We start from the raw sequence: 56,927 nt of genomic DNA, 5'->3' as shown, positions 1-56,927 counted from the left end.
CGCCTTGGCGGCCTGTCGGGTTGAACTCGGCATCCTTGACGTGGAACATCTTGATGCGGTCTTTGTAGATGTCGATATTGTCGAGATAATCCAGGCACTGCAGGATATAGTGCGACGGATCGTAGAGCATGTTGGCGCGCGGATGGTTCTTTACCCGCTCGAGGAACATCTCGAAGGTGACGCCGTCATGCAGGTCTTCGCCCGGATGGATCTCATAGCAGACATCGACGCCGTTTTCCTCGGCATGGTCGAGGATCGGCGTCCAGCGCTTGGCCAGCTCCTCGAAAGCCGTCTCGACGAGACCCGCCGGCCGCTGCGGCCATGGATACATATAGGGCCAGGCCAGAGCCCCGGAAAAGGTTGCATGCGCCGAGATGCCGAGGTGCTTCGACGCTGTCAGCGCCATCTTTACCTGCTCGACCGCCCACTCCTGGCGTGCCTTCGGATTGCCGCGCACCTCCGGCGCCGCAAATCCGTCGAAAGCCTCGTCATAGGCAGGATGCACCGCCACCAGCTGGCCCTGCAGATGCGTCGAGAGCTCCGTCACCTCAACGCCATTCTGGCGCGCCACGCCGGCAAATTCGTCGCAATAATCCTTCGAGCTGGCAGCCTTCTTGAGGTCGATCAGTTGTCCGGCCCAGGTCGGCACCTGCACACCGACATAGCCCACATCGGCCGCCCACTTGGTAATCGAATCCCACGAATTGAAAGGTGCAGCGTCGCCTGCGAACTGGCCGAGAAAGAGGCCAGGCCCCTTGATGGTCTTCATGTCAGATTCCTCCCTGAACAGATACCGTAAACGTTTCCAATGCGGTCCTGCTGCGCCCGGGGGCACGCAGAGGGCTCCTCAACCCACCGCAGAGACTCCAGCCTGATGGCCAGAAGTCAACGTGCAGCGAACTAATCACGGGCGTCCGACATGCGCAAGAGGTACGTACCGCATTTATGGATGCACGACTGTAGGTACGTGGGAATTTTGACCGTGCCGCTTACAACGTCGATCACTCTCGGGCTTCTGGCTAACCACTCAAGAACAGGAGGCAATCACGAAATCGCAAAAGCTGCATTAAATAATTTTAAAGCCTATAGATGTAATTCAGAAAACGTGTTTATATGCCTTGTCGCAACCTTAGGTAATAATCATGCAACTCAACACAACATCCGTTAACTTAATGTCTGCTTCAAAGACCCCCGAAGATGCCGCGAAATTTTTTCTTGGCGCGGTTAGTCAGGGCCTCGCCGCCGTCGTGGCGGACGCGCTTTCCAAAGCAGTGTCGAATACGGTATCGATTTCCACAAAAAACGCATCAATTGTCGGCTGGGAAAGCCTGATTGGCGGGCTCGTAATGGAATTGGCTTGGGCTACGCCACTTGTTGTCGATGCGAAACCCATGGCGAGAGTGACAGGCTATGCACCATGCGTGCCCGCAGGAACCGTGTCGTCGCTCGGCATCAGCGTCGGCATTGGGGTTAGCATCTCAGCAACATTCTAAACACAATGGTAGTGACGATACCTGTCGCCACTACCATCCTCCCAATCGCCCGCTGGGTCCCCGTTGTTCACCAGACCCATCGAGCATCGTCAGCACCTACAGGTCATCAACGCGGCTTTTCCACCAAACCTGATGGAACATGCCCGCAAAAACGGGAGCGTTGTTCACATCTGTGCCGCGTCCCATCCTCTCGCAATAGCGCCCTCCAGGCTTGGCTTCCGTCGATCTAGGTTGCTCGCGGCTATGGCTGTACGCGACTGGCCAAGGCAATTTGCACGACACTTGACAAGTCTCCTGTGCTCCTTAGGGCTACGGTCTGAATTTCGCTTTCAGGAGACCACGGAAATGGCGCACGAACTCAATATCCCGCACGGTACACCGACCATCCTGCGGAACGCGTCGCTGGACACGCCGGAAATCTGGGAGGCTCGCGTCGATCTCGCTGCTTGCCTCAGGAGCGCTGCGCGGCTGGGCCTCGAAGAGGGCATCTGCAACCATTTCTCGGCGCTCGTTCCCGGCCATTCGGACCTGTTTCTTGTCAACCGGCTGGGCTGGGCTTTCCAGGAAGCAACGGCCTCTTCGCTGCTGATCTGCGATTTCGATGGTCACGTGGTCGCCGGGGACGGTGTGCCGGAGGCGACGGCCTTCTTCATCCACGCCCGCCTGCACAAGATGCTGCCGCGCGTCGGCGCTGCCTTCCACACCCATATGCCGAATGCCACTGCGCTCAGCATGGTCGAAGGCGAACCGCTGGTCTGGGCAGGCCAGACCTCGCTGAAATTCTATGGCCGAACCGGCGTCGACGAGCACTATAACGGCCTGGCGCTCGACGAGCGTGAAGGCGACCGGATTGCTGCCACGCTCGGCACCAACGATATCCTGTTCATGAAGAACCATGGCGTCATGGTCTGCGGCCCGAACATCGCCGAAGCCTGGGACGATCTCTATTATCTGGAGCGTGCCGCCGAAGTGCAGCTCAAAGCCATGAGCACCGGCCGCCGTCTGCTCGCCGTTCCAGCCGAAATCGCGTCCGCCGCCGCCCGCCAGATGCGAGAGGGCGACCCCGAAAGCGCCCGGATGCATCTCGAGAGTATCAGGCGGGTGCTGGACAGGCAGGAGCCAGAATATCGGAGTTAGTAACCGCGCTGCTATGGTGCGGCCCCCTCATCCGGCCCTTCGGACCACCTTCTCCCCGAGGGGAGAAGGGGAGACCTGCGCAGATCGCGTATATTGCGGTTAGCCACCGGCTGACTAAATGGCAACCTGGTTCCGAGAGAAAAATTGCCTTACCCTTCTCCCCCTCGGGGAGAAGGTGCCCGGAGGGCGGATGAGGGGGTCTCCCCCCTCAATGCTCACTTGTAGACAATGACCTCAGAACGGCGAATCCGGGAAATAGAAGTCTTTGGCGTTGTCCTTCGTAACCAGCGTCGCATCGACCAGATAGGTGCCGCGCACCGGAACCTGCCCGTAGAAATTGGCGACCGTCAACTCAAGCGCCGTTCCGACCATGGCCGGCGGATAGAGCACGTCGACGGGGATCATCTTGTCGCCGTCCATGACCTTCTTGATCATATCCTTCGAGCCGGCACCGGCGATCACGTATTTGATATCCGTGCGCTTGGCCTGATCGATGGCCTGCAGCACGCCGACAGCCATGTCGTCGTCCTGGCACCAGACCACGTCGATCTTCTTGTACTTGGTCAGGAAGTCCTGCATCACCTTGAAGGCGTCGTCGCGGTTCCAGTTGCCGTACTGGCGATCGAGCACCTTGACCTTGGAGCCGGCAATGCCCTTGTCGAAGCCATCCTGGCGCTGCTGGTCGATCGGGATCGGCAGGCCCCTGATGACGACGACCTCGGCATCCGGCGTGTTGGCCTTGATATATTCGCCGGCGGTCTGGCCGAGCGCCGGATTGTTGCCGGCAACATAGAGATCGCGGATCGTATGGTCGTTGACGCTCGGCGCGCGATCGACGATGGCGACGAACTTGCCCTTGTCCTTGACCTCCTGCATGGCGTTGACCAGCGGATCCGGATCCGATGGCAGGATGACGAGGGCATCGATGCCCTGCGTCGACAGGTCCTGCACCGCATTGGCCTGGCTCGCCGGATCAGCCGAGGTCTTGACGATGATGTTGAGGCCCGGATGTTGGGCCATCAGCAGCTTGGCGACACGGTTGGCATGGAATACCACGCCGGACGTCCAGCCATGGTCGGCGGCCGGGATAGACACGCCGATGGTGACTTTCTTGTCTTCCGCATGGGCAGCGCCCACCAGCGCGGCAAGGGCGACAGTCGTAGCCAACAGGATTTTACGCATATCTGTTCTCCTCCCAGAGAGTATCGGGGTCGATATCGCAGAAGACCGGGCGACCCCACCACCCGGTCCTTTTTCACGACTTGCGTATCAGCGACCGCTGAACGAGCATCGCAATGATGATGATCGCGCCCTGGATGGCGCCGATCAGGTATTCGCTGACGAAATTGGACAACAGCATGATGTTGCCGACGATTTCGAGAATGAAGGCGCCGCAAATTGTAGCCCAAATACGGCCGACACCTCCGCGCAACGCCGTGCCACCGACGACGACAGCGGTGATCGCCTGCAACTCCCACATCATACCAGTCGTGGCTGAAGTTGACCCCAGCCGCGGCACATAGAGCAGCACGGCAACAGCGACGCAGATCCCCTGGATAACATAGGCCATTGTACGCACCCGGTTGACCGAAATTCCGGAATAACGCGCCACATCTTCGTTCGAGCCAACGGCGGCGACATGCCGTCCGTAGCGCGTTCGGTAAAGGATGAAGGCGCCTATGGCAGCCACAGCGAAGATGACGATCACGGGCACGGGCACGCCGAGCACCTGGCCGAAATAGGCCGGCCGGTACATCTTGACAATCTCCGGGTTGCGCAAGGTGATGGCGCCGCCCTGTGACAGGGAGGTGGTAAGTCCACGAAAGATCCCCATCGTGCCGAGCGTCGCAATAAACGGCTCTATACCACCCACAGTCGTTATGAGGCCATTGGCGAGCCCGCAGGCACCGCCGAGAGCGATGGCGAGCAGCATGGCGACAATGAGCATGCCGGCGGGATCGGCGATGACGCCGCTGTTGATGAACAGGATCATCAGGCTCGCAACGAACGCTACCATCGAGCCGACCGAAAGATCGATCCCACCCGCCGAGATGACGAACGTCGCGCCGATGGCAATGATTGCGATGAATGCACTGCGGGTGATGACGTTCAGCAGATTGTCGATGCTGATGAAATTCGGATTGGCGAAGGCGCCGAGCACCAGCAGCAAGGCCAGCGCCACGAAGGGAGCCACAGCGCGTAGATCTATATCCTTCCACGAACGTTGCATTTTGACGGATTCGGTTGTTGTCACATTGCTCATGGTTGCTCCGCTCAGGCGGCCTCTCCGGCACTGGCATCGGTGGCCAGCACGACGATTTCGTTTTCGGTCATCATTTCGCCGGCCACCTCGCCGACGATCCGCCCGCCGCGCATCACCAATATCCGGTCGCAGATGCCGATGAGTTCGGGCATTTCCGAAGAGACGACGATGATCGAGCGGCCCTGTTCGGCAAGGGCTGCGATGAATTTGTAGATCTGTTCCTTGGTGCCGATGTCGATGCCGCGCGTCGGCTCGTCGATGATGACGATATCGGGATCGAGCAGCATCATCTTGGCGAGCAAAAGCTTCTGCTGGTTACCGCCCGACAACTGGCCTGCCAGCATGTCCTTGTCTCCAACCCGGATGTCGAACTCCTTGATGGCGGCATCGAGTGCGGCGCGCTCCTTTGCCCGGTCCACCTGGAAGCGGCGGGCAAACTGGCCGAGCGCAGCAAGCGTCAGGTTGACTCGGAGATCCTTGGTGAGCAGCAGCCCCTTGCCCTTGCGATCTTCGCTGAGATAGACGATCCCGGCCTTGAGGCTGGCATGCACGTCGGCAAAGTGCACCGGTTTGCCGTTGAGCTTCACAGCTCCATGCCCGGTGCGAAGCCCGACTACGCCCTCCATCAGTTCCGTCCGGCCGGCGCCGATCAGCCCGGCAAAACCGAGGATCTCGCCACGATGAAGGGTGAAGGACGCGCGCTCGGCATAGCCCGGCACCGAAAAATTACCGACCTCCAGCACAGTTTCACGAACCGCAGCCGCATGCCGGTCTGGATAGAGCTTTGCCACATCGCGACCGACCATCAACCGCGCCATATCGGCAGGCTCGAGATCGGCAGCCAGATGCGTGGCGACCAGCCGTCCGTCGCGAAGAATAGTCACCCGGTCGGCAATCTCCTTCACCTCCTGCAGCCGGTGCGAAATATAGAGGACCGCCACCCCCTTGGCGCTGATATCACGGATGACCTTGAGAAGCGCCCTGGTCTCGGTTGGCGTCAGCGACGCAGTTGGCTCGTCGAAGATCACGAGCCGGTGCGGCACCAGCAGCACGCGGGCGATCTGAACCAGCTGCCGCTGGGCAATCGACAGACGCCCGACCACCACAGTGGGTTCGATATCGGCGCCAAGATTGCGGATGGCGCTGCGCGCGCCGTCGTTCATGGCGCGGTCGTCGACGATGAAGCTGCGACGCAGTTCACGGCCGAGATAGAGGTTTTGTGCCACTGTCAGATCGGGAGCGAGCAGGATTTCCTGGTGCACGAGCACGATGCCGCGCGCTTCCGCATCGACCGGCCCGGACAGGTGCGCAGGCTCGCCATCGACCCGTACCTCGCCGCGCGTCGGCTGAAGATGCCCCGAAAGAAGCCGCATCAGCGTCGACTTGCCCGCGCCGTTCTCGCCGATGATCGCATGGACTTCACCTGGCATCACGGAAAGGTCGATGTCGCGCAGGACCTCGACAGGCCCGAATGATTTCGAGAGGCCGACGGCTTGCAGAAGCGGCGTAGAAACATCGAGGCGCGGGTTCATTGCGGCGCATCCTCTGCTGCCGCTTCCCGCCCTTTCGCGCATAAACCTTCGGCCCCACAAAGGCCGACAAGGCTCACGCCATCGTCCTCAAGAACTCTCTCCACCCCTGCACTCCTCCAAGCAAGAGGCTAGCGTATATGATGAGGTACGTAAAGCAGTGGGCGAATGTTTTTTATGGATTACAAACAGGACGTGCATGATGAGACGGGCGATGCCGGCTTGATGACTTCTCGCGCCAACTGCTTTATACTTATCCTATGAGCGAAGGCACTCGGACAAATTTCGTACCAGATCGCAGCGATATGGCTCTCGATGCACTGGTGCTTGGGACCGTCAACGCTCCTTATCGACGCTCTGTGTCCTCCACCGAATTGGTTTCAGTTCTTGCCACCGGCAAAATAGACAGCTGGCTCGTGCACATCTCGACGTTTTTCACCGACGTTCGCCCGGATCTGGTGATCGACTTCGCTGATGCCCACGGCATCGGGCATTCCCAACTGCAATTGATGTACGCCCTCGTTAAAGGTGCGACTGGGGAAGCGAGCAAGGAGATGGAGGAAGCCCTTGTCGAACTGGCACAGCCTGCTTGATCGTGCCATCCGTGGACTTGAATCCCTACCGCAAATAACGGTTACTCAGGAGGATTGGACGCTCGGCGGAGGCACCGCCCTGATGCTTCAACTACAACACCGGCTGTCCAAAGACATCGACATCTTCTTCCACGATGCCCAGTATCTGACATTCCTTTCACCCCGCGTCGGAGGCGAAGAAATTTGGGGAGCCGATGCCTATGACGAAGCGGCGCACTATGTGAAATTGATCTACGCGGAAGGCGAGATCGACTTCATCATATCCTCAAATATTACCAACATTTTACCGCACAGGATGAGCGTGGAGGGCGACATAAACGCCGGAATTGCGGCCTACGTTATTCCCATCGAGCATCCCGTAGAGATCGCCCTCAAGAAGCTGTGGCATAGGGGACCGGAACTTAAAATCAGGGACGTTTTCGATATCGCTGTCGTCGCAGAACATCATGAGGCGCTCCTGGTTGCCAATCTTCACCATGTCAAATCGAAAAAGAATGCGATTGTCAGCCGCTTGAGCAATATCGACGGCAATTTCTTTCGCGCATCCATGGAAGAGTTGGACATTCTGCCTGCCTACGCCAGCACTGCGAAATCAGCATTGGCAACAGTGCGCACGATTTTGGATCGTATTTAACGAGCGTCTCCCCGCAACCAGCGGAGAGACGCTCCCAGCCATCAAACGTAACGATTGACGATGTTTTCCAGCAGTTCCTGCTTGCCTGAACGAGGCTGCGGGTTGATATCGTTGCCTTCCACCCACTTGGCGATGTCGTCGAGCGCGTATTCGCCGCGCAGCAGCTTCTGGGGCTCGGCGGCGTTCCAGCCGGCGTAGCGGTCGTCGAGCGGCTTGGACAAAGCCTTGTCCTCGATCATCTTGGCTGCCGCCTTCAGGCCGCGCGCGCAGCAATCCATGCCGCCGATATGGCCGATCAGCAGGTCTTCCGCGTCCAGCGACTGGCGACGCAGCTTGGAATCGAAGTTCGTGCCGCCAGTGGTAAAGCCGCCGCCGGACAGAACCTGATAATAGGCCAGCGTCATTTCCGGCACGTTGTTCGGGAACTGGTCGGTGTCCCAGCCGGACTGGTAGTCATTGCGGTTCATGTCGATGGAGCCGAAAACGCCGAGTGCGTTGGCAAGCGCCAGTTCGTGCTCGAAGGAATGACCGGCGAGGATGGCGTGGCCCTGCTCGATGTTGAGCTTCACCTCATTCTCGAGGCCGTATCTCTTGAGGAAGCCATAGACCGTTGCGACGTCGTAGTCGTACTGGTGCTTGGTCGGCTCCTGCGGCTTCGGCTCGATGAGGATGGTGCCCTTGTAGCCGATCTTGTGCTTGTACTCGACGACGAGGTTGAGGAAGCGGCCCATCTGGTCAAGCTCGCGCTTGAGGTCGGTGTTAAGAAGCGTCTCGTAGCCCTCGCGACCGCCCCACAGGACGTAGTTCTCGCCGCCGAGCTTCTGCGTCGCGTCGAGGCAGGTCTTCACCGTGGCCGCAGCAAAAGCGAAGACGTCCGGATCGGGATTGGTTGCGGCGCCGCTCATGTAGCGGCGGTGGGAGAACATGTTGGCCGTGCCCCAGAGAAGCTTGACGCCAGTGTCGGCCTGCTTCTGCGCAAAGTAGTCGACGATCTCGTGGAGGTTCTTGGTGTTCTCGGCGAAGTTATTGCCTTCCGGCCGGACGTCGGCGTCGTGGAAGCAATAATAGGGCGCGCCGAGCAGGGTGAAGAATTCGAAGGCGACGTCGGCCTTCAGCTTGGCTGCTTCCATCGTGTCGCTGAACCATGGGCGCAAAAACGTCTGGCCGCCGAAGGGATCGCCGCCTGGCCAGGTGAACGTGTGCCAGTAGGCAACGGCAAAGCGGAGATGGTCCTCCATCCGCTTGCCCAGCAGCATCTCGTCCTTGTTGTAATGCCGGAAGGCCAGCGGATTGGTGCTGTCGGGGCCCTCGTATTTTACCTTCTGGATATCTCCGAAAAATCCTGTGGTCATGGGTATTTCCTCCTTGGTTGGTCTGGTGTTGGTTCTGTGGCTCCCCCTCATCCGGCCCTTCGGGCCACCTTCTCCCCGAGGGGAGAAGGAAAGACGAGGCCTCCGCAGTTTCCCCCTCTCCCCTCGGGGAGAGGGTAGGGTGAGGGGGTTTTGTTGCTAATGCGCCAGCGACTTGATCGCCGGATAGAGCGCCCGGTAACGCTCGTAAGCCTCCTCGTAGGCACCGGCGAAGGCGGATACGGGCTCGATCGTCCCGGCCGTCGCCGGCGGCGTGCAGACGGCGACGGGATCAGCGCCGGTGGCAGCGATCAGTCCCAGCCGGGCGGCGCCGAAAGCAGCTCCGAAATCGCCATCGGCCGGCAGGTCGACGGGTACTCCGAGCGCCGTAGCGATCGATGCGAGCCAGTAGCGCGAGCGCGAGCCGCCGCCGATAGCGGTGACGCGGGAGATCTGGGTGCCGGCAGAACGCAACGCCTCGAGGCTGTCACGAATGGCAAAGGACACCCCTTCGAGCACGGCCTGGGTCAGCACGACGCGGCTGCTCTCGTGGCCAAGGCCGATGAAGGCGCCACGGATCGCGGCATCGTTATGCGGCGTGCGCTCGCCGGAAAGATACGGGAGAAATGTTACGCCCGACGGCGCCTTCAGCGTATCGCCGAGTTCGCCGGTGAGGTCAGCCGGCGACTTACCGGTGATCTCGGAATGCCAGTTGAGCGCATCGGTGGCCGACAGGATGACGCCCATTTGGTGCCAGGTGTTGGGAAGCGCATGGCAGAAGGCATGCACGGCGCTCTCCGGCTTCGGCAGATAGGAGCCGTTGGCGGCAAACAGCACGCCGGACGTTCCGAGCGACACAAAGGCCGCGCCATCGCTGACCGTGCCCATGCCGCAGGCCGAAGCCGCATTGTCGCCGGCGCCGCCCGCCAGAACGACCTTGTCGCCCATGCCCCACTTGGCGGCAAGTTCACCGCGCAGGATGCCGGCAACCTCCGTGCCCTCGACCAGGGTTGGCATCTGCGCCTCAGTCAGGCCGGTGGCATCAAGCAGCTCTGACGACCATTTGCGCTTGCCGGTGTCCAGCCAAGACGTGCCGGCCGAATCCGACATTTCGGACATGTGCTCGCCGGTCAGCCAAAGCCGCAGATAGTCCTTCGGCAGCAGCACATGCGCGACCTTGGCGAAAATCTCCGGCTCGTGCCGTGCGACCCAGGCGAGCTTCGGCGCGGTGAAGCCCGGGAAGACGATGTTACCTGTCAGTGCGCGAAAACGCGGATCGGCGTCGAGCGCGGCCGCCTCGACATGGCTGCGCGTGTCGTTCCAGAGGATGCAGGGGCGCAGCACCTTGTCGGCAGCGTCCAGCAGCGTCGCGCCATGCATCTGACCGGAAAGGCCGATACCGCGCACCGCAGAAAGCTCGTTCGGATGAGAAGCCTTGAGGCCCGCAATCGCCTCCTCCGTGGCACGCACCCAATGCGCCGGATCCTGCTCTGACCAGCCGGGATGCGGCCGCGAAACGTCAAGCGCGCCATTGGCGGAGCCGACGATCTTCTGATCGCCGTCGATCAGCATGGCTTTGACGCCGGAAGTGCCGAGATCGAGACCGAGATACATGTGGTTTACTCCTGTTGCCGCCCCTCAGGGCAGATTGTCTTTCAAGAAAATGTCGAGCCGGATGCGCTCCTGGGCCGCGATGACAGCCAGCCCGTCGGCCTTCGCCTTGAGCACTCGGACAGCGCTGCGAACCTCATGGCCTGCATCCTGGTTAAGCACCACGTCGATCAGCCCATCCTGCAGGGCCTCGCGGGTGTAATCGGTCAACTCGTGCGCAACGACTGTCAGAGCCTTGCCTGCAGCCCGCGCCCGCAAGGCTCTGATCAGGCCGCGGTTGCCGGCGCCAATACTATAGATGCCGATCACGTATGGATTGTCCGCCAGTGCTTTCGTGACAAGCCCGTTCACCGTCTCCGGATCGTCGAGCCCCTCCAGTACCGGCAGCAGCGTCAGCGTGGAAAACTCCTGCTCCATCATCGCCGAAAAGCCCTCGAGCCGTTCGCGATGGTCCCGCACCAGCAGGGAACCTGCGAGCACGAGGACTTCCCCCTTCCGTCCGCCGAGAAACCGGCCGAGCAAGCGCGCCGCCGTCCGCCCCGCTGCGATGTTGTCGATGCCGGCGTAATGATGACGTGCGGAACCGGTCAGATCGGAAACCAGCGTCACCACGGGAATTTTCGCTTGTACCAGCCTTTCAACGGCATCCCGGACTTCGGGCGCATCGACGGCAACGAGCGCCACGCCGGCAATATCGGCGCCGGCAAGGCTGTCCAGCGCCGCCACCAACGCTGCGGGGTCGAAAGCCTTGACCTCGATGATGCGGATAGAGCACCGCTCCGATCCGGCGCGTGAAATTGCCTGCCGCGCCTCGGCGTGCAAGCTGTGCATGAAGGAATTATCGCTGGCCGGAAGGATGAAGACGAGCGGGTAGAGACGGCCCTTGGCCAGATTGGCGGCCGCCATGTCGCGCACGTAGCCGATATCGTTGATGACCGCTTCGACCCGCTGCCGGGTCACGCTGCGCACGCCGGCACGCTGGTTCAGCACCCGGTCCACGGTCGCAAGGCTGACGCCCGCTGCAGCGGCGATATCGTGAACGGTTGGCCTCATGTCTCCTCCTTCGAAGACACTTAGCGCCAAATCTGACGTACGTAAATCAGATTTTTCAAGGCGAAGGCTTTCGACGCAAGCTTGCCGCCGAAAGACCGGGCTCAGACGTTATTTTTCGCGGTCGTTGGCGATCCCCGCCTCGACCCGCCGGGCGATAGCCGAGAGATCGCGCTTCTCGCCGCCGAGGGTCTCGATAGCACCCACCGCGACGTCGCTCGCCACGTAGTCGGATTTGTGACCCATATTGTGGATCGAGATCAGTCGGGCGCCGCGTATGGCTTTTGCCAGTTGTCCTGCGTGGATTGTGGGCGAGACGACACTGTCGGTATCGCCCGTTATGATGATGGTGGGCTTTTCTATCTCGGGGTAGCGCGGCGATGTCTTGGCGGTCCAGTTCTTGAGATTGGCAACATCGACGGCGTTGTTGTGAAAAGAACCGGGACGGATCGCCATCAGCGCGTGGGTTTTCGCCACATAGTCCGCAGGCGCGACGTTCGGCGCAAAAACGCCCTTCACGGCACTGTCGATCATCACCACGCCGGCAGGCGGTGCGATGAAGGTCGAAAACAGCCAGCCCGTCACGGGCGTCGATGCCGCACGATAGTACCAGGCGATACCGCCCGGCCAGGGATAGACGGCGGGCGAAAGGAAGACCAAACCGATGACCTTGTCGGGGTGACGCAGCGCAAAGCTGGCAACAACGGCACCACCGAAGGAATGGCCGACGATGATCGCCTTCCTTATCCCGCGCTTATCCATGACAGCGGCTATCGCATCCGCCTGACCATCAGGATAGGCGTTTTCCGCGCCGCCACGGTCCGAGCGTCCGTAGCCGGGGCGATCGACGAACAGCAGATCCGCCCGGCCCTCCAGCTTGCCACGAAACGACAGCATCGGGTCGAACAGGTTGGCGCTGGCACCATGGACGAAGACGACCGGCGGCAGGTCGGGATGACTGGCGCGCAAGTAGACGCTGTTCATCCTGTAGCCACCGACATCGATCAACTCCTCCGGCACGGAATCTGCAGTCGCCGAGGTCGCGCAGGAGGCTCCGAAAGCGAACAGTGCCAGGAGCACGAGTGCACGCCTGACGGTGCAGAAAGTCGTTTTGAACATCGAGACGGGGTCCGGCATGGAGGAACGATGAGAATTTCGATACGTCGCCGACGGCGCGCCGGTTCACCGGCGGGCACGAAAACGCCGCCAGACAGATACGTCGTGGCGGCGAAAAGGTTTCGGTCGAAGTTGCTAGTGGCCGCCGGCCGGCGCACCCTTGGGTGGCGGCTTAGGCTTGCTGATCATCGCAACGCCGATCAGCATCAGCGTGAACAGCACCGTCAGGATCATGAACACGTCGCTGAACGACATCACCATCGCCTGCTGGGTCGTCAGGTTGACCATCGTGCGTACGGCGACATTCGAACCGTCCATCCCGTGAGCATTGTAGTTCGCGGCCATGCTGTTCAGCTGGTCGACGGCAACCGGATTACCCCAGTTGATATTTTCGCGCAGGCGCATGTAGTGCAGGTCCTGCCGGGTGGTCAGCACCGTATTTATGATCGCAAGGCCAACGGCACCGCCCAGATTTCTCGTCAGGTTGAACAGGCCCGAAGCGCCGCGCATGCGCTCCGGAGCCATCGTCCCCAGCGCGATATTGTTGATCGGCACCATGCACAGCATCAGGCCTACACCGCGCAGGATTTGCGGGATAAGCAACTCCCAGAAATCCCAGTCAGTGGTAATCGACGTCATGATCCATGTGCCGGCCGCAAAGAAAATAAACCCGGCCGCCATGATAATCCGCGGATCGAGCTTGCTCGACAGCATGCCGGCGACCGGCGCCGTACAGAACATCGCGAGGCCGGAGACAAACATGGTCTCGCCGATCATCAGCGAATCGTAGCCGCGTATGCGACCGAGATAGAGCGGATAGACGTAGGTCAGGCCATATAGCCCGATGCCCATGACAAAGGAAAATACCGAGCCGAAGGAGAAGTTCTTGTTGGCGAAAGCCTTCAGATCGACAATCGGAAAGGAGGCTGTAAAGGCCCGGAAAAAGAAGATCACCCCGCCTATCGCCGAAGCGATGGCGGCGATGACGATATAGCCGTCGTTGAACCAGTCGTTGGTGTTGCCTTCCTCGAGCACATATTCCAGTGCACCGAGAAACACGGCCATGCCCAACAAGCCCCACCAGTCGAACTTCTTCATCAGCGACAGCTCAGGCTTGTCGAAGTCGATGAAGTTCCATGTGACGAGCGTCACGAGAATACCGGGGCCGATATTGATCAGAAACAGCCAGTGCCAGGAGAAGGCATCGCTGAGATAGCCGCCGACCGTCGGTCCGATGGTCGGCGCCAACGTGGCGATCAAGCCGATGATCGGCGATATGACATTGCGCTTCGATGGCGGAAAGATGGTGAAGGCGGCAGCAAACACGGACGGGATCATGCCCCCGCCGATAAAGCCCTGCATCGCCCGATAAACGATCATCTGGTCGATATTGGTCGCAGTGGCGCAGAGAGCGCTGGATGCAGTAAAGCCAGCAGCGCAGATGGCGAAGAGATAACGGGTGGAGATGATCCGGGCCAGCGTGCCCGACAGCGGGATCATGATGACTTCGGCTATCAGGTAGGCAGTCTGCACCCAGGCGATTTCATCGGAACCTGCACTGAGGCCGGCCTGGATTTCAGCGAGCGATGCCGACACCACCTGGATGTCGAGGATCGACATGAACATGCCGAGCACCATCGCGATGAATGCGATCATCCGGCGCGGATCTACGCGCTCCGAATCGGGAGCGGCAGAACCGGCAGCCGGTCCTGCAGTGGGTGTTGCGGCAGCCATGGATGCTCTCCGAGCGTTACTTGTTCGACTGCGGCGCAGTGCGCGTATCGACGTCGACGACGACGCTGAGGCCGGCACGCAGGCGACCGCTGTCGAGTGCTTCCTGCGGCAGGGCGATGCGGACCGGCACGCGCTGGATCACCTTGGTAAAGTTGCCCGTCGCATTTTCCGGCGGCAGCAGCGAGAAGACCGAGCCGGATGCCGGCGCGATAGACTCGACGGTACCGACAATCGGCTCGTCGCTGTAGGCATCCACATGCACCTCGACCTTGGAGCCCGGAACGACGTGCTGGAGTTGGGTCTCCTTGAAGTTGGCGTCGATGTAGAGCTTGCGGGTCGGGACGATGGACATAAGGCGCGTTGTCGAGGACACGTAATCGCCTTCCTGGACCGAGCGGTTACCCACGATACCATCATAGGGTGCCTTGAGGACCGTGAAGCTCAGGTCGCGGGCGGCCTTGTCCCGCGAGATTTCGAGTGTCCGGACCGTCCCTTCAGCCTGCCTGCGCTGCGCCTGCAGCAAGGCAATATTCGCCTGTGCCGAGGCAATATTGGCGTCGCCGGCGACGAGGTTGGCGTTGGCCTGGTCGAGCGCGATATTGGCGGAATCGACGTTGGCGGCGGTGCCAGCAGACTTCGATTCCAGCTGGGTCGCGCGGCTCTGGGTGATCTGCGCGCCACGCACCGTTGCCTGCAGTGCCACCTTCTGGGCCTGCGCCTGGGCAAGCGAGGCCTGTGCCCCTACGATTTGCGCGTCGATGGTCTGCAATGCAAGTTTCTCTGTATCAACCTGCGCCTGAGCCTGGTCGAGTGCGTTCTGGTAATCGCCGTCGTCCAGTGTCAGCAATACGTCGCCAGCCTTGACCTGCTGGTTGGCAACCACGTCGACCTTGGCCACATAGCCGGCAACCTTGGGCGAGATGACCGCCATGTCACCGCCGATATAGGCATCGTCGGTCGACACCATGAAACGTCCGGTCGTCCACCAGTTATACCCGTACCAGCCGCCGCCGATCAGCGCGATCACGACGATGGTCGGCAGAACGAAGCTGCGGCGCTTTTTGCCGGCTTTTGGCGGATCGACTGTCGTTGTAGCCGAGGGCTCAGCTGGCGCAGGGTTGCTGCGAGCTTCGGCCGCTGCCGGCTCCGCTTGCATAGCCGAGTCAGACTGGGCAGAATTGGCGTCTGCGGGTTCGCTTACAATGCGTGCAACATTGTTCTTTTGAATGGACGACATGTAGAGAGCACCAGATTTTTACGGAATTTGTCGAACCGAACGGTTCGGTTCAGTTGACATAGAGCGTTTAACACATCATATCAAGTCATACCGAACCAATCGGTTCGATTTGGTTAAAGAATCTTCGTTGAATGACAGTGTCTGACAATATAACGGTCAAAAACAATTTGGCGCCTGAGGATAACTCTTCTTCGGCAGGCGGTCGCTGGGCGGCTGGCGAAGATCCGACGAAGCGCGAGCAGATCCTGGATGGCGCCCATCGCGTCTTTATGCGGCTTGGCTTCGACGCCTCGAGCATGAACGATGTAACGCGCGAAGCTGGCGTTTCAAAGGGCACGCTCTACGTTTATTTTGCCAACAAGGAAGAGCTGTTCACCGCAATCATCGAGCGGCAGCGTGCTACATTCATCGCCACGATGCGCATGGCTCTGGCGGAGCATGACGATCTCGAAGGGGGCCTCTACGACTTCGGCGTCACGTTCGTGCGGCATATGACCGACGAAAAGGTCATCACAGCGATGCGCACGGTGCTGGGTGTCCGCGAAAGAATGCCTGTCCTCTGCAAGCGGTTCTTCAAGGGACCAGAAAATCTGCGCACTGTCCTGCAGGACTTTCTGCTGCGGCACATGGCGGATGGCAAGCTGGAGATAGACGATCTCGACCTCGCGGCCGGGCAGTTTCTCGATCTTTCCAGCGGCACTTTCTTCAAACTTCGCCTGTTCGGAAGCATGGATGAGCCCCCTGAACAAGCGGAAATCGAGCGTGTGATCAATGGCGCGGTGAAAACCTTCCTCGCCGCCTATGGAAAGTCTTCAAAGCCTTCGTAAACCAAGGCGCCCTCGCGGCGCTTGCGCTCGAACTTCCAGTTCCTACATTAGCCCGGGTATTTTTCGCCGGTTAGTCAATGTGGGGAACACGATCGATGCAGACACTGATGCCATTGCTACAGGATCCAAGCGCCTGGGTGGCGCTCGTCACACTCGTAGTGATGGAGGTGGTTCTCGGCATCGACAACCTGATCTTCATCTCGATCCTCACCAACAAGCTGCCACCTGAAAACCGCGACAAGGCCCGCAAGATCGGTATCGGCCTGGCTTTAATCATGCGCCTTGCGCTGCTGGGCACGGTCGCCTGGATCGTGCGCCTGACGGAGCCGGTCTTCGACATCATGGGCCATGGCTTTTCTTGGAAGGACATCATCCTGATTGCCGGTGGCCTGTTCCTCCTGTGGAAGGCCACGAAGGAAATCCATCACAGCGTTGATCCCGTCGATCAGAACGGCGATTTCATCGCCAAGTCGACCACGACGGGCTTTGCCGCTGCCATCGGCCAGATCCTTCTGCTCGACCTTGTCTTCTCCGTGGACAGCATCATCACCGCCGTCGGCATGACGCCGCATATTCCGATCATGTTCGTGGCCGTCATCACCGTCGTCCTGGTCATGCTGCTGGCTGCAGCGCCGCTTGCCAACTTCATCGAGAAGAACCCCTCGATCGTCATGCTGGCGCTCGCCTTCCTGCTGATGATCGGCACCACGCTGATCGCCGACGGCATGGGCTTCCATGTGCCGAAGGGCTACATCTACACCGCGATGGCATTTTCTGCCCTGGTGGAGATTCTCAACATGATGGTGCGCAACCGCAGGGGAAAATCCAAGACCCGGCACTGAGCCTACGGACCTTCCCGCAATAGGCCGGATCGGCGCTCGAAAGACTGCCGATCCGGCAGGCCAGCATGCCGCCCTGGCGCACCGTGAATCGGCGGTTTTTCTTGACCTCGACGGTTGAATATGTCCTAAGGCCAGCCAGACGGAAAATGGCTGGCCTGGCAGTGTTTTTGGCGCTGTTTTGAGGCTGTTTCCGAAACTCCGATCCTTGGCGCCGGCCAGTGCCCCGTCTGGATCTCCCGCACGTCATTACGGATAGACATCATGACCACTTCAGGCGTCCGCGTCCGCATCGCACCCTCCCCGACCGGCGAGCCCCATGTCGGCACGGCCTACATTGCGCTGTTCAACTATCTCTTTGCCAAGAAACACGGCGGCGAGTTCATCCTGCGCATCGAGGATACCGACGCTACCCGTTCGACGCCGGAATTCGAGACGAAGGTTCTGGATGCGTTGAAGTGGTGCGGGCTGGAATGGTCGGAAGGCCCTGACGTCGGCGGACCCTATGGGCCTTACCGCCAGAGCGACCGCAAGGACATGTACCAGCCCTACGCCGAGGAGCTTTTGCGCAAGGGCCACGCATTCCGCTGCTTCTGCACGCCGGAGCGCCTGACGGCGATGCGCGAAGCCCAGCGCGCAGCCGGCAAGCCGCCGAAATATGACGGTCACTGCCTTAACCTGTCCGCCGAGGAAGTAACCTCGCGCGTTGCATCAGGCGAAGCCTCCGTGGTGCGGATGAAAATCCCGACGGAAGGCTCCTGCGACTTCCACGACGGCGTCTATGGCGATGTCAGCATTCCGTGGGACAGTGTCGACATGCAGGTGCTGATGAAGGCCGACAACATGCCGACCTATCATATGGCAAACGTCATCGACGACCATCTGATGAAGATCACCCACGTCGCCCGCGGCGAGGAATGGTTGGCGTCCGTGCCGAAACACATACTGCTCTACCGCTATTTCGAGTGGGACCAGCCGGTATTCATGCATCTCTCCCTGATGAGGAATGCCGACAAGTCGAAGCTGTCGAAGCGCAAGAACCCCACCTCGATTTCCTACTACACGGCGCTCGGCTATATCCCGGAAGCGTTGATGAACTTTCTCGGCCTGTTCTTTATGCAGATCGGCGAAGGCGAGGAACTGCTCGATATCGAACAACTGGCTGCCAACTTCGATCCTGAGAACCTGTCCAAGGCCGGCGCGATCTTCGACATCCAGAAGCTGGACTGGCTGAACGGCCGCTGGCTGCGCGAGAAAATGTCGGAAGAGGAATTCGGCCGGCGCGTGCTCACCTGGGCGATGGAAAACAACCGCCTGCAGGACGGCCTGAAGCTGTCGCAGTCGCGCATCACCAAGCTCGGCGAGCTGCCGGACCTGATGGGCTTCCTGTTGAAATCGGATCTGCACCTTGATGCATTGGCCTTCGCCAAGATCAAATCGACGCCTGAAGAGCTGCTGGAAATCTTCAACACGGTGCAGCCGGATCTCGAAAAGATCCTCGAATGGAACGTCGAGTCCATCGAGGCCGAGCTGCGCGCCATCGCCGATCGCATGGGCAAGAAGCTGAAGGTCATCCTGGCGCCGCTCTTCGTTGCCATGTCCGGCTCGTCACGCTCGCTGCCGCTGTTCGACAGCATGTCGATCCTCGGCCGCTCCGTCGTGCGCCAGCGCCTGAAGCTCGCAGCCACTGTGGTGGCGACGATGGCCGGCAGCGGGAAATAGAGGCGGCAGGTCCCTCATCCGGCCCTTCGGGCCACCTTCTCCCCGAGGGGAGAAGGGACTTGCCTCGGGGCACGCCTTCCAGTCCCCTCTCCCCTCGGGGAGAGGGTAGGGTGAGGGGGCGCTGCGGTCACAGTTCTATCTATCTGCGGCAATGCCGCCAAAGAGGTCAAACAATGTCCGACAACAAGACCGAAACTGCCCTGTCCTCCGATGCGACCGAAGTGCGCGCCCAGAAGCTGAAGCTGCTGCGCGAACAGGTAGGCGATGTCTATCCGGCCCATTTCCACCGGACCATGACGAACACCGAGCTGGCGGAGAAGTACAAGGACCTGGAGATCGACGTCGAAACGACCGACACGGTCACGGTCGCCGGTCGCGTCTACTCCTCCCGCAATTCCGGCATGTTCATGGACATCCATGACGCCGGCGGCAAGATCCAGATTTTCAGCCACAAGGACACCACGCCGGAAGAGGCGCGCGCCCTGCTGCCGATGATCGATATCGGCGATATCATCGGCGTGACCGGCGTCGTGCGCCGTACCAAGCGCGGCGAGCTGACGATCTCGGCCCGCGAGATCACCATGCTGACCAAGTCGCTGCTGCCGATGCCGGAAAAGTGGCATGGCCTGTCCGACATCGAGACCCGCTATCGCAAGCGCCATCTCGACATCATGACCAACGAGGACTCCAAGCTGCGCTTCCAGCAGCGCTCGAAGATCGTCTCCGGCATCCGCCGCTTCATGGAAAATGACGGCTTCATGGAAGTCGAGACGCCGATGCTGCATTCGGTCTATGGCGGCGCCACGGCCGAGCCCTTCAAGACCCACCACAACACGCTGAAGCTCGACATGTACCTGCGCATCGCGCCGGAACTGTTCCTGAAGCGCACGCTGGTTTCAGGCCTGACCGACAAGGTCTTCGAGATTAATCGCAACTTCCGCAACGAAGGCGTCTCTACCCGGCACAATCCGGAATTCACGATGATGGAGTGCTATTGGGCCTATGCCGACTACGAGGACATCATGGACCTCGTCGAGCGGCTGTTCGAGACACTCGCCCTGTCCATCCACGGGACGACCGAGTTTGCCTTCGGCGACAAGCAGATCTCCTTCAAGGGCCCGTTCAAGCGCGTGCCCATGCCGGACGCCGTCAAGGAAGCGACTGGCATCGACTTCCTCGCCATGAAGACCGACGAGGAAGCCCGCAGCGCCGCCAAGGCTGCCGGCTTCGCCGTCGAGAAGGACTGGACCTGGGGCGAGTGCCTGGCTTTCATCTTCGAGGAGAAGGTCGAGGGCACGCTGATACAGCCAAGCCACGTCACCCATTTCCCGAAGGACATCTCGCCCTTCGCCAAGGAAGTGCCGGGCGAGCCGCGCCTTGTCGAGCGTTTCGAGACCTATTGCAACGCCTGGGAACTCGGCAACGCCTTCTCGGAACTCAACGATCCGGAAGAGCAGCGCAAGCGCATGGTCGAGCAGCTCGAGCAGGCCCATGCCCGCGGCGAAAAGGACAAACAACTGGACGACGAGTTCCTGGACGCAATCGACCAGGGCATGCCTCCGGCCGGTGGCCTCGGCATCGGCGTCGACCGCCTGATCATGCTTTTGACCAACGCCCCGTCGATCCGCGACATCATCCTCTTCCCGGCTCGCCGCGCCAAGGCTGACTAGATAACGCATATGTCGAAGCGCAGGGGGGGCGACCCCTGCGCCAACAGTCTATCGGCTTGTGCCTGTCACCTGCGGATCGGCCGGCAGGGTGGCCGCAACGGCTTCGCTCGTTGCGGGCAAGGCAGCGTTTACCTGCAGCGACGTGGGTATGATCTTCGGCTCGACCTTCACACCTATGAAACTGCCGGTACTGCCATGCTCCGGCTTGACGTCGGCTGCTGCAGGCGGATGCTCGGCTGGCGGTGCAACAGCCTCCGGTGATTTTTTCTCGCTGCTCTCGCTCTTCGCAGCGCCCTCGGCTGTCGGCGGGGTCTTCGGATGCTTGCCGCCTTCTGGCACCTTGGCAGCTCCCGTGGTGACCGGGTCGGTACAGTCGCTGTGGTCTTTCAGGGAGGCCATCACGCCGTCGATATCCGTGCTCGTCATATCGACCCGGTCTCCGAAGAACAGGCCTTCGTCGCTGGCCCCGCCATTGTAGTAGCGCGCTGTTATCGGCACCTCGACCGAGCCATCGGCAATCTTCTCAGGGTGGGGAATATAGACCACCGTGGCGCCAAGGGCGCGGCCGTGAATGTCGGACTGCAGTGTCGGTCCCTTCTTGTCGAGCACCACGACCTGAACCAGGTCCGGCTTCTGCGCATCATAGACGGCCTTTGCCACGCGCAATGCTGTCTTGACGCGCGTCAGACCGTCAGTCGCATCGGAGGTGATGTACTTGCGCAGCCAGACACGGTGATTCTTGCGGATCGTCACGAGATTGAGGTCGGTGCACTGCATGCCGTTGACGGATGTAGCGGAGGGGCCAAGCAGTCTGTCGCGACCGATATAGAGTGCGAATGCGCCGGAGGAGCCCATCAACAAGGCCACTCCGCCGACAATCATAACCAGCTTCCGGGGTCGCCGGAAAATGCGCAGTAAGGCCTTCAAGCCAACTGCTCCACCATAAAGCACTCCAACACCGCGATAGACACTCGCAAAGCTAGAGATATGACGTTTCAGAATACTTAAGGAGAGCGTAAAACGCCCCTCCATACAGCCACATTTCGATAAAACAGTCGCCGGAATTTCAGAAACGAAACCAATAGCTTCAAGTTTGTGCCGGATAGACGCATCCACCTGAGGCTGCTTCATTTTGAGGCGATTTACAACCTTATGATGCGTCGATAGCTCGCTTGCATTCGTTGATAGGTGACGCTGCGCCCTCCATCGCTCGTTGTACCGCGATCAGGCCGACCGACATCATCATACCGGCGCTGTTCTCAACCGCGCAGGTCCCGACGGATAACGCGGTGCTGGTCACTTTGCTGTCGAATGTGGCATCCTAATATTCTTGACCCCAGGCGACGGCCAGATCGCCGACGGCGGCAACCAATGAAAAGGGAGAACGTCATGGACACTGCAATGCTGATCGGGTCACGCTTCGAGGCCGGCACGGAAAATGAAGAACACGTTCTCAACCCGAAGACCGGCGAGACCGTGCTCGACCTCCCCGAAGCCTCGCTCAGTCAGGTCGACAAAGCCGTCGATGCTGCAGAAGCCGCCTTCAGGACATGGTCGCAGACCACGCCGGCCCAGCGTTCGGCTTACCTGCTGCGGATCGCTGACGCGATAGAGAGGGATGCCGAGGGCTTTGCAGCACTCGAGGCGCTGAATTGCGGCAAACCGATCAACGCAGTCCTCAATGACGAAATACCGGCGATCGTCGATTGCTACCGATTCTTTGCCGGTGCCGTGCGCAACCTGCACGGACCTGTGGCGGGTGAATATCTGCCCGGGCACACCTCGATGATCCGCCGCGACCCGGTCGGTATCGTCGGCTCCATCGCGCCCTGGAACTATCCCCTGATGATGATGGCATGGAAGCTGGCACCGGCGCTGGCCGGCGGCAACACGGTTGTGTTCAAGCCATCTGAACAGACACCGTTGTCCGCCCTGAAGATGGCGAAGCTGTTCGCCGAGATTTTGCCCGAGGGCGCGGTCAACGTCATCGTTGGACGCGGGGAGACGGTCGGCAGCGCGCTGATCAACCATCCGAAGATCGGCATGGTGTCGATCACCGGCGACATCGGCACCGGCAAGAAGGTTTTGGAAGCGGCCGCCAAGACGGTCAAGCGGACCCATCTCGAACTCGGCGGCAAGGCGCCAGTCATCATCTTCGACGATGCCGACATCGAGGCAGTGGTGTCGGGCATTCGGACCTTCGGCTACTACAACGCCGGCCAGGACTGCACTGCGGCCTGCCGCATCTACGCCGACGCCAAAATATACGATAGGTTCGTTGCCGACCTGACCTCGGCCGTTTCCTCCATCAAGTTCAACCTTGCCGACGACACCGAGAACGAGATCGGACCCCTGATCTCGAAACGCCAGCGCGACAGGGTGGAAAGCTTTGTCGACCGTGCCGCGGAACATAAGCACATCGAGATCACAACCGGGGGCAAGGTATCGGGCGACAGGGGCTTCTTCTACACGCCAACCGTTATAGCCGGCGCGACGCAGGCGGACGAGATCGTCCGCCGCGAGGTATTCGGGCCTGTTGTCTCCGTCACCCGCTTCAGCGAGGTCGACGACGCGGTCGCCTGGGCTAACGACAGCGACTATGGCCTCGCTTCATCCGTCTGGACAAAGGACATCGGTCGCGGAATGCAGACGGCGGCACGCCTGCAATACGGCTGCACCTGGATCAACACCCACTTCATGCTGACAAACGAGATGCCGCATGGCGGAATGAAACAATCGGGCTATGGCAAGGACATGTCGATCTACGCGCTGGAAGACTACACCACGGTCCGCCATGTGATGATAAACCACGGATGAAGCGGCGATCTCGGCGCACTCCACCTCGGGTGCGCCGGTTGAATTCAGCGACAGTTGGAACTTTTCTTTCGCTGGCGCGTATCCCTGCGACAATTGGCGCAGAGGAAATTTTTCATGCTGAAATGGGCTCTTATATTCTTCGTTGTTTCGGTTATTGCCGGCTTCTTCGGTTTCTCCGGCGTGTCAGCAGCGACCGCAACCATTGCACGCGTGCTGTTCGGCATCGCCCTGATCGTGTTCCTGATCTTTGTCGTTCTGGCCATCATGGCCGGCAACGCAATAGTCTAACGACCTGACTTTGCTCCGCCCCCAATTGGTCGGGCGGAGCATCCGACCTTCAAGGCAGGCAAGCGTCGAAGGTCAGCGTGAACCGCGTTTCTTCCGCGGAAGAGGCAACGGTCAACTCACCGCAATGAGCGCGCGCTATCTCGGATGCAATATAGAGCCCGAGACCCAGCCCCTGGTGGCTGGAATTTGCCGAAGCCCGCACAAAGGGCTTAAACAAGTGCTCGGCGATTTCGCCCGGTATGGGATCTCCGGGGTTCGCGACGGTAAGCTCGAACCGGCCACCCTCGACACGCGCGCCCACGAAAATTTCCCCATCCTCCGACCCGTGCGTCAAAGCATTCGCAAGCAGGTTCGACAACAGCTGGCCTATGCGCGCCGGATCGCAGCGGACGCTGACGTCACTTATGTCCGCCCGGATAATCCGGTCGGGATGAGTGGACGCAAGCTCGCTTATGACCTGCTCGATCATCGGCCGCACTGGCACCACGTGCATGTTGTCCACCAGCAGACCGCTGCCGAGACGTCCGCGTGCAAAGTCCAGTACGTCGTCGATCAGTCCGGACATGCGGCTGACACTCGCCTGCATCAGTTTCAGGATCGAACGCGACTTGTCATCGAGAGGCGAGCGCTGCAGGATTTTCGCACCGGCTTCGATTGAGGCCAGCGGGTTACGAAGATCGTGCCCGAGGACAGCGATGAATTCCTCTCGAAGTGCCGTATTTTCCTGCTCTGTCCGCAGCCTGTCCTCGCTGTCGAGAAGGCGCTGGTTGGCATCGAGATGCAGCGCGATCAGGTCGGCGAACAGCCGGAACATGCTGACCGTCGATTGCGTGCTCAGTGTTCTCGGCACCCGGTCGATAGCGCAGAGCGTCCCAAAAAACGTGCCGTCGGGCAGGATGATCGGCATCGAGATATAGCTCTGCAGCCCGTACATCTGCGGCGTATGGTGCGTGGAAAACATCGGGTCTCTGGCAACGTCGTCGATAACCACCGGCTGGCGGTTCTCACGGATGTCGTGGCAGATCGTTGTCTCGACCTTCAATTCGCCGCCCGGCTCCAGGCCAAAGGCAATGTCGTCCCGCACCCCGCAGGCAATCCAGCGATCTTCTGTGACCCTGGCGACTGCCGCAAATCCCATGCCGGTGGTCTTGCAGACAACTTCGAGAATGGTGGGAACGGCATCGATCCGCGAGATGGCCCGGACTGAGGAGGTCGATAGCTCGTCTGACATTCCACGCTCACTCGCCACGCTTGAACAAGGCGCCTCCCCTTACGCTGCGGGAAGACAAACCAAATTTGACCTACACAGAACATTGGCCCTTGGATAGTAGTCAAGCCCGACAAATTGTTTGCCGGTACAGGGTCAGGCAAGTCTAGCGTTGCATTGCTGAAGTCGCTGCCAAAACAAGCCTAGATGAGGCTGGCACCGACATTGATCGCTAAAGCCAATATCGTGGTATTGAACAGGAACGACAATACGGAATGCAGCAGCGCAGTCTTGCGCATCGATGTCGTGGCAATAGCGACATCGGCAGTCTGCGATGCAACGCCGATCGTGAAGGTGAAATACAGGAAATCCCAATAATTGGGCTCCTTGATATCGTCGGGAAAGCGGATCGGCGGCTTGCCGCTGCTGTCTGCATAGAAACGGTGGGCATAGTGGGTGGTGAACAGCGTGTGCAGGAAGATCCAGGAAATCAGGATCGTCAAAAACGCCGTCCCGGCATTCTCCAGAGCCTGCTCAGGCGAGGCATTCTTGACGCCGCTGAGTTCGATGCCGATACCCCCGATGCTCGCCACTGCGGCTGCGATCGACAGGCAAAGCACCAACACGTCGGAAAAGTCGCAGTCGGCCGATCGCTGCCGGATGCGGCTGACGTTGGAGCGCAGCATGCGATACCAGGTGAAGGCGATATAGACGACAGCACCCCAGTTCCAGCTTGCCAGAAAGTTGCTGGCATTGAACTGCCGGGACGTCGTCAGCGCAAAGACGACCAGGCTGGTCAGGACAGCGAGTACGACGTTCAGATGCTTGCGCACCAGCATCACGACGGGCGATCGCGCCGCCCTTCGCTTCACACTCTGCTGCATGCCGGCGCTCCGTTCCTGGTCACATCGTCCTGATATACAGTGGCGGGGCAATCTGACAAGCCATCCGGCTCAAGCCACCGCACCGGCAAACATGTGCTGTAATCTGCAACTTCAGGGTCTAGATCGGCCGCCTACTGTCAGCCGGTCCAGCCGCCGTCCACAACCAGCGCCTGGCCCGTCGTGAAGCCCGATTCATCCCCGGCGAGATATGTCACCAAGGCAGCAATCTCTTCCGGCGTGGCGATGCGCCCCATCGGTTGGCGGGCAATGAAATCGGTCATGGCCTTGTCGTAGTCGCCGGTGGCCCGAAGGCGCTCGTGAAGCGACGGGCTATCTACCGTGCCGGGGCAAATGGCGTTGGCACGAATGCCCTTGGCCACGAAATCGGCGGCAATAGACTTGGTCAGGCCGATCACGGCAGCTTTGGAGGCACAGTAGGCAAAGCGGTTCGGCACGCCCTTAACGCTTGAGGCGACCGATGCCATGTTGACGATGACACCCTTGCCCTTCTCCAGCATGCCCGGCAAGAATGTACGGCATGTTGTGTACATGGCCTTGGCATTGAGGTTGAAGGAGAAGTCCCAGTCTTTCTCCTCGCAGTCGAGGATGCTGCCCGCGTGTACGAAGCCGGCACAATTGAACAGCACGTCGATGGTGCCGATCTTGCTGGCAAATTCCTTGACGCGATCGCTGTCGAGCACATTGAGGACGTGGGTTTCGGCTCCCTCGAGGCTCGCCAGCGCCGCCTCGTTGATATCGGTCGCAATGACCCGGGCGCCAAGCCCGAGGAAGCGTTCGGCCGATGCGCGGCCGATGCCCTGCGCCGCCGCTGTGATCACGACGGTCTTGCCTTCCAGTCCGTGTCCCATATCGAATTTCCCTGTCCTAAGATCTGCCGGAACGCCTGGCATCAAGCCGGGATCGTTTACACAATGAACGACTTGAGCCAGCCAGTTCGAACTCTATGCCCGCTGACGCGACAGCGTCCAGAGACATTCACACGCCCGCTCAACAGCGATAATATCCACATATGCATGCTTGATTTATCTGTAAACGCCACATTGTCCAGCGTCAAGGTAGCAGCGCATCGCTTGCAAACGTCCTCCATTCATATATGAAAGTTTTCAGTCAAAATTGTAGTGACAGGGACGAGATGGCCAGCGCTGACGAGGAAGGTGACCGGTACAGAGCCCCGGCGCTCGACAAGGGTCTCGATATTCTGGAGCTTCTGGCGCGCATCGACGGCGGCCTGACACAGGCGGAGATCGCCAAGCATCTCGGCAAGAGCCCCAACGAATTCTACCGGATGCTCGACCGGCTCGTGCGGCGCGGCTATGTCCAGCGACAGGAAGGCGACCGCTTTTTACTGACGCTGAAGCTGTTCGGGCTGGCACATTTTCATGCGCCCGTGCGCCGGCTTGTGTCGTTCTCGACGCCGCTGATGCGCGAATTTGCCAACCGCGCCGAACAGGCCTGCCATCTGGCGGTCTTTGATCGCGGTTCCGTCGCCATTATCGCCCAGCAGGATTCGCCGACCTATTGGGGGATCTCGATCCGGGTCGGCGCCCAGATCAGCTTGTTCAACACCGGTTCCGGCCATGTGCTGCTCGCTTTCCGCGACGAAAAGCAGCGACAGATGATGATCGACGAGCAGCAGCGCCGCGACGATGATGTCGCCATGCCCGGCGATCTCATCGGGCGGCTGCAGGTCATCAGGGAGCGCGGCTTCGAGACCATGGACAGCCTGCAGACGACAGGCGTCCGCAACATTTCCGCGCCCATATTGGCGCGAGATGGTAACGCGCTGGCCGCTCTTACCTGTCCCTATATCCAGCCGGTAAGCGACAAGGCACCCAGCTTCGACCAAGTCAAAGCGTTTGTACGCGCCGCAGCAGCGGAGATTTCCGAGACGGTTGCCGGAATGGTGGACGACGCAGGTTGATAACTCTTATATGAATACCCTATTCTTCCGTGAAAAGCCTGACGGCATATCCGGAGGAAACCATGCTGTTCGATAGCCATCTTCATATCGTCGACCGGACAAGGCTGAACTACCCCTGGCTCGCCGGCTCAGGCGCGCTCAACCGTGACAGTCTCTACGACGATTATGCCCTCGAAGCAAAACGGTGCGGCATCACCGGCGTCCTGCACATGGAGGTCGACGTCGATCCATCCGACATTGAGCCGGAAACAGAGTATGTGCGCGAGCTCGGCGCTCGGTCGGACAGTCTCATCCGCGGCGCGATTGCAGCTTGCCGCCCGGAGGATGCGGACTTTCCGGGCTACCTCGAGCGCGTGCTCGCAGATCCTTTCGTCAAAGGCCTGCGCCGCGTCCTGCATGTCGTCCCCGACGAACTGTCCACCCTCCCGCTCTTTCGCGAAAACCTCAGCCTCATGGCGGGGACTAGGCTGACCTTCGACCTCTGCGTCCTGCCGCATCAGATCGAGCATGCGATCGCCCTCATCGACCTCAACACCGAGGTCCGCTTCATCCTCGATCATTGTGGAGTTCCGGCCATTAAGGACGGCCCGAGCGAGGTCTGGCAAAACGGCATTCGGGAAATCGCACGCCGTCAGAATGTCAGCGTGAAGATTTCCGGCGTCGTTGCCTACGCCGATCCACAAAGCTGGACGGTGGAGACTTTGAGGCCATTCATCGAGCACTCGATCGCAAGCTTCGGATGGGATCGTGTCATCTGGGGAAGCGACTGGCCAGTCTGCACCCTCGGCGGCGGGCTATCGACCTGGGTGGCTGCAACCCACGCCCTCATCGCCGGCTGCAGCGAAAGCGAGCGGGCACGGCTCTATCGGCAGAATGCCCAACGGCTCTGGAACCTGTGAACCGACCGCAAAGAAACAGGCCTGGCTGCGTGCTGCGACCAGGCCTTCGAGATCATAGTTCAGTCGTGACGCTTAAGCGGCCTTCAGTTCCTTGGAGACCATTTCACGCAGTGTCACCAGATCCTTGCCGAACTGGCGAATGCCTTCGGCAAGCTTTTCAGTGGCCATGGCGTCTTCGTTCATCATCCAGCGGAAAGTCTTTTCATCGACGTTTAGCTTCGGCGTTGCCTTCTTGACATCCGGCGAGAGCTTGCGCTCGAGCTTGCCTTCGTCCTTTGCGAGTTCGTCGAGCAGGTTCGGGCTGATCGTCAGGCGGTCGCAGCCGGCAAGTGCCGCCACTTCCTCGGCGCTGCGGAACGAAGCGCCCATGACGATCGTGTTGATGTCGTTGGCCTTGTAGTAGTTGTAGATTTCACGAACCGAGATGACGCCTGGATCTTCTTCCGAGGTGTAGTCCTTGCCGGTCGACTTCTTGTACCAGTCGAGAATACGGCCGACGAACGGCGAGATCAGGAACACCTTCGCATCGGCGCAGGCAGCAGCCTGGGCCATGCTGAACAGCAGCGTCAGATTGCAGTCGATGCCTTCCTTCTGCAGGACTTCGGCAGCCCGGATGCCTTCCCATGTGGACGCCAGCTTGATCAGGATACGATCCTTCTCGATACCGCGTTCCTTATAGCCGGCAACGATGGCATGCGCCTTCTCGATCGAGGCCTTGGTGTCGAACGAAAGGTCGGCGTTGACTTCGGTAGAAACGCGGCCGGGTACCAGCTTCGACAGCGCGGCGCCGACGGAAACCGCCAAGCGGTCGGCAACAGCTTCTGCAACGGCCTCGGAAGAACCCGACTGCTTCTTGCCCCAGGCAACGGCTTCCTTGATATCGTCGGCAAACATCGGCGTGCCGAGTGCCTTCAGGACGATCGATGGGTTTGTCGTGCAATCCACTGGCTTCAGGCGCGCGACGGCCTCGATGTTGCCAGTATCGGCGACGACGGTCGTCATTTCGCGAAGTTGGTCAAGCTTGGAAGTCATGATGAATATCCTTGTTGATTTCGAACTGAGGGCCGGCGCCGTCTTGCGTGGCGAACGGTAAGGTTGGCAGGCCCTCCCGGACGCAAGTAAACGAGAGGGCAGTGACGATGTTCCGGCGGACGCAAGGGTTCCGCAGGTGTATGGCGCGGGCTTTAGGATATGCCGGGGGAGCCATGCGGTGCAAGCGCGGAACTATGTTCCCGGCATCGCCGCTCCAGCACGCAATCATAACAGCTGCCCGCAGATTGCCCTCCTCGCTGGACAAGAGACTCGGTTTTCCAAGGTGGATATCACCGCTCCACCAATGAAAAGTCAAGGACATTTGTGCATTTCAATTGACATAAGTCTCACGCCGCCCAATATCAACCCTGAAAAGCCGGGGTAGCGGCGAACAACATGCACGCGACGTCCGCCAATGTCATCGTGGCGGCAAATTCTCGGCGGCCTTGTTGCCGGAGGACATATGGCCAAGCTCAGACGTGGAACCCACATCGCCTATTCGGAAACGGCATCGCTGCGCCTGAGGGCTGCCTGGCTGTACTACAACCAGAGCCTGACGCAGAAGGACGTAGCCGAGCAGCTCGGCATCAGCCGCACCACCGTCATCCGCCTGCTCGACGAGGCGCGACGGCGCAGCGAGGTGCAGATCTGGATCAACGACGGCATCGACGATTGCGTCGAGCTGTCCATCAAGCTGGAACGTGCTTTCGGGCTGGACGAAGCGATTGTCGTGCCGACGCCCGCAGGCGGCGGCGTCGATGCCCAGGCAAAGTGCGTCGGCCTGGCGCTCGGACAGTTCCTGACCGAAGCCATCCCCGACGATTATACCATCGGTGTCGGCTGGGGCCGGACGATGACGGCATCGCTCGGCAGTTTCCGCCCACCACGCCGCGACAATTGCAAGGTGGTCTCGCTGCTCGGCGGCATCGTTGCCGTCCAGCAGACCAATCCGATCGACTATACGTGGCGACTGGCAAGCCAGCTCGGCGCCGAATGCTACATGTTTCTAGCACCGCTGCTGGTCGACTCGATCGAGACGAAGAGAAACTTGATCGAAAAATGCGGCCTCGAAGCTATCTACCGGCTGGCGGAAAACCTAGATCTGGCCATCGTCAGCTGCGGCGATATCGGCCCGCACTCCACATCGCTCTCGGAAGGCTTCATATCCACGGCCGAACTCGATGAGCTCATCGCTGCCGGCTGCGTCTGCGACACCATGTTCAATTTCCTCGATGCCGACGGAAACTCCGTCGACCACACCATTAACAGCCGGGTGATGTCCGTCGATCTCGATACCCTGAAGAAAGCAAAGCACATCGTTCTCGCCTGCGGCGGCGCGCACCGGGCGACGGCCATCCATGCCACGATCAGGCGTATCGGCTGCAACACGCTCATCACCGACGAAAGTGCAGCGCGAGAGCTGCTCGGCCGCATGGAGCCGGTTGCCGCCTGACCTCAGGCCTTGCCGGCTTCCCAGCCGAGCATCGCACGTTTGCGCGTCAGCCCCCAATGGTAACCGGTCAGCGCCCCGCCCTTGCCCAGCGCGCGATGGCAGGGAACGACGAACGAAATCGGATTTCGGCCGATTGCCCCACCGACTGCCCGCATCGCTGTCGGCTGGCCGATATCCCGGGCGATGTCCGAGTAGGTCATTGCCTTGCCGAAGGGAATTTTCAAAAGACTTTCCCAGACGCGCACCTGAAAATCGGACCCGATCAATACGACACGCAGCGGCTGGTCCGCAGACCACTGGCCCGGCTCGAAAATACGCCTGGCAAAGGGCGCCGTTGCCTGACTATCCTCGACATACCCGGCGTTCGGCCAGCGGCAGGTCATGTCTTCGAGACAGGCGGCCTCGCTGCCGGTATCGCTGAATGCCAGGCCGGCCAGACCTCGATCGGTGACCATGACCAGCGCCATGCCGAACGGGCTGGCATGGAAGCCGTAGCGGATGGTCAGACCACCGCCCTTCGCCTTCCATTCCCCCGGCGACATCGCCTCGTGGGTGACGAACAGGTCGTGCAGCCGGCTCGGGCCGGAAAGTCCGACCTCGATCGACGCTTCCAGCAAAGGCAGTGCCTCCTGCCTCAGCAGCCGCTTGGCGTGATCCAGCGTCACCGCCTGCAGGAAGGCCTTGGGCGACAGCCCGGCCCAGCGGGTGAATGTCTTCTGCAACTGTGTCGGCGACTGCCCCAGCCGCGCGGAGAGATCTTCCAGGGATGGCTGGTCGCGGTAGTCCTCGGTGATCAGTTCGATGACGCTGCGCACGACCTCGTAGTCGGATCCTTCCGGGGTAATGTCTTTCGTAAGCAGCGGCGCCATGTTCATCATCGGTCTCCTTGCGGCCATGATGATGGTTCGCCACCCGTCTCGCCACCCGTTTCTTGCGCCGACGCTAAATTCGCCGCTTCACTGTCGCAAGTGCTGCCCGGAATGCCTTGGCAAAGCTTTCGCGATCCTCCGGGTTGAGAAACGACCCCACATCCGCCCGCCGCCCCTCGCCCGACACATGCATGGAACGGATACCGATGCCGGGTTCCCGCCGGACGAGGAAGCGCAGCCAGAACGGGTTGAAACGATGCTCGACGGAACGGCCGGAGGCCAGCACCTTGCGGATGGAGACATCGGTGCGGGACACCCTGACCTCCTCGCGGACACGACCCGCCCGATAGTTCAGCCAGAAGGCGCCATAGAGAAGCAGGAAATCCGCACCGAGGAAAAAGCCGATCGGCCAAGCGCCGCTGGCAACGAACAGGCCACCATAGAAGAGGCTGAGAAAGCCGGCCATTGCGAGCATGACCTTGAAACCCTTGCGGCCGAGCGAGCGATGCGGAAAAAGCTCCGCAGAAAAAACCAGCTTTTCTTCCGGCGCCCCGCCGTTGCCATCGGTCATTGTCCGCGATTATAGGTCTTTGATGGCAAATCCCAAGATCAAATCCGGCCTTCCGGCCCCGAAAAAGGCCCTTGCGACAGCACGCCGCAAGCCCTCGTTCCGCAGCATCTACCCAAAGTCGGAAGTCGACGAGATCTTCCGCCGCTTCTCGATCCAGCGGCCTGAGCCAAAGGGCGAACTGGAGCACGTCAATCCCTTCACGCTGCTCGTTGCTGTGGCCTTGTCAGCGCAGGCGACAGATGTCGGTGTCAACAAGGCGACGCGCGCCCTGTTTGCCGTCGCCGATACGCCACAGAAGATGCTCGACCTCGGCGAGGATCGTATCCGGGAGTATATCCGCACGATCGGCCTCTATCGTAACAAGGCGAAAAACGTCGTAGCCCTTTCGGCAAAGCTGATCAGCGATTTCGGCGGCGAGGTGCCGCAGACCCGCGAAGAGCTGGTGACACTGCCGGGCGTCGGCCGCAAGACCGCCAATGTCTTGCTATCCATGGCCTTCGGCCATTCCACGATGGCCGTCGACACGCATATCTTCCGTATCGGCAACCGCATCCGGCTCGCACCCGGCAAGACGCCGGACGAGGTCGAGCAGCGGCTGATGAAGGTCATTCCGGACCACTATCTCTACCACGCCCATCACTGGCTGATCCTGCACGGGCGCTACGTCTGCAAGGCCCGGCGGCCGGAATGCGAACATTGCATCATTGCCGACCTCTGTCGCGCGCCGGAAAAAAGCTGCGACATCCCGGCACCGCTGGTCCCCCTACCGCCGCAATTCGTCGGAGAATGAGGGATCGCGGAGGGTCAGCCGCTTGTGCAGATGCACCATCATGGCGCCGGCAAACAGCGGCGTCAGCAGGTTGACGAACGGGATGGCCAGAAACGCGGCAATCACCAGCCCGGCCAGGAAAACCGTGGATGCGTTCTTCTTTCGGAAATTCCGGGCCTGCTGCGGTGAGCGAAAGCGGCTGGCGGCAAATTCGAAAAACTCGCGGCCGAGTAAGTAGCCGTTAACCAGGAAGAAGGCGACGAGATTGACGCCCGGCACGATCAGCAGAATAAGCGCTATGCCGTTGCCGACGATGAGCACGCCGAGGAACTTGATCGAACTGACCATGGCAGGGCCGAAGGGCATCGCTTTGCCGGGGACATCGAGCGGATAGTCCTGGCGTTCGACGACGGCAGCAACGTCATCCAGGAACAGCCCGGCGACCAGCCCCGTCACCGGCGCCAGCAGGAAGGCCGCGCCAAGGCCCACGACTGCCGCCAGCGCCACGGCCAGCCAGTCGACCCAGGCAGGCAGTCCTGAGAAAAAGTAGTGCAGTAAAGACACCCCGTAGGTGGCGACAACCGCCTGCAAAGCCAGCCAGAAGCAGATCAGGACGGCGATGGAGAGGCCGAGTACTTTCCAGACCAGCCGGCGCATGTCCGGTGCCAGCAGATTGGCAACCGCCAGGCGTGCAGATTCTATGATCATGGATGACATTCTCGCGTAAAAGGCTTTTGATCTATGTAAGGGAGGCCAGGCACTCCGACAAGAACTCGGTGTGTACAAGCAACGCCAACATTGTAATAAAGGCTGCACTAATATAAAATGAATGATATTACACGAGACAAACCTTACTTTTGACGAACCTGAAAATTAGGCATTGACGCGCACAGATTGTTTTGTTTGGACAGTGATGGCGCAATAACATTGCGAGGCAGAATGGACGACCTCAGCCAGAAGCTAAAACAATATATCAAATCCGGCACGCCCGCCGAACGACGGATTGCGCGGTACTTTTCAGACCATATGAGCGAACTGCCATACGAGACTGCATCGTCCGTTGCCGACAGGCTGGAACTCAGCCCGATGACCGTCGGCCGCTTCCTGCGTGCGCTCGGCTACCAGGGGCTGGATGGCTTCAAGGTTCACCTGCGCGAAACGGTTCCGCCGACCGCGCTGCAGAAGAACCCGACGACCGTCGAGCAGCTCCACCAGGATGCCGCCGCAGGCCTGCCGCTGGCAGCGTTGATGGCAGAGCAACTGGACATGCTGCACCATGTCTACAATCTCTCCTCCCAGCCGCAATGGGCCGACGCGGTCTCTTCCATCCTCGGTGCAAGCGACGTGTTTGTCGCGTGCCATCTGACCTGCCCTATCGGCCAGTATTTTTGCGATCGCCTCAGCTTTGCCCGCGACAACGTGCGGATGGCCGGCAACGGCAATGCCACCTACATGGAGCTTCTGGCACCATCCACGACGAATTCGCTGCTCATCATCATCGACTCGCACCGCTTCGCGAAATCGCGACTGCTGGCCCGCTCCGCCCGTCGCTCCGGCCTGAAGGTCCTGCTGGTCACCAGCCAGTACACCGACTGGGCCCACGAATTCGCCAACACCACGCTGTCCGTCCCGCCGCCCCGGGTCGGGCCACGCGATAATCTGACTGCGATGTCCGCACTACTGGAGTTCCTGGCAACAGCCGTCATCCACGCGGCCGGCCAGGACGCAGAAGTCCGCGCACGGCGGCTGGCAGAACTCGAGAACATGTTTGCCGAAGCACCGATGCGGTAATCCAAGAGGCGGGTGGAGCGGTTACAGCGAGGCTGCGTATCGACCGCGTCTGGAAGTGAACGAAAACAAAGTGATAGAACATTTCAGCAGCCCATGAGATGCTGAAATGCTCTAATCCAGCATGTCGAGTTCGGCCCTATGGCGGATCATCGCCAGGAACCGTCTGTACTCCCGGTCATAGCCGGCCTTCCTGCTGGCATCGGGCACGCGCTCGTTGCCGCCCGGATACATCGCCGCTCCGGCCGTCGCCAGTGTCTGGTGCATGCCACAGGCGACCGATGCCGCAATGGCGGTGCCGAGCAGCACGGCTTCGTTCATTTTCGGCACGATCACGGTGCAGCCGGTGACGTCTGCGTAGAGTTCCATCAGCACGGCATTCTTCACATGCCCACCAGCAACATGCAGGGTGTCCGGAACGTGCCCGTGTTCCCGCATCTTGTCGAGGATATGGCGAATACCGAGGGCAATCCCGAGGCTCGTGCGCCAGTAGAGCCGGCATAATCCGTCGAACGATGTGTCGAGCGTCAGGCCGCTGATGACCCCGACCGCATGCGGGTCGGCAAGCGGCGACCGGTTGCCGTGGAAATCAGGCAGCACGTGAATGCGGGCACCGAAAGCGGCACCTTCCTTATCGCGCAACTCCGCAATCCGAGCAACGATCTCGGCATGCAGGGCAGCGGTCGGCGCGCCACCGGCAGCGTGCATCCGGACGATATGGTCCAGCAGCCCGCCGGTTGCCGACTGGCCTGCCTCGACCAGCCACCAGTCGGGATAGACGACGTCGAAATATGGGCCCCACATTCCGGTGCTGGCCGGCATTTCGCGGGAAAAGGCGACGACGCAGCTCGACGTTCCCGCGATCAGCGCGAGTTGTCGCTGCAGTTCCCCCGGCTTGCCGACATGGCCGGCAAGCGCCCCCAATGCGCCCGCATAGGCATCGATGACCCCGGCGGAGACATGGCAACTCCTGTCGAGCCCGAGCGCTTCCGCCGCCTCCGCGCTCAACATGCCAATGCTCGAGCCGACCGGCGCCGTGTCCTCCGGCAGGTGTCCACGCTCGAGGAGGTCGGAGAGACCGATCTGGTCGAGAAAGTCGTGCTGCCAACCGGGGCTGCGATGCGCCAGGTAGTTCCATTTCGCCGTCAACGTGCAACGCGAGCGAGCCAGCGATCCGGTCGCCTTGTAGGTCATGAAATCCGCCAGATCGAAGAAGTAGGCGCTCCGGGCCCAGCTCTCCGGCAGGTTCTTCTTCAGCCACATCAGCTTCGGTATCTGCATTTCCGGCGACATTACATGGCCGGAATGGGCAATGACCCGGTGCTGCGTTGCGGTGCAGAGGTCCGCTTCCGCCAGCGCCCGGTGGTCGAGCCAGACGATGGTGTCGAAGCGCGCCTCGCCTCCGGTCGATACCGTCAGCGGCTGGCCATCGCGGTCGCGCACCACCAGCGAGCAGGTGGCATCGAAGCCGATGCCGGCAATCGCTTCTGCCGCCACGCCGGAGGCAGAGCGTGCAGCCCGGACGGCGGCACAGACTGCCGACCAGATATCCTCCGAGCTATGTTCCGCGTGATTTTCCTGCGGCCGGTTCATGAGGATCGGATGCTCGCCCTTGCCCAACATCCGCCCATGCGAATCGAACACGCCGGCGCGCGCGCTGCTCGTGCCGATATCGACCGCAATCACATGATTACGCATTAAGTCCCGGTCCCGTCCGTCCTGTGTTTTTGGACAAGGTGTATCAAATCCGGCATCGCGTCAAACACCACTTCTGGTGCAAGCCGGTCCAGTTCGGCACGGTAGTGGGCCGAGGTGGCATGCGCTCCGCCGGTGAAGGCAAAGACCGTCATCCCAGCGGCCCGTGCAGCGACGATGCCCGCAGGACTATCCTCGACGACGATGCAGTTTTCCGGTGGGACGCCCATCTGCTTCGCCGCATAGAGAAACAGGTCCGGCGCCGGCTTTCCGCGCTTGACCATGCTGGCGCTGAAAATATGCGGCTCAAGCCGATCGAGAAGGCCCGTCAGGCCGAGCGACAGCTTGATCCGCTCCAGCTGGCTGGACGAGGCCACGCAGCGCCTGATGTCGAGACTGTCGAGGGTTTCGCCGATGCCGGCAATCGGCTGCAGTTCGCTGCGAAACCGGGCATAGAGGTCTTCGCGGATACGATCGAGAAAAGCCTGGTCGGCCTGAACGTTAAATTCCGTATCCAATGTGTCGATCAGGGTTGCAAGGCTTTTGCCGAGAAAGCGCTGGTATGCACCTTCAGCATCGATTTCGATACCGCTGTCCCGCATCGCCTGGACGACAACGGCGATGGAGAGCGGTTCGCTGTCGACGAGAACGCCATCGCAGTCGAAGATGACAAGCCCGTTTTCCGCGTCAATCATTGCCGGTCCACCTTCATCCACAGGGATGCCGGCGCCTCTCGGGACGCCGGCCGATGTTTAATCAGCCAGATTGTTGTCGAGGTAAAGCTGCATCGTTTCGCGCGTACCCTTTTCCCACAGCGTCTTCAGTGCATGCGCAAAACGCTTTCGGAAAAGCTGGGACTTGGCGACCTCGCCGAAAATGTCGTCGAAAACGAGGAAAGCCGCCGGATCTGTCTTCGCCTTCAGTGCTGCTGCATGCAGTCGATCCGAACTGGCATCGTTGAAGACGATTTCCTTGCCGCTGTCCGTCGTGCCGGCGAAATAACGGCACCACAGAGCGGAGACCAGCGACAAGCCGACGATGTCCCTGCCCTGCGCCAGATTATCGAGCGTCGATGGCAGGATGAATTTCGGCTGGCGATTGGAGCCGTCCTGCGCGAGGCGCGGAATGGTATCGGCAATCTTCGGGTTCAGGAGCCGGTGCTCGATCAGCGCGAAATAGTCCTTCAAGTCGGTGTTTGGCACAGGCGGGATGATGGGAATGATTTCTTCGTTCTCGAGCTTGGCGAGAAAAGCCCGGATCAGTGGATCTTCCATCGAATCATGGACGAAATGGATGTCCATCAGTGCCGCCGGATAGGCGATCGCTGCGTGGCCGCCATTGAGGATGCGGATCTTCATGTGCTCGTAGGGCGTGACATCGGGCACGAAGGTGACGCCGACCTTTTCGAGCGCCGGGCGGCCGGCCGTGAACTTGTCCTCGAGCACCCATTGTTTGAACTCTTCGCAATAGACCGGCCAATTGTCCTCGATGCTGAAAACATCTTTCAGCAGGTCGATCTCGCGCTGCCCGGTCGCCGGCGTGATGCGGTCGACCATGGCGTTCGGGAAGGCAACGTTGGCCTTGATCCAGTCGGCAAGGTCAGGGTCCGAAAGCCGCGCAGTGCCAACGACGGCGTTGGTCGCCACCACGCCATTGTGCGGAATGTTGTCGCAGGACATGACGGTGAACGGGACGAGGCCCTTGTCCTTGCGCGCCTTCAGCCCGGCAACGATCAGGCCGAAGACCGTCTTCGGTTCGCCAGGATTCTGGCCGTCGGCGATGATGGCCGGGTGGGCCGGATTGAACTTGCCCGAGGCATCGATGAAATAGCCGCCCTCGGTAATGGTCATGGACACGATACGGATGGCCGGGTCGGCGAGCTTTGCAATGATCGCCGCGGAATCGCCGACTGGCAGGATGTCGATCATCGGACCTGTGACGCGCGCCGACGTCGAGTTGTTGTCCTGCTCGACAACGGTCGTCAGAAAATCCTGCGCCGCAAGCTTTTCACGCATGCTGGCGTCGGACGGCAACATGCCCGCACCGACGATTGCCCAGTCATGATCATGGCCCGCAGTGAACAGGTCGTCCAGATAGACCGCCTGATGGGCACGGTGGAAATTGCCGACGCCGAAATGGACGATACCGGCCGACAGCTGAGACCGGTCGTAGGCCGGGATGGCGGCCGTCTCCGAAATGGCTTTCAGGGTTGCCAGCGAGAGTTTGGTCATTGTCGAAAGTCCTTCCGAAAGGTCCTGATGGTCCATATTGTCGTTGCGCCCGTCGGCCACTGCGCTTCCCGGCTCACTCGCCGGGACATGCGTCATCGCTCCTCGCGGGTGCGGCGTGGCCAGCCTAGGAGGCGATGGCCAGGCCCTTGTCGTCGAACTTGTGGATGCGGGTGCGGTCCGGGGTCATGTAGACGATCTCGCCTGCCTTGACCGGGAATTCGCCGGTACCACGCGCCGTGATGTGGCCGATGCCTTCGACATCGACGTGCAGGAACGTATCGGAGCCGAGATGCTCGGCAACGGTGACCTTGCCCTGCCAAACGCCGCTTTCGGTCGACAGCACGATATGCTCGGGCCGAACGCCAACCGTCGGCGCGCCAAATGGTTCCGCATAGACGCCGGTGACGAAATTCATCCTCGGCGAACCGATGAAGCCGGCGACGAAGAGGTTTGCCGGGTTCTTGTAGAGCTCCATCGGCGAGCCGACCTGCTCGATGTTGCCGCGGTTGAGAACGACGATCTTGTCTGCCATGGTCATGGCTTCGACCTGGTCGTGGGTCACGTAGACCATGGTGGTCTTCAGCTGCTGGTGCAATTCGCTGATCTCGAGACGCATGTTGACGCGCAACGATGCATCGAGGTTTGAAAGCGGCTCGTCGAAGAGGAAGGCCGATGGCTGGCGCACGATGGCACGGCCGATGGCGACGCGTTGGCGCTGGCCGCCGGACAGCATGCGCGGTTTGCGGTCGAGATAATCGGTGAGGTTCAGCACGCGAGCGGCTTCGCTCACCTTGCGGTCGATCTCGTCCTTCGACATGCCGGCCATCTTGAGCGGGAAGGCGATATTGCTGCGCACGCTCATATGCGGATAGAGCGCATAGGACTGGAACACCATGGCAAGCCCGCGCTCGGAGGGTCCGAGGCTCGTGCCGTCCTTGCCGTCGATGATGATCTTGCCGCCGGACACATCTTCCAGCCCGGCGATCAGCCGCAACAGCGTCGATTTTCCGCAACCGGACGGCCCGACGAAAACGACGAACTCGCCGTCCTTGATTTCAAGGTCGATGGAGGGGATGACCTTGGCTTCGCCAAAGACCTTCGAAACCTTCTGAAGGGTAATGCTGCCCATGTCTCTCTCCCAGATATCTTATTTGACCGCGCCAAAAGTCAGGCCGCGAACGAGTTGCTTTTGGCTGAACCAGCCGAGGATCAGGATCGGCGCAATCGCCATGGTCGAGGCGGCCGAAAGTTTTGCATAGAACAGACCTTCGGGGCTCGAGTAGGAGGCAATGAAGGCCGTCAGCGGCGCCGCCTTGGAAGCGGTGAGATTGAGCGTCCAGAACGCCTCGTTCCAGGCGAGGATGACGTTCAGCAGCAATGTCGAGGCGATGCCCGGTATTGCCATCGGCGTCAGCACGTAGATGATTTCCTTCATCAGCGAGGCGCCGTCCATGCGGGCTGCTTCTAGGATCTCGCCCGGAATTTCCTTGAAGTAAGTATAGAGCATCCAGACGATGATCGGCAGGTTGATGAGCGTCAGCACGCCGACGAGACCAATGCGGCTGTCGAGCAGGCCGGTGGCCTGGAAGAGAAGATAGATCGGAATGAGGGCGCCGACCGGCGGCATCATCTTGGTGGAGAGCATCCACATCAGGATGTCCTTGGTCCGCTTGGTCGGCGAAAAAGCCATTGCCCAGGCGGCAGGAACCGCGATGATCAGCCCGATGATGGTCGACCCGACGGCGATGATGACCGAGTTCGAGAAGTGCAGGAAATAGTCCGAGCGCGACTGCACCTCGACATAGTTCTCGGTCGTCCAGTGGAAGAACAGGAACAGCGGTGGCGAGGCAACGGCATCGCCTTCCGACTTGAAGCTGGTGAGGAAGGTCCAGAGGATCGGGAAGAAGATCAGCAGCCCGAGCGCCCAGGCGACGACCGAGACGATGACCTTGTGGCGGGTGGAAACGCTGCGAGCCATCTCAAGCCTCCAGATTCTTGCCGACGATGCGGACGAGGAAGATAGCGACGATGTTGGCAAGCACGACGGCAACGATACCGCCCGCCGATGCACCACCGATGTCGAATTGCAGCAGCGCCTGCGAATAGACGAGATAGGTCAGGTTCGTGCTGTCCGTGCCTGGCCCGCCATTGGTGGTGACCAGGATTTCGGCAAACACCGACAGCATGAAGATCGTCTCGATCAGGATGACCACAGTGATGGCGCGCGCCATGTGCGGCAGGATGATGTAGATGAATTTCGATATCACGCCGGCACCGTCCATCTCGGCGGCTTCCTTCTGCTCTTCGTCGAGCGACTGGAGTGCTGTCAGCATGATGAGCGTCGCAAAAGGCAGCCACTGCCAGGCGACGATGACGATCACCGAGGCCAGGGGGGCGTTGGCCAGAAAGTCGTAAGGCTGTAGCCCGATGGCCTTTGCTGCATAGGCAAATAGGCCGTTCACCGGGTTCATGAACATGTTCTTCCAGATCAACGCCGCGACGGTCGGCATGACGAAGAACGGCGCGATGACGAGGATGCGGACGATCCCCTGGCCGAACATCGGCTGGTCCAGCAGCAGCGCGAAGGCAATACCGCCGACAATGGTGATGAGCAGCGCGCCGCCAACCAGCAGCAGCGTGTTCATCAGCGCCTGTAGGAAGGCCGGATCGGTGAGGAAGTACGCGTAATTGCTAAAGCCGATGAATGGATGATCGCCCGGCATCAGCAGATTGTAGTTCAGCGTCGAGAAATAGATCGTCATTGCCAGCGGCACGATCATCCACGCGAACAGCAGGATCACGGAGGGCGCCATCATCAGGCGGGCAGCGGAACGGGTCTGTAAGGTCGCCATGGAAAGGACCAATCTTGTCTTGAAGCGGGGAGAGTGGCCGCAACAGCGGAATTTTTAAAAGGCCACCAAGTCACGCTTGGGGCGATCGCCGGCGAACAGGAGGGAGGCGCGCAAGGCGCCCCCGCTCCCTAGCCCAGCCGATATCTTACTTGGGATAACCGGCCTTCTTCATCTCGCGGGTCGTCAGTGCCTGGGCACTCTTGAGAGCCTGGTCAACAGTGACCTGGCCGGCAAGCGCTGCAGAGAACTGCTGGCCAACTGCAGTGCCGATACCCTGGAATTCAGGAATAGCGACGAACTGAACGCCGACATAGGGAACCGGCTTGACAGTCGGCTTCGTCGGATCGGCGGAGTTGATGCTGTCCAGCGTCATCTTGGCGAAAGGAGCAGCCTTCTGGTAGTCGGCGTTCGCATAGAGCGAAGCGCGGGTACCGGGAGGTGCGTTCAGCCAGCCGTCTTTCTGAGCAACAAGGTTGGTGTATTCCTTGCTGGTTGCCCAGGCGACGAACTTCTCGGCAGCTTCAATCTTCTTGGAACCGGCCGGGATGGCGAGATTCCAGGCCCAGAGCCAGTTGCCGCGCTTGCCGAGACCGTTGTCAGGAGCAAGTGCGAAACCGACCTTGTCGGCAACCTTGGACTGCTTCGGATCGGAAACGAAGGAAGCAGCAACCGTGGCGTCGATCCACATACCGCATTTGCCGGTCTGGAACAGGGCGAGGTTTTCGTTGAAGCCATTCGAAGAAGCACCTGGAGGTCCGTCTTCCTTCAGCATCTTCACGTAGAAGTCGAGTGTCTTCTTCCACTCAGGCTGATCGAACTGTGCAGTCCACTTTTCGTCGAACCAGCGTGCGCCGAAGGAGTTGGACATGGCTGTCAGGAAAGCCATGTTCTCGCCCCAGCCGGCCTTGCCGCGAAGGCAGATGCCGTAGACTTCGTCCTTCTTGTCGGTGATCTTCTTGGCTGCGTCTGCGATGAAGTCCCAGGTCGGGGCATCAGGCATCTTCAGGCCGGCCTTGTCGAAAAGGTCCTTGCGATACATGACCATCGAGCTTTCGCCGTAGAATGGCGCAGCATAGAGCTTTCCATCCGTGGTCAGGCCGCTGCGGATGGCCGGAAGAAGGTCATTCACATCATAGCTCGCGCCGAGATTGTCGAGCGGCTGCAGCCAGCCTTGCTTGGCCCAGATCGGAACTTCATAGGTACCGATCGTCAGAACGTCGTACTGACCGCCTTTGGTGGCAATGTCGGTCGTGACCTTCTGGCGGAGGATGTTTTCTTCGAGCGTCACCCACTGCAGGTCGATGCCTGGGTTCTTGGTCTTGAAATCATCGGTAAGTTTCTGCATGCGGACCATGTCGCCGTTGTTGACGGTAGCAATGGTTAGCGTCTCTGCAGACGCCATTCCGGCAAGCATCATCACTGAGCAGGCGCTCAGGAGTAGAGTCTTCAATTTCATAATCTTCCTCCCAGAAGAGAAAATATGAGCATTCGCTTAGCTCGAGGGCAATTACTCATAACATGCGACAAGTTGTCAATGCTTAATCGTTGCTGCGACGCCGAACGAAAAAATAAGTCGTTGAAGAAAATGGGTTAAATTTGTTTCAGTCGTCGATCAAGAATGCGGCAGTCGCCTCATCCGTAATCAGGCCGTTGATCAACCGGCCTGTCAGCGCCGCTCTGATAGCCTCAAGTTTGCGTTGCCCCTTGGCAATTCCGATCACGGTCGATGTTTCGCGGCTGGGTATCGGCGCGCTGGCGACACGCTCGTTGACGGCGTTTTCGAGCAATTTGCCCGCCCCGTCGAAGATCCAGCCGCAGATTTCCCCGGTTGCGCCTTTGGCGACAAGCCCGACCATTTCTTCCCGGCCGAGAAAGCCGTCGACGCAGAGTGGCGCGTCGACGCCCATCTCGCCGATCCCGACAAAGGTCACATCGGCAACGGCGCTGATATCGAGCGTCGAGCGCACCAGCGCCTGCGCGTGCAACAACTCACGCTCAGAAGCAGCCGATACAAGAACCGGCAACGGCATGGGATAGTGACGGGCCTTGATCGCGTCCGCCATGCTGAAGATGACGTTGTAATAGGCAGCAGAACCGTCCGGACCGATGTTGCCGGTGAGTGAAACGATCCGATGCTGCGTGCAATCAATGGAGGGCAACTGATCGACGGCAGCCTTCAGCGTACGCCCGGTGCCGATGGCAAGCACGATGGGCTCCGGTCGCTTGAGCCAGCGTTCGATCTCGGCGGCGGCGGCCTCCGCGATGCCGACAGTCGTCGACGTCGATCCGGGATCGCTCGGCACCACCTCGACATGGGAGAGGCTGAATTTCCGGCGCAGATCCTCGGCCAGCTGCAGGCAGGCGGCGATCGGATGGTCGAGACGGACCTTGATCAGCCTTTCGGCAACCGCGAGCGACACAAGCCTCTGTGCCGATTGCCGCGAAATCCCCATGGCCCCGGCGATCTCGTCCTGGGTCCGGCCGGCGACATAGTACAACCACCCGGCTCTTGCCGCATCATCGAGCCTGCCCTGGGTTTCCGACTTCCTGGCCATCCTGTCCCTTCTGTGGCGCTGGCCGCAGCATCCCCGACATCGGGTCGAACATCGCTGCAGCCAGAGGCACGATTGTGACGACGCGAACCTTACGCTGCGTCGGGCGGAATGACGCCCTTGGTCAGGGTGAAGCAGCCGTAAAACCGGCGCTCGCCTGTCTGGATGACGCAATAGGCGCTCTTCGCACGCTCATAGAACGCAAAACGCTCGACCGGCACAAGCGGCCAGTGCTTGCCTTCGGCGCGATCAATCTCTGCCTGCATCTCGACCTGAACAGCCGGCAGTTCATCCGGGGAGCCGACCACTTCCATGCGGGTGGCTGCGTCGTCGATGAACGTATCGAGCGGCATCAGCGACAGGATGGCGGCAGCAGCCTGTGGAGAGGTGACGTTGTCGATCCGCAGCAGATGGCCAAGGCTCGTTTCGAGCGCCACCGACTCAGCCGGGAAGTTGGTATCGACGATGACAAGCATGTCGCCATGGCCCATGGAGGCCAGCGCGTGGAGCACGTCGGCATTGAGAGCAGGTGAAATTCCCTTGAGCATGATAAAGCCTCCTCCAGGCACTTCTTTCAGAATTCGCATTGGTGGCGGGAGACCCCGCACTTTGCGCAGCAGACAAGTAAACGCGACGCCGCAGTCTGTCCAGAGACGCCATGGATGCGCGTTGGCAAGCAAGGCGCCGACGCCAGCTTGATACACGGCTTATTTAAGCCCCGATTGACCGCATAGCTCCCGCCATATTAGGACAGACATCCCCGAGCGTTGCGAGGCAATTGTGAGAATTCTCCTGGTCGAAGACGACGACACCCTCGGCAGCGCTGTACGCGACCACATTGCCGCGAGCGTCCATGCCGTCGACTGGGTGAGAAACCTAGGAGATGCCGAAAGCGCGGCGAACTCGGTTCACTACGGCCTCATACTTCTCGATCTGCAATTGCCGGATGGCACTGGCATCGATTTTCTGAAGAGACTCCGCAAGAATGCCAAGGAAACACCGGTCATCATCCTGACGGCGCGTGACCAGATTTCAGACCGGATCGAGGGTTTGAACAGCGGCGCCGACGACTATCTGGTCAAGCCCTTCAATCTGGGCGAGCTCTCCGCCCGCATCATGGCGGTTGCCCGGCGTTACTCCGGCAGTCCGCAGCCGATGCTCAAGATCGGCGACCTCGAAGTCGACCAGACGCAGCGCCGCCTTATCGTATCGGGCAAGGACGTCGTGCTGACCGGCCGCGAATGGGCCGTTCTCGACCTGCTGGTAGCCCGTCCAGGCGCCATGGTCTCCAAGGACCAGGTGGAAGAAGCGCTCTATGCCTTCGGCTCCGAAATCGAGAGCAACACTGTCGAGGTCTATGTCAGCCGACTGCGCAAGAAGATCGGCCGGGACCGCATCCGCACGGCGCGCGGCGTCGGCTACTCGCTCGGAGAACGATAATGCCGGAGACACTCGGCCGCCTCAGCCGCATCAGCATCACCCGTCGGCTGATCACCACGCTCACAGGGCTCGTCGTGCTCTTCTGGCTGATCGCGGTGGGCCTGGGCGCCTATGTGATGAACCGGGAATTTGCCGAAATCTTCGACGGAACGCTGCAGGAAACAGCGGAAAGACTGATGCCGCTCGTGCTCGACGACCTCGCCCAGCGCGACGGCGCCACCGATCCCCAGGCTTTGCAGGCCGTGCAGCAGGGCCTGAACAAGGAATATCTCACCTATCAGGTCATCGATTCCAGTGGCAAGGTCATCATCCACTCACAGGAAGCGCCGGCCACGCCCTATGACGTACCCCTGAAGGTCGGTTTTCACGACACGCCGAAGCACAAGATCTACACAGAATCGGCGCTCAACGGCACCTTGTTCCTGCATGTAGCCGATGCCTTCCGAAACCGTCGCGAGGCCCTGCGCGAAGGCACCGTGGCGCTGCTCTGGCCGCTGCTGCTGCTGATACCGACGAGCATACTGCTGATCCAGTTCATCGTCAGCCGCTCGCTGGCGCCCATCGACCGGCTGCGCGACGAGATTGCCACCAAGGACAGCGGCAATATGGCAGCGGTAGAAGGCGATACACTCCCCCGCGAACTGCGGCCGATTGCCCGTTCCGTCAACCTGCTGCTCGGAAGGCTGCGGTCGGCACTGGAGGCCGAACGGGAATTTACAGCCAACAGCGCCCACGAGCTGCGCACGCCGATCGCCGGTGCCCTGGCGCAGACACAACGGCTGATCGCCGAACTGCCCGAGGGTCCCCTGACCGTCAGGGCCGGACGCATCGAGACAGCGCTCGCCAATCTCGGACGCCTTGCAGAAAAGCTTCTGCAGCTGGCGCGTGCCGAAGCCGGGATCGGCGCATCCGACAAGCCGCTGGATCTGACGCGCATCGTTGACGCTGTCGTCGGCGACTACGACCGGGACAGCCGCACCGCCGGTCGCGTCACGCGGGACTATGCTGCCGGGGTTACCCTTGCGCGCTGCGTCGACATCGACGCCTTTGCCATCGTCGTCCGCAACCTGATCGAGAACGCACTCGTCCACGGACCGCACGATGGGGTCGTCACCATCTCAGTCACCGGAGATGCCGTCAGCGTCGTGAACGGCGGCCATGTCGTCGCGGCCGAAGAGCTTGCCGGCCTCAAGCGACGGTTCCGTCGCGGGGAAACAAGCGCCGCCGGCTCAGGCCTCGGCCTCGCGATTGCCGACAAGATCGTCACACAGATGGGCGGCCGACTGGACCTGCTGTCGCCGGCCCCAGGTCAGCCAGATGGCTTCGAGGCCCGCATCGTCCTCACACCGCCGCCCGGAAGCTGATCTCTTGCAATGGCTGGAAAAGGATGCGAGCAACGTCGTCTCAATGCCATAGCGAGTGACGGATGATCGTTTCTTTTGACATCGGCGGGTCCGCCATCAAGGGCGGTTTTGCCCGCTCCCAATCCGACATCACGACGCTGCCGCGCCGGGTTACGCCCGGCCATGATTTCGAGGCCTTCGTCACGGTGCTCCGCGAGATTATTGCCGAGGCCCCGGAAAAGCCTGATGGCATCGCCGTCTCCATCGCCGGCGTCGTCGATCCGGACACTCAGACGCTGACCTGCGCCAATATTCCCTGCCTCCACGGTCGCAGGCTTGGCAGCGACCTGGAGACGGCGCTCGGCTATCCGGTGCTGATCGCCAACGACGCCGATTGCTTTGCCATGGCCGAGGCCTTTTCCGGCGCGGGTCGCGGTCACCGCATTGTCTTCGGCGCCATCCTCGGCACTGGGGTCGGTGGTGGACTGGTCGCCGACGGGCGGCTGGTCAATGCATCCGGCGGCTTTGCCGGCGAATGGGGCCACGGACCGATCGTTGCGGCCTTTGCCGGCACACCCCCTGTCGCCATTCCCGCCTACCCTTGCGGCTGCGGCCAAACCGGATGCGTCGACACCATCGGTGGCGCGCGCGGCATGGAACGCCTGTACGCGCTACTCCATGGCACCAGTGTTTCCAGCGAGGAAATCATCGGCCTTTGGCTCGGGGGCGACGATAAGGCGAGTGCAACGCTCGACGTCTACATCGATCTCGTCGCGCCGCCCCTGGCCCTGACCGTCAACATTACCGGCGCAACCATCGTGCCCGTGGCAGGCGGTTTGTCGAATGTCGAGCCGCTGCTGGAGCGCCTGGATGTCGCCGTGCGCCAGCGCATCCTGCGGAAATTCGATCGCCCCCTCGTAGTGCGTAGCCAGTGCCGCATCGAGCCCGGCCTGATCGGCGCCGCCATTCTCGGACTGCGAGATGTCGAGGATCGCCGCCATGTTGCTTGAGGTCTGCATCGAGGACAGCGCCGGCCTTGCAGCCGCCATCGACGGCGGTGCAGATCGCATCGAACTGTGCAGTGCGCTTGCCATCGGCGGCCTGACGCCGAGCGCCGGCCTGATGCGCGAAGCCGGCCAGCGTCAACTGCCTTGCTATGCCATGATACGTCCACGCGCCGGCAACTTCGTCTGGTCCGCGGAGGACATGGAGGTGATGTACGGCGATATCGACATCGCACGCAGCGCTGGATTGGCCGGCGTCGTACTCGGTGCCTCCCTGCCCGATGGCCGGCTGGATCGCGAAAGCCTCGACAAACTCGTCCGCCACGCCGAAGGTCTCGGCCTGACGCTGCATCGTGCCTTCGACCTCGTGCCCGACTGGCGCGACGCCATCGAAATCGCAGTCGATCTCGGTTTCGAGCGGATTTTGACCTCGGGTGGAAAAGTGACGGCTCCTGATGGGATCGAGGCGTTGGAAACACTGGTAGCACTCGCAGCCGGCCGGATATCCATCATGCCTGGCTCCGGCATCAATCCGCAAACCGTGAGCACCTTGATCCCGAGATTGGAGATCACCGACATCCACGCCTCCTGTTCTTCCAGCGCAGCATCGAGCGACCCGCGGCTTGTCTCCCTCGGCTTTGCGCCTGCGCTCGAGCGACGTACGGACGGCGCGGTGGTTCGCGCCCTGAAGGCGCTGGTCACCTAAGACGGGCTGCGTTGCCGACATGGCAAGCCCGATTGCCAGTGGGCTACAAAGAGGGCATGAATGCATCTGTTGCGTAAAAGCGTCCCTTCCGGACAGTCGGGAACTGCTGCTGCGCGAAAACAATGCTTTCACGGCTTGAGTCTCGACAGTGATTTCGCAGAGAGCATGAAATGACGGTTTCACCCCCGCGACGGAAAAGCCGCATCGTTTTCTGGCTGGCCGCGATCCTCATCCTGACGGGCATCGTCGCCACCGCGCTGCTTGCCAACGACCGGCGGAACTTGCGGTTTCTGGCTTACCGCTACCATATCGGATGGCTCGGATATGAAACCGTTATGCCGCCGAAGAAGCTACCGCAAGCCAAACAAGGCCCGCGGCCGGTTGCGCCACCGCCAAGCCCGCCTGCAGTGGTAAAACCGGTCGCGACGCGGCTTTTTACCAACCTGAATTCCGCGCCCAGCTTTTTCCTACGCCGCTGGAAAATCGCCGGCGAGAAGGCCTGCAATGCAATCTCACGAGCGGGCTTCCCCGTCGGCCCTTGGCATCAGGGCGCCATCGACAATTCGACATTCGAATGCAGCTACCAGACGCCGGTGTCGGAGACAGCAGCGGAAGAACAACCTTCGCTCTTCGTCATCGTCCGCGGCACGCCGAAAGGCGAGGTCAGCAGTATCCGGGTCAAGGCGATCCTGCCCGAGACCCCCGCCGGGCAGGAGCTACAGGCAAAATTCCAGGGCCTGGTCCACGCCATCGTCCAGGCTGTCGGCTGGAGCGACCTCAGCGATGCCACGGACCGCATTGGAAGGCTCGAGAACGTCACACAGTCGAGCTTCGGCGCAAGGATTGCATTCTCTCACGAATTCGCCGATCCGCGCCGTTTCAACCTCATTCTCGACATCGACAGGCCCACCGGCGACCGCATCGTCGCGGCCAATTTTTTCGACACGTCCAAGTGGTTGCCGCTGCCCGAAATTACCGCGCGCAAGTGAACCGAATTGGTACAGCAGCGGAGTGCAAACAAGGACAACGCAATTGCTGCGTTGCAACATACTGCCATTGCACTAAGATGGCATCGTTCTACATGTTCGTTTCACCGTTCATTCCGTAGGGGATTTCGATGAGGTAGCAGGCTTGAAGCCAGCCGGTAAAGCTCTGGCATCATTCATGAAACTGATGACATATCAGTTTATCTGTTTCTTGAGCGATTACGCAGGAGCCGGAAATCTGGCCACGTCAGCAACTTCAAATCGACCAACAGAACGCGTTTGCGTTGTCTGAAAAAGAGGAAAATCGATGCGTATCACGATGATCGGGTCTGGTTATGTGGGTTTGGTGTCAGGCGTCTGCTTTGCGGATTTCGGCCATGACATCATCTGCGTCGACAAGGACGAGAAGAAGATTGCAGCCTTGCGGGCCGGCGAGATCCCGATCTTCGAGCCGGGGCTCGAAAGTCTCGTGGCGGAAAATGTCCGCTCCGGCCGCCTGTCGTTTTCGACGGAAGTGGCAGAAAGCGTCGCCGCCAGCGATGTCGTCTTCATCGCCGTCGGCACCCCGTCGCGCCGTGGCGATGGTCATGCCGACCTGTCCTACGTCTATGCAGCCGCCCGCGAAATCGCCACCCACGTCAAGGGCTTCACCGTCATCGTCACCAAGTCGACTGTTCCTGTCGGCACCGGCGATGAAGTGGAGCGGATCATGCGCGACACCAACCCGGACGCAGACATCGCCGTCGTGTCCAACCCCGAATTCCTGCGCGAAGGCGCCGCCATCGAGGACTTCAAGCGGCCGGACCGCATCGTCATCGGCCTCGACGACGATCGTGCCCGGGCCGTGATGACCGAAGTCTACCGGCCGCTCTACCTCAACCAGGCGCCGCTGCTGTTCACCTCGCGCCGCACGTCGGAACTGATCAAATACGCCGCAAACGCCTTTCTCGCCATGAAGATTACCTTCATCAACGAGATGGCCGATCTCTGCGAAAAAGTCGGCGCCAATGTCCAGGAAGTCTCCCGCGGCATCGGGCTCGATGGCCGTATCGGCGCCAAATTCCTGCACGCGGGCCCAGGCTATGGCGGCTCGTGCTTTCCGAAGGATACGCTGGCTCTGGCAAAGACCGCCCAGGATCACGACAGCCCGGTGCGCCTCATCGAAACGACCATCTCGATCAACGATAACCGCAAGCGCGCCATGGGTCGCAAGGTGATCGCGGCTGTTGGTGGCGACGTTCGCGGCAAGAGCGTCGCGGTCCTCGGTCTGACCTTCAAGCCGAACACCGACGACATGCGCGACAGCCCTGCGATCTCGATCATCCAGACCTTGCAGGATGCCGGCGCCAAGGTGGTCGGTTACGATCCCGAGGGCATGGACAACGCACGCGGCCTGATCGAGGGCATGACGTTCGCAGCCGATGCCTACACGGCCGCCGAGGGCGCAGACGCTCTCGTCATCGTCACCGAATGGAACCAGTTCCGCGCACTCGATTTTGCGCGCCTGAAGCGGGTCATGGCCGCACCTGTGCTCGTCGACCTCAGGAATATCTACCGCCGCGACGAAATCACAAAGCACGGCTTCGAATATTCGAGCATCGGACGGCCGAACCAGACCAACGATCAACACTGATCGTCGTCAGCAATCAAAAAAAGGGGGCATAGCTTGGCGCTATGCCCCCTTTTTTATGCGTTACCCAAGCAGCATTGGAAACAACGCCAGCAGGTCTACTGCTTATCTCACACTCACATAAGGTTTGGATTCGCGTATGTGGTGGCGATAGTAGGAGCCTGGAGAATCGGCCGAGATCAGATTGCGGTAAATCTGTTCCGGCACGTTGCTGTAGGGCTCAACTTTGCCATTGTGAAACTCGATTTCCATGCGCGACGATTTCAGATCGTACGCAACAGCCGTAATGAGGCGCGATTTTATTTGAATGCGTTCCATTCCAAAATTCCCTTAGTTGCAAGAAATCAAAAACCAGAGCATGGGCACTGCTTCTACATCCCAGTCAGACGAACTTAGTATCTTTTAACGCTTATGTTAAGTATTTAATAATAATAGCAATTCACAAATAATCAACGATGTTTACAGTTGCACTTCGCGGATAACGATTAACAACCTTGGGATGCGAAATGTCTCCGACTATCGAGATGAGTGCTCAGGCTACAGGAAACAGATCCTGCAATCAGCCTCCCCAACTCGCTTATGAAGAGCCCGACAGACCGTATTTCTCGCTATGCTGGGGCAATTTTACGGCAAACGAAGTGCTCGCCAAGAGTTGATCGGTCGCGCCCCTGCGTTGCAGGGTTTTGCTTGCCCCGCGTGCGCGCAGTGGTGATATTCACCCTTCCTCCTTGTGCATCATCGCCGACGCCGAAAATGCGGAGCCAAGCCGCGACGGAAAGCCTGAATCAACAGCATGACACAGACTGAAAACGCCCCCTCGGACCCAGGTTTCGCCACCGAGCGCGATCCGCGACTGCGCTTCATCATCCCGGCCGTCGTTGCCGTCGCCTTCCTGATGGAGCAGCTGGATTCGACGATCATCGTCACAGCTATTCCCGCCATGTCCCACAGTCTTGCCGTGACGCCACTCGCCATGAACCTTGCGGTCACGGCCTATATACTGACGCTTGCGATGTTCATTCCGGTCAGCGGCTGGTTCGCAGATCGATTCGGTGCGCGCCGCATCTTTGCGCTGTCACTGCTGATCTTCACCATCGGCTCGGTACTCTGCGGGCTCGCAGTGAATTTCCCGATGCTGATCGCGACGCGTGCCTTGCAGGGCTTCGGCGGGGCAATGATGACGCCAGTCGGCCGGCTCATCCTCATTCGCAGCTTTCCGCGCAGCCAGCTCGTGACCGCCATGACCTACATGACCTTGCCAGCCATCCTCGGGCCATTGGTCGGCCCCATCCTCGGCGGCGTCCTGACGACCTATCTATCCTGGCGATGGATCTTTTACGTCAACGTGCCCTTCGGTATCGTCGGCATCGTCATGGCACTGCGTTACGTCGAGGATACCCGCGCCGACACGTCAAAACGGTTCGACGTTCCGGGCTTCCTGATGGTCGGCTCCGGACTGGTGCTGCTGCAATACGGCATCGAAAATATCGGCCGGCCGGCCATTCCCGTCCCGGCCATCGTTGCCGTCCTTTTCGCCGCATTGCTGCTGCTCGTCTTTTTCGTTCGATATGCGCGAGCCGTGCCGGCGCCGGCCGTCGACCTGACCCTGTTTCGGCTGCGCACCTTTCGTGTCGGGACGCTTGCCGGAGGCCTCTGTCGTGTCGGATTGAACGGCGTGCCCTTTCTGCTGCCGCTGATGCTGCAGATCGGCTTTGGCGTCAGCCCCATCGTCTCGGGCTCGCTGACCTTTGCCAGCGCCTTCAGCGCACTCGTGGTCCGGCCGATCTCGCAACGGCTGCTGCGGGCTTTCGGCTTCGACCGGGTGCTGACGTGGAGCGCCGTCGCCGGCTCGCTGACAGTCGCAGGCTTTTCACTGATGACGCCTCAGACACCCTATTGGCTGATTATCGTCTGGGTGTTTGTCTTCGGCCTTACGCGAGCCGCACAGTTTATGACGTCGAACACGCTCTCCTACTCGGACACGCCGGCAGCGCAGCTCAGCAGCGCCACGAGCCTCGGGGGCGTGCTGCAGCAGCTGAGCGTCAGCTTCGGCGTATCGATCGCCGCCATGCTGCTCGGTCTCGTCACAGCGGGCAGTGGCGCCCTGACGCTCGGCAGCTTTCATATCGTCTTTCTGGTCATGGCTATCATTCCGCTGCTTGGCCTGCCCGGCTTCCTGCAGCTGAAACCTGAAGACGGCCAGCAGGTCAGCGGCCATGTGCGAAGAATAGCCACGGACTAGGCGGATCTTCAGGGTATTCAGGCTGCCACGGCAACCTTGCGGGGACTGACCAGGTGATCCTTCAGCACGATACCCGCCCTGTCGATCTCCTGCAGCACGACATCGTAGCTCCAGAGATCCGCCAGATGCTGCAGCACCTTCCGGGTGTCGCCCTCCTCCAGCAGACTGCCGTTCATAACGGTGTGCCGCAGGATCAGCCGTCGGTCGCCGGGCAAGTCTACATCCACCACCTCGATATGCGGATCGATCCAGCCGATATCGTACTGCCGAGACAGTTCGCGGCGGACGCGCCGATAGCCGCGCTCGTCGTGGATTGCAGCCACCCGCATTCCCTCCTCCTCAGCCGGATCGTCGGTCAGGTGGAACAGCCGCAGCTTGCGCATAAGGTTGGGGCTGAGAAACTGGGCAATGAAGCTCTCGTCGCGATAGTTGGCCCAGAGATCGCGCAGGACCGCCATGGCATCGCCGGTTCCGGCAATCTCCGGGAACCATTCGCGATCCTCCTGCTCCGGCTTGGTGACGATACGTTCGATGTCCTGCATCATCGCAAAGCCGATGGCATAGGGATTGAGGCCGGAATAACGCTGGTCATCGAACTGCGGCTGGAACACCACATTGGTGTGGGATTTCAGAAACTCAAGAAAATCACCGTCGCCGATACCGCCGCGCTCGTGCAGGCGTGTCATGATCTCATAGTGCACATAGGTGGCCGTGCCCTCGTTCATGACCTTCGTCTGACCCTGCGGGTAGAAATACTGAGCTACATGGCGGACTATACGCAGGATTTCCCGTTGCCACGGCTGCAGGCGGGGCGCTGTCTTTTCGAGGAAATAGAGGATATTTTCCTGCGGCAGCCCGGTGATTGCCTGCCGGCGTTCGAGGCTGAGATCCGGTGCGCTCTTGCCGGCCTTGGTCGGCACGGTGCGCCAGAGATCGTTGAAGATGCTTTCGTCATGCGCCCGCCGCTCCTGCAGCCGGACTTCCTCCATCCGCAGGTCGAGCTTCTTCTTGCCGGCATAGCGGTGCACGCCGTGCGACATCAGCGCATGGGCGGAATCTAGCGTCCGCTCCACGGCCGCATGCCCGTAGCGTTCCTCGCAATTGGCAATATAGCCCTTGGCGAAATTCAGGTAATCGAGGATGCCGTCGGCGTCTGTCCACAGCTTGAACAGGTAGTTGTTCTTGAAGAAATGGTTGTGGCCGAAGGCGGCATGCGCAATCACCAGCGCCTGCATCGTCGCGGTGTTCTCCTCCATCAGGTATGAAATGCAAGGGGAGCTGTTGATGACGATCTCGTAGGCCAGCCCACGCAGGCCCTTGCGATAAAATGCCTCGTGATGGGCGAAATGCTTGCCGAACGACCAGTGCTTGTAGAACAGCGGCATGCCGATCGAGGAATAGACATCGAGCATCTGCTCGGCGGTGATGATCTCGATCTGGTTAGGATAGACATCCAGCCCAAGCTCGTTGACGGCGATGTCCTGGCAGGCATCGTGGATGCGCTGCAACGCGGCGAAATCCCAGTCGGCACCGTCGTAGAGACGCTTCATTGCCTTTGCCATTATCAGCCAGCCCTTGTCTCCGCAGCGCGGCGTTGAAAGAGATCATGGAATACCGGATAGATCTGGCTGCGGTCGCTGACTTTGCGCATCGATAGCACCGGCCAGCCGGCCGAAATCCGCTCATAGAGCTGCCAGACCGCCGAGCCGGACGAAATGGCGCCGCTGCGTCCTTCGCCGACTTCGAGATAGGCGAAATATTGCGTCGCCGGCAGAATCCAGTCCTGCATGAGAGCTGCTGTCGTCGTGCTGTCGGAGTAGGCGTTGTCGCCATCGGACGCCTGTGCGGCATAGATGTTCCAGTCGGAAGGTGGAAAACGCTCGGTCATGATCCGTCGCATCGCATCCAGCGCGCTCGATACCTGCGTACCGCCCGTGGCGGGGCTGCGGAAGAATGTCTCCTCGTCGACCTCCTCGGCCGTATCGGTATGGCGGATGAAGACGATCTCGACGCGCTTGTACTGCCTCGTCAGGAAGATATAGAGCAGCATGTAGAAGCGCTTGGCGAGATCCTTCATGTGCTCGGACATCGAGCCGGAGACGTCCATCAGGCAGAACATCACCGCCTGGGCGACCGGCCTCGGCTCGTTTTCGAAACGCCGGTAGCGAATGTCGATCGGATCGATATACGGAATGCGCCGCACCCGTGATTCCAGCGCCGACACTTCAGCCTCCAGTGCCAGCCGCTGATCTTCGTCGACACAATCGGCGATCTCGGCGTGCAGCATGGCCACCGCCTCCGCCTTCGGCCGGTTGAGCGCAACGCGGCGCATCATGGCCCGCTTCATGGTCCGGTTGATGGCGAGATTGGAGGGAGAGCCGTTTACGGAATAGCCTGCCCGCACCGGGTTTGGCTGTTCGGATGTGGCGAGCTTTTTCTTGGCCAGATCCGGAAGCTCGAGGTCGTCGAGGAAGATGTCGAGGAACTCGTCGCGGGTCAGCACGAAGCGAAAGGCATCCTCGCCGTTGCCATCGCCACCGTCGCGCGGCTTGCCTTTTCCGCCCGGCGGGCGGGAGAGAATATCGCCTTCGATGAAGGTCTTATTGCCCGGCAGGATGTGTTCGTGGATGCCGGCCGGGCCTTTCCGGAAGTGCGGCTCCTCAGTACCCCCAAGGGGAATGCTGATCTCGCCGCCTTTGAGAACGTCTTGAATACCGCGGCTTTGCGAGGTCTCGTAGACCGCCTTCTGTACCAGCGCCTTTGCTCGTCGCAGGAAGCGCTGGCGATTTTCGAGACTCTTGCCGCCTGGATTCAGGCGCCGGTCAACAATGTGCATTCCTACTCCTGTGTTGGGACTAGTCTAGCCTGCCTGTTTGACGCGCATGTACCACTCTACCAACCGGCGAACCTGGCGCTCCGTATA

General features: G+C 60.4%; 53 protein-coding genes (2 of these 53 only partly in view). 22 read left to right on the top strand and 31 right to left on the bottom strand.

Annotation, left to right across the window (positions count from 1 at the left end; genetic code table 11):
- Positions 1 to 769 carry the 5' portion of a sugar phosphate isomerase/epimerase gene (locus J5278_RS04830; RefSeq protein ID WP_209184950.1) on the bottom strand. Its footprint begins 284 nt before the window's first position, so 769 of the gene's 1,053 nt are visible here — the first part of the coding sequence; it begins with the start codon at positions 767 to 769; its stop codon lies beyond the left edge, outside the window.
- 373 nt (positions 770 to 1,142) lie between these two features.
- Here J5278_RS04830 and J5278_RS04825 point away from each other — a divergent pair, with 373 nt between their 5' ends.
- Entirely contained in the window at positions 1,143 to 1,493 is a 351-nt protein-coding gene (locus J5278_RS04825; protein WP_244615377.1) for a hypothetical protein, read from the top strand.
- 345 nt (positions 1,494 to 1,838) lie between these two features.
- Positions 1,839 to 2,630 carry an aldolase gene (locus tag J5278_RS04820; RefSeq protein WP_209184951.1) on the top strand — a complete coding sequence of 264 codons (792 nt, stop codon included), beginning with the start codon at positions 1,839 to 1,841 and terminating at the stop codon, positions 2,628 to 2,630.
- Positions 2,631 to 2,864: 234 nt separating this feature from the next.
- Here the strand turns inward: J5278_RS04820 and J5278_RS04815 are convergent, their stop codons facing one another.
- The 3 genes from J5278_RS04815 to J5278_RS04805 all read right to left on the bottom strand — a co-directional run bounded on the left by J5278_RS04815 (position 2,865) and on the right by J5278_RS04805 (position 6,425).
- Positions 2,865 to 3,812 carry a substrate-binding domain-containing protein gene (locus J5278_RS04815; protein ID WP_142830434.1) on the bottom strand — a complete coding sequence of 316 codons (948 nt, stop codon included), beginning with the start codon at positions 3,810 to 3,812 and terminating at the stop codon, positions 2,865 to 2,867.
- A gap of 73 nt (positions 3,813 to 3,885) precedes the next feature.
- Positions 3,886 to 4,860 (bottom strand): ABC transporter permease, encoded by a 975-nt coding sequence (locus J5278_RS04810; RefSeq protein WP_374108289.1) that lies wholly within the window; start codon positions 4,858 to 4,860, stop codon positions 3,886 to 3,888.
- 44 nt (positions 4,861 to 4,904) lie between these two features.
- On the bottom strand, positions 4,905 to 6,425 hold the full coding sequence (locus J5278_RS04805) for a sugar ABC transporter ATP-binding protein (RefSeq protein ID WP_209184953.1): 1,521 nt from the start codon (positions 6,423 to 6,425) through the stop codon (positions 4,905 to 4,907).
- A 302-nt stretch (positions 6,426 to 6,727) separates the two neighbouring features.
- Here J5278_RS04805 and J5278_RS04800 point away from each other — a divergent pair, with 302 nt between their 5' ends.
- The gene (locus tag J5278_RS04800) at positions 6,728 to 7,015 is read left to right on the top strand and encodes a hypothetical protein (RefSeq protein WP_142830428.1); all 288 of its coding nucleotides are present in this window, start codon (positions 6,728 to 6,730) and stop codon (positions 7,013 to 7,015) included.
- Positions 6,990 to 7,649: a nucleotidyl transferase AbiEii/AbiGii toxin family protein gene (locus tag J5278_RS04795; RefSeq protein WP_142830427.1), complete on the top strand. Its 660-nt coding sequence runs from the start codon at positions 6,990 to 6,992 to the stop codon at positions 7,647 to 7,649. Before J5278_RS04800 ends, J5278_RS04795 begins: the two co-directional genes overlap by 26 nt.
- 41 nt (positions 7,650 to 7,690) lie before the next feature.
- Here the strand turns inward: J5278_RS04795 and xylA are convergent, their stop codons facing one another.
- The 6 genes from xylA to J5278_RS04765 all read right to left on the bottom strand — a co-directional run bounded on the left by xylA (position 7,691) and on the right by J5278_RS04765 (position 15,746).
- Entirely contained in the window at positions 7,691 to 9,001 is a 1,311-nt protein-coding gene (gene xylA / locus J5278_RS04790) for a xylose isomerase (RefSeq protein WP_209184954.1), read from the bottom strand.
- A 156-nt stretch (positions 9,002 to 9,157) separates the two neighbouring features.
- Positions 9,158 to 10,612 carry a xylulokinase gene (gene xylB / locus J5278_RS04785; protein WP_209184955.1) on the bottom strand — a complete coding sequence of 485 codons (1,455 nt, stop codon included), beginning with the start codon at positions 10,610 to 10,612 and terminating at the stop codon, positions 9,158 to 9,160.
- Positions 10,613 to 10,636: 24 nt separating this feature from the next.
- A complete protein-coding gene (locus J5278_RS04780; protein ID WP_209184956.1) occupies positions 10,637 to 11,662 on the bottom strand; it encodes a LacI family DNA-binding transcriptional regulator in 1,026 nt (341 codons plus the stop codon).
- A 108-nt stretch (positions 11,663 to 11,770) separates the two neighbouring features.
- On the bottom strand, positions 11,771 to 12,778 hold the full coding sequence (locus J5278_RS04775; RefSeq protein WP_209184957.1) for an alpha/beta fold hydrolase: 1,008 nt from the start codon (positions 12,776 to 12,778) through the stop codon (positions 11,771 to 11,773).
- 132 nt (positions 12,779 to 12,910) lie between these two features.
- A complete protein-coding gene (locus J5278_RS04770) occupies positions 12,911 to 14,509 on the bottom strand; it encodes a DHA2 family efflux MFS transporter permease subunit (protein ID WP_209187580.1) in 1,599 nt (532 codons plus the stop codon).
- A gap of 16 nt (positions 14,510 to 14,525) precedes the next feature.
- Entirely contained in the window at positions 14,526 to 15,746 is a 1,221-nt protein-coding gene (locus J5278_RS04765; RefSeq protein ID WP_209184959.1) for an HlyD family secretion protein, read from the bottom strand.
- 131 nt (positions 15,747 to 15,877) lie between these two features.
- Here J5278_RS04765 and J5278_RS04760 point away from each other — a divergent pair, with 131 nt between their 5' ends.
- The 4 genes from J5278_RS04760 to lysS all read left to right on the top strand — a co-directional run bounded on the left by J5278_RS04760 (position 15,878) and on the right by lysS (position 20,804).
- Positions 15,878 to 16,573: a TetR/AcrR family transcriptional regulator gene (locus tag J5278_RS04760; protein WP_142830413.1), complete on the top strand. Its 696-nt coding sequence runs from the start codon at positions 15,878 to 15,880 to the stop codon at positions 16,571 to 16,573.
- Between the two features lie 95 nt (positions 16,574 to 16,668).
- Positions 16,669 to 17,415, top strand: coding sequence for a TerC family protein (locus tag J5278_RS04755; RefSeq protein ID WP_219258319.1), 747 nt, complete (start codon positions 16,669 to 16,671; stop codon positions 17,413 to 17,415).
- Positions 17,416 to 17,676: 261 nt separating this feature from the next.
- Positions 17,677 to 19,134 carry a glutamate--tRNA ligase gene (gene gltX / locus J5278_RS04750; RefSeq protein WP_209184961.1) on the top strand — a complete coding sequence of 486 codons (1,458 nt, stop codon included), beginning with the start codon at positions 17,677 to 17,679 and terminating at the stop codon, positions 19,132 to 19,134.
- Positions 19,135 to 19,307: 173 nt separating this feature from the next.
- Entirely contained in the window at positions 19,308 to 20,804 is a 1,497-nt protein-coding gene (lysS, locus tag J5278_RS04745; RefSeq protein WP_209184962.1) for a lysine--tRNA ligase, read from the top strand.
- A gap of 48 nt (positions 20,805 to 20,852) precedes the next feature.
- Here lysS and J5278_RS04740 read toward each other — a convergent pair whose 3' ends face one another.
- On the bottom strand, positions 20,853 to 21,686 hold the full coding sequence (locus J5278_RS04740) for a hypothetical protein (RefSeq protein WP_202617175.1): 834 nt from the start codon (positions 21,684 to 21,686) through the stop codon (positions 20,853 to 20,855).
- Positions 21,687 to 22,193: 507 nt separating this feature from the next.
- Here J5278_RS04740 and J5278_RS04735 point away from each other — a divergent pair.
- Both J5278_RS04735 and J5278_RS04730 read left to right on the top strand, forming a co-directional pair.
- Positions 22,194 to 23,621: a gamma-aminobutyraldehyde dehydrogenase gene (locus J5278_RS04735; protein ID WP_209184963.1), complete on the top strand. Its 1,428-nt coding sequence runs from the start codon at positions 22,194 to 22,196 to the stop codon at positions 23,619 to 23,621.
- 114 nt (positions 23,622 to 23,735) lie between these two features.
- Complete coding sequence (locus tag J5278_RS04730; RefSeq protein WP_111218870.1) at positions 23,736 to 23,909, top strand: DUF1328 domain-containing protein; 174 nt, start codon at positions 23,736 to 23,738, stop codon at positions 23,907 to 23,909.
- Positions 23,910 to 23,958: 49 nt separating this feature from the next.
- Here the strand turns inward: J5278_RS04730 and J5278_RS04725 are convergent, their stop codons facing one another.
- From J5278_RS04725 to J5278_RS04715, 3 genes are all read right to left on the bottom strand, one after another.
- Positions 23,959 to 25,140 (bottom strand): GAF domain-containing sensor histidine kinase, encoded by a 1,182-nt coding sequence (locus J5278_RS04725; RefSeq protein WP_209184964.1) that lies wholly within the window; start codon positions 25,138 to 25,140, stop codon positions 23,959 to 23,961.
- A 179-nt stretch (positions 25,141 to 25,319) separates the two neighbouring features.
- Positions 25,320 to 26,000 (bottom strand): DUF1345 domain-containing protein, encoded by a 681-nt coding sequence (locus J5278_RS04720; RefSeq protein ID WP_209184965.1) that lies wholly within the window; start codon positions 25,998 to 26,000, stop codon positions 25,320 to 25,322.
- 137 nt (positions 26,001 to 26,137) lie between these two features.
- The gene (locus tag J5278_RS04715; protein ID WP_209184966.1) at positions 26,138 to 26,869 is read right to left on the bottom strand and encodes an SDR family oxidoreductase; all 732 of its coding nucleotides are present in this window, start codon (positions 26,867 to 26,869) and stop codon (positions 26,138 to 26,140) included.
- A 284-nt stretch (positions 26,870 to 27,153) separates the two neighbouring features.
- On the opposite strand from J5278_RS04715, the gene J5278_RS04710 reads away from it, so the two are divergent.
- Both J5278_RS04710 and J5278_RS04705 read left to right on the top strand, forming a co-directional pair.
- Complete coding sequence (locus J5278_RS04710) at positions 27,154 to 27,942, top strand: IclR family transcriptional regulator (RefSeq protein ID WP_209184967.1); 789 nt, start codon at positions 27,154 to 27,156, stop codon at positions 27,940 to 27,942.
- Between the two features lie 62 nt (positions 27,943 to 28,004).
- Positions 28,005 to 28,841, top strand: coding sequence for an amidohydrolase (locus tag J5278_RS04705; RefSeq protein WP_209184968.1), 837 nt, complete (start codon positions 28,005 to 28,007; stop codon positions 28,839 to 28,841).
- Between the two features lie 72 nt (positions 28,842 to 28,913).
- Here J5278_RS04705 and tal read toward each other — a convergent pair whose 3' ends face one another.
- A complete protein-coding gene (gene tal / locus J5278_RS04700) occupies positions 28,914 to 29,873 on the bottom strand; it encodes a transaldolase (RefSeq protein WP_219258318.1) in 960 nt (319 codons plus the stop codon).
- Between the two features lie 463 nt (positions 29,874 to 30,336).
- Here tal and J5278_RS04695 point away from each other — a divergent pair, with 463 nt between their 5' ends.
- Complete coding sequence (locus J5278_RS04695) at positions 30,337 to 31,326, top strand: sugar-binding transcriptional regulator (RefSeq protein ID WP_209184969.1); 990 nt, start codon at positions 30,337 to 30,339, stop codon at positions 31,324 to 31,326.
- A gap of 2 nt (positions 31,327 to 31,328) precedes the next feature.
- Here the strand turns inward: J5278_RS04695 and J5278_RS04690 are convergent, their stop codons facing one another.
- Positions 31,329 to 32,201, bottom strand: coding sequence for a bifunctional helix-turn-helix domain-containing protein/methylated-DNA--[protein]-cysteine S-methyltransferase (locus tag J5278_RS04690; protein ID WP_209184970.1), 873 nt, complete (start codon positions 32,199 to 32,201; stop codon positions 31,329 to 31,331).
- Positions 32,202 to 32,268: 67 nt separating this feature from the next.
- Positions 32,269 to 32,766 (bottom strand): DUF2244 domain-containing protein, encoded by a 498-nt coding sequence (locus J5278_RS04685; RefSeq protein ID WP_209184971.1) that lies wholly within the window; start codon positions 32,764 to 32,766, stop codon positions 32,269 to 32,271.
- Between the two features lie 22 nt (positions 32,767 to 32,788).
- Between J5278_RS04685 and nth the strand changes: the two genes are divergently transcribed.
- Entirely contained in the window at positions 32,789 to 33,556 is a 768-nt protein-coding gene (gene nth, locus J5278_RS04680) for an endonuclease III (protein WP_209184972.1), read from the top strand.
- On the opposite strand, the gene J5278_RS04675 is transcribed toward nth, so the two are convergent.
- Positions 33,530 to 34,243, bottom strand: a complete 714-nt coding sequence (locus tag J5278_RS04675) for a sulfate transporter family protein (protein ID WP_209184973.1) — start codon at positions 34,241 to 34,243, stop codon at positions 33,530 to 33,532. The genes nth and J5278_RS04675 overlap by 27 nt on opposite strands.
- A gap of 231 nt (positions 34,244 to 34,474) precedes the next feature.
- On the opposite strand from J5278_RS04675, the gene J5278_RS04670 reads away from it, so the two are divergent.
- The gene (locus tag J5278_RS04670) at positions 34,475 to 35,326 is read left to right on the top strand and encodes a MurR/RpiR family transcriptional regulator (RefSeq protein WP_209184974.1); all 852 of its coding nucleotides are present in this window, start codon (positions 34,475 to 34,477) and stop codon (positions 35,324 to 35,326) included.
- Positions 35,327 to 35,437: 111 nt separating this feature from the next.
- On the opposite strand, the gene J5278_RS04665 is transcribed toward J5278_RS04670, so the two are convergent.
- From J5278_RS04665 to J5278_RS04625, 9 genes are all read right to left on the bottom strand, one after another.
- Positions 35,438 to 37,021, bottom strand: a complete 1,584-nt coding sequence (locus tag J5278_RS04665; protein WP_209184975.1) for an FGGY-family carbohydrate kinase — start codon at positions 37,019 to 37,021, stop codon at positions 35,438 to 35,440.
- Positions 37,021 to 37,713: an HAD family hydrolase gene (locus J5278_RS04660; RefSeq protein ID WP_209184976.1), complete on the bottom strand. Its 693-nt coding sequence runs from the start codon at positions 37,711 to 37,713 to the stop codon at positions 37,021 to 37,023. Before J5278_RS04660 ends, J5278_RS04665 begins: the two co-directional genes overlap by 1 nt.
- Positions 37,714 to 37,770: 57 nt before the next feature.
- Complete coding sequence (locus J5278_RS04655) at positions 37,771 to 39,249, bottom strand: mannitol dehydrogenase family protein (protein ID WP_219258317.1); 1,479 nt, start codon at positions 39,247 to 39,249, stop codon at positions 37,771 to 37,773.
- Between the two features lie 124 nt (positions 39,250 to 39,373).
- The gene (locus J5278_RS04650; RefSeq protein ID WP_142830375.1) at positions 39,374 to 40,378 is read right to left on the bottom strand and encodes an ABC transporter ATP-binding protein; all 1,005 of its coding nucleotides are present in this window, start codon (positions 40,376 to 40,378) and stop codon (positions 39,374 to 39,376) included.
- A gap of 18 nt (positions 40,379 to 40,396) precedes the next feature.
- Positions 40,397 to 41,227 carry a carbohydrate ABC transporter permease gene (locus J5278_RS04645; protein ID WP_142830374.1) on the bottom strand — a complete coding sequence of 277 codons (831 nt, stop codon included), beginning with the start codon at positions 41,225 to 41,227 and terminating at the stop codon, positions 40,397 to 40,399.
- 1 nt (position 41,228) lies between these two features.
- On the bottom strand, positions 41,229 to 42,101 hold the full coding sequence (locus J5278_RS04640) for a carbohydrate ABC transporter permease (RefSeq protein ID WP_209184978.1): 873 nt from the start codon (positions 42,099 to 42,101) through the stop codon (positions 41,229 to 41,231).
- A 145-nt stretch (positions 42,102 to 42,246) separates the two neighbouring features.
- Positions 42,247 to 43,557, bottom strand: a complete 1,311-nt coding sequence (locus tag J5278_RS04635) for a sugar ABC transporter substrate-binding protein (RefSeq protein WP_142830370.1) — start codon at positions 43,555 to 43,557, stop codon at positions 42,247 to 42,249.
- Between the two features lie 145 nt (positions 43,558 to 43,702).
- Positions 43,703 to 44,656, bottom strand: coding sequence for a sugar-binding transcriptional regulator (locus J5278_RS04630; RefSeq protein WP_209187584.1), 954 nt, complete (start codon positions 44,654 to 44,656; stop codon positions 43,703 to 43,705).
- 89 nt (positions 44,657 to 44,745) lie between these two features.
- Entirely contained in the window at positions 44,746 to 45,201 is a 456-nt protein-coding gene (locus J5278_RS04625) for an RbsD/FucU family protein (protein WP_142830366.1), read from the bottom strand.
- 232 nt (positions 45,202 to 45,433) lie between these two features.
- Here J5278_RS04625 and J5278_RS04620 point away from each other — a divergent pair, with 232 nt between their 5' ends.
- The 6 genes from J5278_RS04620 to J5278_RS04595 all read left to right on the top strand — a co-directional run bounded on the left by J5278_RS04620 (position 45,434) and on the right by J5278_RS04595 (position 51,765).
- Complete coding sequence (locus tag J5278_RS04620; RefSeq protein ID WP_209184980.1) at positions 45,434 to 46,093, top strand: response regulator; 660 nt, start codon at positions 45,434 to 45,436, stop codon at positions 46,091 to 46,093.
- Entirely contained in the window at positions 46,093 to 47,457 is a 1,365-nt protein-coding gene (locus J5278_RS04615) for a HAMP domain-containing sensor histidine kinase (protein ID WP_209184981.1), read from the top strand. Before J5278_RS04620 ends, J5278_RS04615 begins: the two co-directional genes overlap by 1 nt.
- A 62-nt stretch (positions 47,458 to 47,519) precedes the next feature.
- Entirely contained in the window at positions 47,520 to 48,446 is a 927-nt protein-coding gene (locus tag J5278_RS04610; RefSeq protein ID WP_209184982.1) for an ROK family protein, read from the top strand.
- A complete protein-coding gene (locus tag J5278_RS04605; protein WP_209184983.1) occupies positions 48,418 to 49,146 on the top strand; it encodes a copper homeostasis protein CutC in 729 nt (242 codons plus the stop codon). Before J5278_RS04610 ends, J5278_RS04605 begins: the two co-directional genes overlap by 29 nt.
- 170 nt (positions 49,147 to 49,316) lie before the next feature.
- A complete protein-coding gene (locus J5278_RS04600; RefSeq protein ID WP_209184984.1) occupies positions 49,317 to 50,135 on the top strand; it encodes a DUF6030 family protein in 819 nt (272 codons plus the stop codon).
- 304 nt (positions 50,136 to 50,439) lie between these two features.
- Positions 50,440 to 51,765, top strand: coding sequence for a UDP-glucose/GDP-mannose dehydrogenase family protein (locus tag J5278_RS04595; RefSeq protein WP_111218918.1), 1,326 nt, complete (start codon positions 50,440 to 50,442; stop codon positions 51,763 to 51,765).
- A gap of 102 nt (positions 51,766 to 51,867) precedes the next feature.
- Here the strand turns inward: J5278_RS04595 and J5278_RS04590 are convergent, their stop codons facing one another.
- The gene (locus tag J5278_RS04590) at positions 51,868 to 52,080 is read right to left on the bottom strand and encodes a KTSC domain-containing protein (RefSeq protein ID WP_111218920.1); all 213 of its coding nucleotides are present in this window, start codon (positions 52,078 to 52,080) and stop codon (positions 51,868 to 51,870) included.
- A gap of 475 nt (positions 52,081 to 52,555) precedes the next feature.
- Between J5278_RS04590 and J5278_RS04585 the strand changes: the two genes are divergently transcribed.
- On the top strand, positions 52,556 to 54,004 hold the full coding sequence (locus tag J5278_RS04585) for a DHA2 family efflux MFS transporter permease subunit (protein ID WP_209184988.1): 1,449 nt from the start codon (positions 52,556 to 52,558) through the stop codon (positions 54,002 to 54,004).
- Between the two features lie 17 nt (positions 54,005 to 54,021).
- On the opposite strand, the gene J5278_RS04580 is transcribed toward J5278_RS04585, so the two are convergent.
- The 3 genes in view from J5278_RS04580 to J5278_RS04570 are tightly spaced (at most 24 nt apart) and all read right to left on the bottom strand, a layout consistent with a single transcriptional unit that may run on beyond the window.
- Positions 54,022 to 55,566, bottom strand: coding sequence for a SpoVR family protein (locus J5278_RS04580; RefSeq protein ID WP_142830352.1), 1,545 nt, complete (start codon positions 55,564 to 55,566; stop codon positions 54,022 to 54,024).
- 2 nt (positions 55,567 to 55,568) lie between these two features.
- On the bottom strand, positions 55,569 to 56,840 hold the full coding sequence (locus J5278_RS04575; protein WP_209184989.1) for a YeaH/YhbH family protein: 1,272 nt from the start codon (positions 56,838 to 56,840) through the stop codon (positions 55,569 to 55,571).
- Positions 56,841 to 56,864: 24 nt separating this feature from the next.
- Positions 56,865 to 56,927 carry the 3' end of a PrkA family serine protein kinase gene (locus J5278_RS04570; RefSeq protein ID WP_209184990.1) on the bottom strand. 1,884 nt of this gene lie beyond the right edge of the window, so only the last 63 of its 1,947 coding nucleotides appear in the window; its start codon lies off the right edge, out of view; the stop codon is at positions 56,865 to 56,867.

It is taken from the genome of Rhizobium sp. B21/90, from assembly GCF_019355815.1.
In the GTDB taxonomy this organism is placed as follows: domain Bacteria; phylum Pseudomonadota; class Alphaproteobacteria; order Rhizobiales; family Rhizobiaceae; genus Rhizobium; species Rhizobium rhododendri.
The sequence above is the reverse complement of the archived record's forward strand: the minus strand, read 5'-3'. Positions and strand labels throughout refer to the sequence as shown.

Bases quoted from the DNA above. Each gene is read 5' to 3' on its own strand.
- J5278_RS04600 (WP_209184984.1), top strand. From the start codon at position 49,317: ATGACGGTTTCACCCCCGCGACGGAAAAGCCGCATCGTTTTCTGGCTG.
- J5278_RS04765 (WP_209184959.1), bottom strand. From the start codon at position 15,746: ATGTCGTCCATTCAAAAGAACAATGTTGCACGCATTGTAAGCGAACCC.
- J5278_RS04710 (WP_209184967.1), top strand. From the start codon at position 27,154: ATGGCCAGCGCTGACGAGGAAGGTGACCGGTACAGAGCCCCGGCGCTC.
- J5278_RS04705 (WP_209184968.1), top strand. From the start codon at position 28,005: ATGCTGTTCGATAGCCATCTTCATATCGTCGACCGGACAAGGCTGAAC.
- J5278_RS04605 (WP_209184983.1), top strand. From the start codon at position 48,418: ATGTCGAGGATCGCCGCCATGTTGCTTGAGGTCTGCATCGAGGACAGC.
- J5278_RS04575 (WP_209184989.1), bottom strand. From the start codon at position 56,840: ATGCACATTGTTGACCGGCGCCTGAATCCAGGCGGCAAGAGTCTCGAA.
- J5278_RS04580 (WP_142830352.1), bottom strand. From the start codon at position 55,566: ATGGCAAAGGCAATGAAGCGTCTCTACGACGGTGCCGACTGGGATTTC.
- J5278_RS04685 (WP_209184971.1), bottom strand. From the start codon at position 32,766: ATGACCGATGGCAACGGCGGGGCGCCGGAAGAAAAGCTGGTTTTTTCT.
- J5278_RS04735 (WP_209184963.1), top strand. From the start codon at position 22,194: ATGGACACTGCAATGCTGATCGGGTCACGCTTCGAGGCCGGCACGGAA.
- J5278_RS04660 (WP_209184976.1), bottom strand. From the start codon at position 37,713: ATGATTGACGCGGAAAACGGGCTTGTCATCTTCGACTGCGATGGCGTT.
- xylB (WP_209184955.1), bottom strand. From the start codon at position 10,612: ATGTATCTCGGTCTCGATCTCGGCACTTCCGGCGTCAAAGCCATGCTG.
- J5278_RS04715 (WP_209184966.1), bottom strand. From the start codon at position 26,869: ATGGGACACGGACTGGAAGGCAAGACCGTCGTGATCACAGCGGCGGCG.
- nth (WP_209184972.1), top strand. From the start codon at position 32,789: ATGGCAAATCCCAAGATCAAATCCGGCCTTCCGGCCCCGAAAAAGGCC.
- J5278_RS04755 (WP_219258319.1), top strand. From the start codon at position 16,669: ATGCAGACACTGATGCCATTGCTACAGGATCCAAGCGCCTGGGTGGCG.
- J5278_RS04695 (WP_209184969.1), top strand. From the start codon at position 30,337: ATGGCCAAGCTCAGACGTGGAACCCACATCGCCTATTCGGAAACGGCA.
- tal (WP_219258318.1), bottom strand. From the start codon at position 29,873: ATGACTTCCAAGCTTGACCAACTTCGCGAAATGACGACCGTCGTCGCC.
- J5278_RS04595 (WP_111218918.1), top strand. From the start codon at position 50,440: ATGCGTATCACGATGATCGGGTCTGGTTATGTGGGTTTGGTGTCAGGC.
- J5278_RS04775 (WP_209184957.1), bottom strand. From the start codon at position 12,778: ATGTTCAAAACGACTTTCTGCACCGTCAGGCGTGCACTCGTGCTCCTG.
- J5278_RS04725 (WP_209184964.1), bottom strand. From the start codon at position 25,140: ATGTCAGACGAGCTATCGACCTCCTCAGTCCGGGCCATCTCGCGGATC.
- J5278_RS04740 (WP_202617175.1), bottom strand. From the start codon at position 21,686: ATGATTGTCGGCGGAGTGGCCTTGTTGATGGGCTCCTCCGGCGCATTC.
- J5278_RS04610 (WP_209184982.1), top strand. From the start codon at position 47,520: ATGATCGTTTCTTTTGACATCGGCGGGTCCGCCATCAAGGGCGGTTTT.
- J5278_RS04805 (WP_209184953.1), bottom strand. From the start codon at position 6,425: ATGAACCCGCGCCTCGATGTTTCTACGCCGCTTCTGCAAGCCGTCGGC.
- J5278_RS04655 (WP_219258317.1), bottom strand. From the start codon at position 39,249: ATGACCAAACTCTCGCTGGCAACCCTGAAAGCCATTTCGGAGACGGCC.
- J5278_RS04645 (WP_142830374.1), bottom strand. From the start codon at position 41,227: ATGGCTCGCAGCGTTTCCACCCGCCACAAGGTCATCGTCTCGGTCGTC.
- J5278_RS04630 (WP_209187584.1), bottom strand. From the start codon at position 44,656: ATGGCCAGGAAGTCGGAAACCCAGGGCAGGCTCGATGATGCGGCAAGA.
- J5278_RS04810 (WP_374108289.1), bottom strand. From the start codon at position 4,860: ATGCAACGTTCGTGGAAGGATATAGATCTACGCGCTGTGGCTCCCTTC.
- J5278_RS04665 (WP_209184975.1), bottom strand. From the start codon at position 37,021: ATGCGTAATCATGTGATTGCGGTCGATATCGGCACGAGCAGCGCGCGC.
- xylA (WP_209184954.1), bottom strand. From the start codon at position 9,001: ATGACCACAGGATTTTTCGGAGATATCCAGAAGGTAAAATACGAGGGC.
- J5278_RS04825 (WP_244615377.1), top strand. From the start codon at position 1,143: ATGCAACTCAACACAACATCCGTTAACTTAATGTCTGCTTCAAAGACC.
- J5278_RS04675 (WP_209184973.1), bottom strand. From the start codon at position 34,243: ATGATCATAGAATCTGCACGCCTGGCGGTTGCCAATCTGCTGGCACCG.
- J5278_RS04730 (WP_111218870.1), top strand. From the start codon at position 23,736: ATGCTGAAATGGGCTCTTATATTCTTCGTTGTTTCGGTTATTGCCGGC.
- J5278_RS04590 (WP_111218920.1), bottom strand. From the start codon at position 52,080: ATGGAACGCATTCAAATAAAATCGCGCCTCATTACGGCTGTTGCGTAC.
- J5278_RS04670 (WP_209184974.1), top strand. From the start codon at position 34,475: ATGGACGACCTCAGCCAGAAGCTAAAACAATATATCAAATCCGGCACG.
- J5278_RS04625 (WP_142830366.1), bottom strand. From the start codon at position 45,201: ATGCTCAAGGGAATTTCACCTGCTCTCAATGCCGACGTGCTCCACGCG.
- gltX (WP_209184961.1), top strand. From the start codon at position 17,677: ATGACCACTTCAGGCGTCCGCGTCCGCATCGCACCCTCCCCGACCGGC.
- J5278_RS04780 (WP_209184956.1), bottom strand. From the start codon at position 11,662: ATGAGGCCAACCGTTCACGATATCGCCGCTGCAGCGGGCGTCAGCCTT.
- J5278_RS04690 (WP_209184970.1), bottom strand. From the start codon at position 32,201: ATGAACATGGCGCCGCTGCTTACGAAAGACATTACCCCGGAAGGATCC.
- J5278_RS04760 (WP_142830413.1), top strand. From the start codon at position 15,878: ATGACAGTGTCTGACAATATAACGGTCAAAAACAATTTGGCGCCTGAG.
- J5278_RS04650 (WP_142830375.1), bottom strand. From the start codon at position 40,378: ATGGGCAGCATTACCCTTCAGAAGGTTTCGAAGGTCTTTGGCGAAGCC.
- J5278_RS04720 (WP_209184965.1), bottom strand. From the start codon at position 26,000: ATGCAGCAGAGTGTGAAGCGAAGGGCGGCGCGATCGCCCGTCGTGATG.
- J5278_RS04815 (WP_142830434.1), bottom strand. From the start codon at position 3,812: ATGCGTAAAATCCTGTTGGCTACGACTGTCGCCCTTGCCGCGCTGGTG.
- J5278_RS04615 (WP_209184981.1), top strand. From the start codon at position 46,093: ATGCCGGAGACACTCGGCCGCCTCAGCCGCATCAGCATCACCCGTCGG.
- J5278_RS04820 (WP_209184951.1), top strand. From the start codon at position 1,839: ATGGCGCACGAACTCAATATCCCGCACGGTACACCGACCATCCTGCGG.
- J5278_RS04640 (WP_209184978.1), bottom strand. From the start codon at position 42,101: ATGGCGACCTTACAGACCCGTTCCGCTGCCCGCCTGATGATGGCGCCC.
- J5278_RS04800 (WP_142830428.1), top strand. From the start codon at position 6,728: ATGGCTCTCGATGCACTGGTGCTTGGGACCGTCAACGCTCCTTATCGA.
- J5278_RS04770 (WP_209187580.1), bottom strand. From the start codon at position 14,509: ATGGCTGCCGCAACACCCACTGCAGGACCGGCTGCCGGTTCTGCCGCT.
- J5278_RS04585 (WP_209184988.1), top strand. From the start codon at position 52,556: ATGACACAGACTGAAAACGCCCCCTCGGACCCAGGTTTCGCCACCGAG.
- lysS (WP_209184962.1), top strand. From the start codon at position 19,308: ATGTCCGACAACAAGACCGAAACTGCCCTGTCCTCCGATGCGACCGAA.
- J5278_RS04635 (WP_142830370.1), bottom strand. From the start codon at position 43,557: ATGAAATTGAAGACTCTACTCCTGAGCGCCTGCTCAGTGATGATGCTT.